Consider the following 55,868-nt stretch of genomic DNA (forward strand, 5'->3'; position numbering starts at 1 on the left):
TGGCCGGGCCGAGGCCTATTCGCGTTCGTTCGCGTTCGTTCGCGGTTCGGATATGGAAGGCCTCCGCTGGCGCGGAGGCCGGGATGGGAGCGCAGAGACCTTCCGCGTCCTTCCGCGTTTTCCGCGGTTCCTTTGATTGCGCCTGCGGCGCGAGGGAGTGGGTGATGCCGATCTCGGGGATGACGGGGTTCGGGCGGGCCGAGGGCGCGCTGGGCGGTTCGAAGGGGGAGGGCTGGAGCTGGGCGGTGGAGGCGCGGAGCGTCAACGGGCGCAACCTGGAGACCCGGTTCCGCGGGCCGCCGGGGTTCGACGGCCTGGAGCGGGCGACGCGCGAGGGGGCGCAGGGCCGGTTCCAGCGCGGCCAGCTCACCGTGGGGGTGCAGGCGAAGCGCAGCGAAGGCTCGGTCGCCGTCCGGGTGAACGCCGAACAGCTCGAACGCTACCTGGCGCTGGGCGATCCGCTGGTGGCGGCCGGGCGGGTGAAGCCCGCGCGGCTGGACGGCCTGCTCGCCCTGCGCGGGGTGATCGAGGCCGACGACGCGGGGCTGGACCCCGAGGCCCAGGCCGAGCTGGAGGCGGCGATGGCGGCCTCCATCGGGGTGGCGCTGGACGGCCTGCTGGCGGCCCGGCGCGAGGAGGGCCGCGCCCTGCTGGCCGTGCTGAGCGCCCAGGTCGAGCGGATCGGCGACCTGGCCGGCCAGGCGCGCGGGATCGCCGCCGGCCAGCCCGCCGCCATCAAGGCCCGCTTCGAGACGCGGCTGAGGGAGCTGGCCGGCGAGGCGGCCACCGAGGAGCGGATCGTGCAGGAGGCCGCCGCCATGGCGGTGAAGGCCGACGTGGCCGAGGAGCTGGACCGGCTGGCCGGGCACGTGGAGGCGGCGCGCGCGCTGCTGGCCGCCGACGGGGCGGTGGGCCGGCGGCTGGACTTCCTGACCCAGGAGTTCATGCGCGAGGCCAACACCCTGTGTTCGAAGAGCCAGCTTTCGGCCCTGACGGCCGTGGGGCTGGACCTGAAGGCTGCCATCGAGCAGTTCCGCGAGCAGGTGCAGAACGTGGAATAGGCGGCCGAAGGCCGCTATGGAAACCACAGAAGACACGGAAAACACGGAAGGAGTCCGGCGTCCGACGTCGCTGATAATCGGATATTTTAGTGTTTTCCGTGTCTTCTGTGGTTTTATTGAGCCGCTTCGCGGCTCGCTGTGAGGTCCGGTGTTCGCCGGGATGAGCGGGGGTTTTTCTTGAGTCCGTCGGACGATCATTCGAAGCCTTGGGAGACCACGCGGCGGGGGCTGCTGCTGCTGGTGTCCAGTCCCGCGGGGGCGGGGAAGACGTCGCTGACCCGGACCCTGGTGGCCGACTACGACAGCCTGATCCTCTCGATCTCGGCGACCACGCGCGCGCCGCGGCCGGGCGAGGAGGAGGGGCGGGAGTACTATTTCAAGACCCGCGCCCAGTTCGAGGCGATGATCGAGGCCGGCGACTTCCTCGAATGGGCCACGGTCAACGGCAACTACTACGGCACGCCCAAGGCCCCGGTGATGGCCGCGCTGGAAGCCGGCCACGACGTGATCTTCGACATCGACTGGCAGGGCGCCCAGCAGGTGGCCGAGCGCGCGCCCACCGACGCCGTGCGCGTTTTCATCCTGCCGCCCGCCTGGGGCGACCTGGAGCGGCGGCTGCGCGCCCGCGCCCAGGACAGCGAGGCGGTCATGGATCAGCGCCTGCGCCTGGGGCAGGAGGAGATCCGGCACTGGGATCGCTACGACTACGTCATCGTGAACAAGAACTTCGACCGCGCCTACGCCGACCTCCAGCACATCTATCGCGCCGAGCGGATGAAGCCGGTCCGCAACGCCTGGCTGCCCGGCTTCGTGGGCGACCTCCTGGCCGAGGCCGCGGGCGAGCACGAGGCGACCGGCGCGCCGCCGCGGACGACGATGATGCGGCCGGTGCAGAAGTAGGGGGGTGACTCTGGGGCGAAGTTCGGAACGTCCGCTTCCGGCTCGAAAGTTAGGTGGCGCCCCCAGCTAGCTCAGAATTCCCGTTTGATGGCGTTCCGCAGCGGCGAATCGGGTGCGCGTAGACGGGCTCGCAAGACACAACTTCTGAGCCGCTGTATGAACGGCCAAGCTGCGGGCAGCATCGGTGTGGGAGGCGACATGAACAACCTGACCTTGCTCCAGCGTATACACCGCCGCTTCGCCCTGTTGGGTGGCAGCTACACGCATCATGATGGCAGCATCGAACTGGACTTCGAGGCCGCCGCTGGCGTCGATCACTACCGGGATAGCCAAGAGGTGAAGGAGGCGAAGGTTGATCGGAAGGCTATGAGGGACGCCAAGCGATCCCGCGTGGCCGGTGCGATGATGGTTGGCTTCGGCGTCTACCTGCTCACCCGTCCCGACGCCTCGGCATGGCAGTTGTTCGGCGGCGCTGCGCTGGTGGCCCTTGGTGTCTATCAGGCCGGAAACTAGGGGATCGCCCCCCTACGGGGTAACTGCTGCCCTTAGTTGGACAGGGTGCCGCCTCTCGTAAGCACGCTGTTTTCAGGTCTCCAAATTAAACGCCGTAGTATTTAGTCATCATCTTCGCCCACTGTCTGTCAAAGATCGGCACGTGTCGTCGTAGTTGACGCTTCATCTCGGGAGACTTCATGATCTCCGATGCTTTATAGACGTATTGGACAAAGTTCCGATCATCGCCCCAGTGCGTAAATCTGCCAATCGGAACGCGCTTCCGTATTGCATCGGCGGCCACGCCCTTCTTCTTCGCGCCCTTGATATACTGGCGGATGCCACGTTTCATCTGGGCGTAGAAGTTCGTCATGCTTCCGGGGCGGACAAGGATGCGCCTGCCGTCATAGGTAAAGCCGAGATACTGAAGGTCGTCGCCTGTGACGGTCTGCATCGTTCCCACCTGTTGAACGTGGGACGTGCAAGTTTTCTTCTCGTTTATCGCTAGGTGGTGCTCAAGCAAAGCTTGAGTGATACCGTCCATCGCCGACGCCACCTGCGCCGCGTCTGGAAAGACAAGGGCAATGTCATCACTGTAGCGGCGATAGCTCCCGCCAAGATCAGTCATTACACGGTGGGCGTGCTCATCAAGGCCGAGCATCGAGATGTTGGCGAAAAGTCCTGAGAGGGGGGTGCCCTGGGGTATTCCATGATCTGCGCCATGTTTCTTTATGAGTGGCCGCACTTTCGTTCGGAAAGTCTCCACGTCGCAGATGTGGCGCTTGCGTATCTTCCCAACTACCGGCCCAAGGTCTTCCTTGGTGACGTATTCGTAGTTGGATAGCCGGATGAAGATTTTGAGCCAGTCTTTCGGCAGCTTCGAGCCGCCCAGCAAGCCGATGAGGTTTGCCTTCAAGATCGCGTGCGAGATGTTGTCGAAGAACTTGGAAACATCCAGGCATACCACTACGCAGTCGCCACGCTCGATCACTTCATCGAAGAGGCTTTTAGCGAAGTTGACGTTGTTACCGATGCCGCTGCGGTAAGCGAGGACGACACCGCCCAGCCCTCGCCGCTGAAGTTCGGCGTCGTACAGCTTGGCGAGATCGGCGGCGTAGAGGCTGTAGATCGCGGAATCTGCATGGCCCGCGTATCTGATCTGGCGTTCTTTCGGGGCAAGGGCGGGAAAGTCCCCGCTGAAGTCCATCCTGCGCTCAACCTTGGTGTAGCCGAGGAGTGGCAGGAAGGAACGCGTCGCCACCTCATCCGCTGATACCTTAAAGGTGGCCAGGGCCTTCTCATTTAGCGGCGTATCAAAGTGCGCATACCGGCGGGGTCGTGGGCGTTTTGAGGTTACGCGGCGGGGGTGGGTGCCGTTCAACCCTTTAACTACCCCCGCCAACTTGAAGCCTTGCGGCTATGTTCCGGCTTTCGCCGACCACGGTTCTAACAGCATGTCGTACAATCACGACGCCGGTCACGGAGACCACACCATGCCCATCGGGCAAGTTGCGATCTGGTGCAGGTGCGCAGTCGCCATCGGCAACTTCGTCCTTGCGATCCTTAACCAAAGACCCCTGAGACCAGCGTAGCTCCCCCAGGCAAGGCGCAGCCTGCCTGATTCGTGGCGGCGCACAAAGGCCAAGCCGTAACGAATGGTGAAGTTTCTGTTAGCGCAATCGTATCCGAGTCGCGGCGCGGCGTCATGCTTGTTTGCGGCGGGCGCGGAGGCTGCTACGCACAGCGGTGTCACACAGGGCACGCGAAACCAACTAAGTGTTTGATTTATTACGCCCATGCACATGATCAAGCTGTGCGTATGGGGATGCCGAGGGTCCGTTCAGAGGCACAATCCCGAGTCCCGCAACTGGCGCGTGGCTGACGGAATACCGACGCGGATATCGCGGGGAGCCTGCTACGGTGGCCCTGCGGCGCGGCCGCGGTTGAAGGGCGGTCTTCTCCCCCGACGACGGCACGACCGGATAGAGTGAACTGAAAGGACGGCGATATGGCTTTGCTCGACGAGCTCAGGGCCGACCAGCTCGCGGCGCGCAAGGTGGGCGACCGTCTGAAGGCGGACCTGCTCAGCACGCTGATCGGCGAGGCGACGCAGATCACGACCGAGGAGTTCAAGCGCGGCGTGACGGACGTCACCGAGGACAAGGTCGCCGCGACCGTCGCGAAATTCCTGAAGAATACGAAGCTGACGCTGGAGAACCTGGCGAGCGAGCGCGCGCGCCTGAGCGAAGCGGGGGGCGACGTGTCGAAGGTCGATGCGCGCACCCGGGCGGCCGAAACCGAACTGGCGATCCTGTCCGCCTATAGCCCCAAGCAGATGACGGACTCGGAGCTGCGCGAGGTCATCGACGATTTCCGGGCCAGGAACCCCGACGCCAACGTCGGGACGATCATGGCCTACCTGAAGACCAGCTTCGGCGGTCGGTATGACGGCAAGGCCGCCAGCGTGTTGGCCAGGGGTTGAACGAAGGCCCCCCGCCGTGGGGCGCTGAGCCGTGCCTGCGCCCTCCGCAAAGGATTTTTGTTCCCTAAATGTTCTTGACTTTGCGCCCGCGTTGAGGTAGCGTTTCAACTCGGCTGGCGCGGTGCGCGCGCGGCCGCTCCTCATACATTTCCTCACACATTCCAGGGAACGGGCGATGGCCGGGACGAGCCAGGCGCCGGCCCCGCGGCGGCGCCCGGGGCCGAAGTCGTATGAGCGCAGGTCTTACCAGCGGAAGCTGACGGCGGTGCTGACGCTGTGCCGGCGGCTGGAGGCGGGCGAGAGCATGGCCGAGGCGTGCCGGTGCCCGACGCTGCCGCCCAGGGCGACCATCGCCTATTGGCTGGAGACCGATCCGACGCTGGGCGGGCTGGTGGCCGAGGCCCAGGCGGCGGCCGAGCGGGCGCACGGGCCGGGGCGGCGGGCGGTGCACCGCTGGAGCTGGAAGATCGCGCGCGAGGTGCTGTCGCGGCTGGAGGACGGGCGGGGGCTGGACGAGGTGTGCGCCGCCCGCGACATGCCGGCCTACGCCACGGTGATGGCCTGGCTGCGCAAGCGGCCCCGGTTCCGCGCCGAATACGCCCAGGCGCGGGAGCGGCAGGCCGAGCGGCTGTTCGACCTGGCCTGGCGGATCGCCTGCGAGGCCGACGAGGAGACGGTGAAGACCGCGCGGCTGAAGATCCAGACGCTGAAGTACCGCGTGGCGAAGCTGGCGCCGCGGACCTATGGGACGCTGAAGGCGCAGGACCCGCCGGCCGCCGCGGACGGGTCGGCCGACGGGAGCGCTGGGGGCGGCGAGGACNTGCGCGGCGAGATCACCGAGGCCGACCTGGAGCGGCTGGCCGCCGCGGCGCGGCGGCGGGCGCTGGGGGTATAGCGCGGCCGGCCGGTCAGGCGCCGGCGCGGCGGGGCGCCGGGGTGATCCAGCCCAGGACGGTCTCGCGGGCCACGATCCAGGCCCGGCGGGCCAGGACGCCGATGTCCACCATCAGGTCGTTCCAGCCCTCGCGCAGGCGCTGGCCCGCCGTGGGCTCGACGCCGCCGGCCGAGGGCATGGGGTCGGCCTGGGGCAGGACGCCGGTGGCGGGCGTGACCTCGGCGGTGGCGGCGCCCTTCATCAGCGACAGGGTCTCGGCGACGTAGGCGGCCTGGGTGACGTTGCCGATCTCGAGCCGGTTGTCGTTCATCCGGAACTCCTGGGTCAGGACGCCGGTGAGGATGACCTCGGGCGGGCGGCCGTTGATCGAGCGGACGACGTAGACCGGGCCGCCGGAATTGCCGCCGTAGACCGAGACGTCGAGCATGAAGGTGGGATAGCGGGCGGGCGGGGACAGCGGATAGGACGCCACCCGCCCCGAGCGCAGGATCGGGAAACCGGCCGAGTTGGACGCGAAGCCCTGGGGATAGCCCAGCACCATCATCTCGTCGCCGGGCTCCAGGTCGAGGCGGCTGACCGTCTGGCTGGTGGCCAGGCGGGCGACGGGCACGGCGGCGCGCGGCACGCCCTCGGGCAGGGCGATGGCGGCCACGTCCTGCATCGGATGGGCGGTCCACAGCGGCTCGCCCTCGGCGCCCCGGATGCGGACGCTGACGGGGGCGTAGCGCCAGGCGCCGTCGTCGCCGGCCACGCGGAAGCCGACCTTCACCTTGTCGCCCGGCATGCGCTTGAAGACATGGTCGGCGGTGACGAGGATGGTCTGGGGGCGGCCGTCGGCGTCGGTGGCCGAAAGGACGAAGCCGGTGCCCACGGTGCTCACGCCGCCGCCGCGCGCCTGTTCGAGGCGGACCGTGGCGTGGATCAGGTCGATGAGTTCGCTCATGCTGCTCCTTCCCCCGCTTTCCCGTCGGCGAAACGGGCGGATCGCGCCGACGATCCCTGGAGAACAGTCGATACCTTCGGCGCGAGCGGGGCGGCAAGGTGGCGGTTCGGCGCCCGCGGCGGTTCAAACGGTTGTTTGGCCAAGGGGGAAACCGCTCTATGATGGGCGGAAAGGAGACGCCCCCATGAGCTTCGACACGCCCCTGAGCCTCGCCGGACCGCTGCGCGAACCGCGCCAGATGCTGGCCGACCAGGAATATGGCGGGCACTCGTCGATCCACGACGACGCCATGGCCGAGAAGCTGGGCTTCCGGGCGGGACCGATCGAGGGGCCGACGCACTTTTCGCAGTTCCAGCCGCTGTTGGCGAAGATCTGGGGGCGCGACTGGTTCGAGCGCGGCTGTTTCTCGTCGCACTTCCTGAACATGGTGGTCGAGGGCGAGAAGGTCCGCGCCTTCGCCGAGGTTCCGGCCGAAGGGGCGACCTCGACCCGGGCCTGGGCCGAGAAGGCCGACGGTACGCCGGTTCTGGAGGCCAGCGCCAGCGTCGGGACCGGCGGCCCGACCCTGCTGGAGGCGCGGATGGCGGCGCTCAGGCCGCCCGGCAAGCTGCTGATCCTGGAGGACCTGAAGGTCGGGATGACCGGGGCGAAGGACGAGCGGGTGCGCATGGACCCCGACCAGAACATGGGCGCGCTGTATCCCTTCAGCCTCAACCAGAAGCTGGCGGCGATCACCGAGACCTCGCCCTGGTACTCGGACGCCAAGGCCTCGCCGTGGGGCCGGGCGATCATCCCGTTCGAGATGCTGAGCGTGCTGTTCGAATACACCAGCCGCGAGGCGGCGTTCCCGGTGAAGGGGCCGGCGGTGGGCCTGTTCGCCGACCAGGAGATCCGGGTGATCGACGGGCCGCTGTTCGTGGGCGAGGAGTATGTGCTGCGCCGCGAGATCGCCGCCCTGGCCGAGAGCAAGCGGACCGAATCCTACTGGGTGCGGACGCGGGTGTTCGACGCGAAGGGCCAGAAACAGGTGGCCGAGATGCTGCTGAACCACGCGACGATGAAGAACTCGTACGCGGGCTACGCCGAAGCGGGCTGAGGCCCCTAGAGGAACATCGGGCCGACGATCGGGATGGCCATGACCAGCGTGCAGCCGAGGGTGACGAGCGAGAGGGCGAGGTTCATCATGGGGGTCGATCCTTGTTCCCCGCCTAATTGGGGCGCGGCGCGGCCGTTCGCACTGCGCGATTTCGCAGAACAGTTCTGCCGGGATGGAACGTCGCCGGGCGGGAGACGGCTTCCCTGACGTGGGGGCTGGCGGATAGAGAGCCCCGCATGATCGCGACCGAGACGCATACGATGATCCTGGCCCCCGCGGGGCCGGGCCGCTGGACGACCCTGGCCGGGCCGGAATGGCGCAACATGGGCGGGGGGCTCTGGGGCGGCTACGCCATCGGCCTGTGCGTGCGGGTGATGGAGGCCGAGCCGGAGGCGACGGGCGAGCCCCTGTCGATCACCCTGACCTACGCCGCGGCCCTGCCGGCCGGCGAACTGGACGTCCGCACCCGCAGGCTGCGGCAGGGCGGCTCGATCGGCGTGTGGGAGGTGGAACTGAGGCCCGCGGGCGTCGAGGAGGTGGGCGTCCACGCGATCGTGACGATGGCGCGGCGGCCCGACACCCCGCGCTTCGCCTTCGCGCGCATGCCCGATGCGCCGCCGCCCGAGAGCCTGCCCAGCCCGGACAGCCCGATCGGGTCGCGGCACTTCGGCGCGCAGGCGTTCGAGCGGCGTACGTCCGAGCGCTTCCCGCCGGAGCCTTCCGAGACTTCGCACTCCCTGACCTGGGTGCGGTCGCGCCGGGGGCCGTGGGACAAGGCGCTGCTGGGCATGGTGACCGACAACTCGGCGCCGCGGGCGCTCTACGGCCTGGCCTCTCCGATCAACAACACGACGCTGTCGCTCACCGTCTATCTGCACGCCACGGCCGAGGAGATCGCGGCGATCGGCGACGATTACCTGCTGATCGAATGCGAGGGCCGCGTGGGCGGCGGAGGCGCCGCGGACGAGCGGTCCAGCTACTGGAGCCGCGACGGCAAGCTGCTGGCCACCAGCGAGCAACTGGCCTGGTACCGGCCGGCGCGGCGGCAGCCGCCCGAGTAGGCGCCGCTACGTCCCCGCCAGCCTGCAATCCGCCCGGATGTTCCATGATCCCGGACCTCGCTGGATGGATGCGGCGGCGGCGGCGGCGCGCACATTGCAGGCCACGACCCGCAGGACGCGGCGGGCCGGGCATTCGGTCTATGTGGTCCTGCTGAAGGACCCGCGGCGGGACGACCCCTGGGGCCTCTACGTCGGCCAGACCTCGCGCGATCCGGACGTGCGCTTCGATCAGCACAAGGCCGGCTACAAGGCCAGCGGCGCGGTGCGGCGCTTCGGCGTGCGGCTGCTGCCCGACCTGACCGCGCATCTCAACCCGATGCGGGCGTGGGAGGCGCTGGACCTGGAGGCGGCGCTGGCCGAGGCCCTGAACGCCGCGGGCGTGCCGTGGGTCGAAGGCGGGCATTGAGGCGCTTGCCTGACGCCGCGTCGGGCGCCGTTCGCTGACCGCCGGCCATCCGCAGAGATGGCGCGGGAGGAGATGCGGATGGCGGGCCGGCTGAACGGCAAGGTGGCGCTCGTCACGGGCGGGGCCTCGGGACTGGGCGCCGAGAGCGCGCGGCGGATGGCCCGCGAGGGCGCGGCGGTCGTGCTGACCGACCTCCAGGCCGAGGCCGGCCAGGGCGTCGCCGACGAAATCCTGGCCGCCGGCGGGCGCGCGGCCTTTCTCGTGCATGAGGTGACGGACGAGGCGCGCTGGGCCGAGGTCACAGCCTGGACGGTGGAGCGGTTCGGCCGGATCGACACGTTGGTGAACTCGGCCGGCGTCGCCAGCGGCGGCCAGCCGATCCTGGAGGCCACCCTGGAGGGCTGGCGCCGGATCATGGCGATCAACCTGGACGGCACGTTCCTGGGCGTGCGGCACGTCGCGCCGGTGATGGCGGCGGCGGGGGGCGGCTCGATCGTCAACCTCTCTTCGATCATGGGCAAGGTGGGCCTGCCCGGCGCGGCGGCCTACTGCGCCTCGAAGGGCGGGGTGCTGATGCTGACCAAGGCCGTGGCGCTGGAGCTGGCGCCGGTGGGCGTGCGGGTGAACTCGGTGCATCCGGGGTTCATCGAGACGCCGATGGTGCAGAACGTCCTGCAGCAGGCGGACGACGGCAACGCGCGACGGGACCTGATCGTCTCGCGCCATGCCCTGGGGCGGCTGGGCGTTCCGCGCGAGATCGCCGACGCGATCGTCTTCCTGGCCTCGGACGAGTCCAGCTTCATGACGGGGTCCGAAGTGGTGGTGGACGGCGGCTATACGGCGATGTGAGGGCGCGAGCCGGGAGATGGGGCGATGATCAAGCTGGTCTATGTGATCGCCAGGCGGCCGGAGCTGTCACGCGAGGCCTTCTCCGAATATTGGCGGGACCGGCACGGCCCGCTGGTGGCGAAGCACGCCGATGCGCTGTGCATGCGGAAATATGTCCAGAGCCATCTGGTCGACCATCCGGCGAACGAAGGGATGCGGGCGGTGCGGGGCATGCGGACGCCGGCCGACGGGATCACCGAGGTGTGGTGGGACTCGCTGGAGGATTTCCGGGCCGCCTATGCGACGCCCGAGGGCGCCGCCGCAGGCGCCGAACTGGCGGCCGACGAGGCGCGGTTCATCGATTTCGCCGGCTCGACCGTGTTCCTGACGAAGGAGCACGAGATCTTCGACCGCACCGGCGGCGCGGGGCCGGGGCCGGATGCGCTGAAGGTGACGTACCTGCTCGCCAGACGGCGCGACCTGACCCAGGCGGCGTGCCACGAGACGTGGCTGAAGGACCACGGGCCGCTGGTGCGCAGCTTCGCCGAGCCGCTCCACATGGCCAGGTACGTCCAGAGCCACACGATCGCGCCGCCGCTGAACGAGGGCTTCCGGGTCGCGCGGGGCTTCGCGCCGCCGCTGGACGGGATCACCGAGGTCTGGATGAACTCGGCGGCCGACCTGGAAGCCGGCGGCGCCACCGAAGCGGGGCGCCGCGGCGGGGCGGCGCTGGTCGAGGACGAGCGCCGGTTCGTGCAGATGGACGCCTCGCGCTGCTTCCTCACACGCGAACACGTGATCTTCGACCACACGCGGTGACGCGGGCGTCAGGTCGGGACGAGGCCGTGTCGCAGACGGGCGAGGCGGTGCGCTTCCAGGACGTCCTGCGGCGTGGGTCGAAGGGTGGGACGCGGCGGCTCCAAAGCGTGTCGGCGGGCGGTGTCGCAGGCGGCGCGGACCCAGCCGGGAAGCGCGAGCGGGGCGAGGGCGGACGGGATCGTGGCGTGGTGAACGGGCAGCATGGCCAGCGATACGACCGTGCAGCGGCGCCGGACTTGACCTTAACGAAAGTTCACCGCGGCGCCGGCAAGGCGCGCGCACTTGCGGGCGCTCAGCGGCGCCGGAAGCGACCCAGGGCCAGCGGGGCGAGGGCGGCCAGCACGCCGCCGGCGTTGGCGGCGATGTCCTTCCACTGGAAGGTCCCCGAGACCAGGCCGAAGACCTGGGCGATCTCGAAGCCGGTGGCCAGCGCCAGGAAGAAGCCGCCGATCCACCACGGGCTGACCCTGGGCAGCGAGACGATCGAGAACAGGGTGAGCAGGTAGCCGAAGGCCACATGCTCGATCACGTCGGGCGGCGGGACGTTGGCGGCGGCGTTGTGGCGCGGGTTGATCGCCCCGGCGAAGGCGACGGCGAACACGGCGAGCAGGGCGGCGCGGCCGGCCCAGACGATCACGGACGACATGGCGCGGTGATAGGCGATCCGGCGGCGGGTTGGAACATGGCGGCCTGTTTGCGAGCGCGCGCGTCCGGCGAACCTGGGCGCCTCGAGCGGGTGGCGCCGCTCGGGACCAACAGGACCGGGACGTCGACCGGGCGCCGCGTTATGTGCGGGGGATGGAGCATCCCCTGGATCGGCCGGTATGGTCGGCGCTGACGGGGCCGCAGGCGGGCGTCGCCGTGGCGGCGGGCGCGGCCGTGCGATATCGGCCCGAGGTCGGGCTGTTCGCCGCCACGGCGAACGGGGAGGCGCAGGCGACGGCCGACCTCGTCGCGCTGGTGCGCGCGCACGGGGAGACGGCGCTGGTGGAGCCCCGGCCCGTGACCGCGCCGCCGGGGCTGACGGTGGTGTCCGAGGCGATCTGCCTCCAGATGGTGGCCGAGGCGTCGGCCATTCACGCCGGCGCGGCGGCCCGCGTCGACATCGTGGAACTCTCGCCGGCGGACTGGCCCGAGATGGTGGCGCTGGCGCAGGCGATGCGCCCTGGGCCGTTCTTCGCACGGACGCCCAGCCTGGGACGCTTCCTGGGCGTACGGATCGACGGGCGGCTGGCGGCGATGGCGGGCGAGCGTATGCGCGTCCCGGGCTTCACCGAGGTGAGCGGGGTCTGCACCCTGGCGGCGTTCCGAGGCCGGGGGCTGGCGGCGGAGCTGATCCGGGCGGCGATGGCCGGGATGCGGGCGCGGGGCGAGACGCCGATGCTGCACACCTACGCCAGCAACACGGGCGCGAACCGGCTGTACGAGGCGCTGGGCTTCCGCGTGCGGCGGGAGCTGGTGATGACGATGCTGTCCGCGTCCTAGAAGCTGCCAGGGACTTGTGGTGGCTTCTGGACACGCGGGAGGGTGCGGCGCCGTTCCTTCTCGGCCGTTCGGAAGAGGGAGCGCCCGCAGGGCGGTGGAGGGGAATGACCTCAAGCTCGGCGCTTCCGGCGAAGCCCCCTCCACCCTGCTGCGCAGGGTTCCCCTCCCCCGGCGGGGGAGGAGGGTTGTGCGACATCCTGCTCTTCTCACCGTTGGGGTCCCCAACGGCCTTTGGCCTGGCGACCCGCTAGCTCGGCGGCGGCGATTGGCGTTGCGGGGCGCCGGGTCGGGGGGCGCTGGAAAGGGCGGCGCCGGCCGCGGCGGCGATGACGGCGGCGACGCCCGCGAGCTGGGGCGGGGCCAGCACCTCGGACAGCAGGACCAGGCCGAAGAGCGCGCCCCAGGCGGGCTCCAGGCTGGTCAGGACCGCGAAGGTGCGGGCCGGCATGCGCGGCAGGGCGTACATCTCCAGCGTGAACGGGATGGCCGTGGAGATCAGCGCCACGAGGGCCGCCAGGGGCAGAAGTTCGGGCCGGAGCAGCGCCGCGCCGGCGTGGGCGACCCCGACGGGGGTGACGATGACGGCGGCGATGGCCAGGGCGACGGCCGGCGTGGCGGCGCCGTAGGCCGCGCTGGCGGCCCGGCCCCACACGATGTAGGCGGCCCAGCAGGCGGCCGCGGCCAGGGCCCAGGCGACGCCCAAAAGATCCAGGCGCCCGCCGTCCGCGGCGCCCGAGCCGACCAGTCCCCAGACCCCCGCCGCGGCCAGGGCGGTCCAGACCAGATCGAGGGCGCGGCGCGAGCCCGCGACGGCCACGGCGAGCGGCCCCAGGAACTGAAGCGCGATGGCGACGCCCTGGGGCACGCGCCCGATGGCCAGGTAGAAGAAAAGCGTGGCGCCCGCTGTGGCCGCGCCCAGGACGAGGATCGGCAGGCGCGGCGCATCGCGCGGCCAGCGCCGCCACGGCCGGACGATCGCCACCAGCATGAGCGCGCCCAGCAGGACGCGGAGCGCCACGGTCCCCTGCGGCCCCAGCGCCGGGAACAGGCCCTTGGCCAGCGCCGCGCCGGCCTGGAACGACGCGGTGGCTGCGACCACGCCCGCCACCGGCAGGGCGAGGGCGAGCGCACGGGGCTTTTCCGGGCTCACGCACATCTCCGGCCGCCGGGGGGAATCGACGTCCCGACCATGACGCCGGCGAGTCCCCGCGGGAAGAGGGCGGCCGTGGCGTTTCGGGCGCCGGAGGCCTAAGCTACCCGGATGGCGGTCGCGTTCACCCGGGAAGAGGACTACGAGGCGCGGGCGGCGGACCTGCCGGACCGTCCCGTCTCGCCGCATCCCAACCTGGTGACGGCCGAGGGGCTGGCTGCGATCGAGGCCGAACTGACGGCGGCGCAGGCGGCCTATGCCCAGGCCCAGGCGGATGGCGGGATCAGCGGCGACCGCACCGCCATGGCGAGGGCGACGCGCGACCTGCGCTACTGGTCGCAGCGGCGGGCCAGCGCCCAGCTCACCCAGCCCGAACCGGAGCCCGGCCGCGTGCAGTTCGGCGTGACCGTCGAGATCGAACGCGAGGACGGACGTCGCCAGCGCTTCCGCATCGTGGGCGAGGACGAGGCGGATCCGGCGCGCGGCAGCGTTTCGTACGTCTCGCCCCTGGCGCGCGCGGTGCTGGGGCGGCGCGTGGGCGATGCGGTCGCCGTGAACGGCGCCGAGATCGAGATCGTCGGGGTGACCTGAGGGGGACCGACCCCGCCGGTGGCGGCTACGGCTGCGCGCGCGGCGTGGCGGCGGCCGCCTTGGCCTTCTCTGCTTCCTCCACGCGGGCGCCGGCCAGGATGCCGGGCAGGGCGTAGTTGCCCTCGTGGCAGGCGTATTCGTAGATCTCGCCGTCCATCGGGGAGAACTCGTACTCGCCGCCCCACGGCTTGTCCCAGAGGTCGGGGTCTTCCACCGTGAAGGCGTAGTGCAGGCGGTCCTTGCCGACGCGGGTGAAGCGCTCGACGACCTTGAGCTTCTCCCACGAGCCCATGAAGTGCTGGGCCTGGGGCAGGTTGATGGTCTCGACCACCAGGGTGTCGCCTTCCCAGCGGCCGATCGAGTCGCCCATGTAGGCGCGGACCCCGTCGGTGCGGTGCTGGCCGCCCAGGCGGACGATCCGCAGATCGTGGTTCATCTCGACCTCGATGACCACGGAATCGGCCGTCTGAACGATGCGGTAGTTGTTGTTGTAGAAGCCGTTGGGGAACATCGGCGGGCCGGCGTTGCGGCCGAACGACATGATGCAGCGCTCGCCCAGGGACCGCGCCTCGTAGCTGTCGAAGGCCTCGCCGCCGAAGCGGGGCGGCGCCGGCGCGCCCGCCTTGCGGGCCGGGGGCATGCCGTTGGGCGTGGTGATGAGCGAGGTGCGCGGCTCGCCGTTCACGCGCATGACGCGGCTGCCCGGGTCGAGCCAGCCGCGGTTGTAGCCGCCCACGTCGCCGCCCGCGGCGGCGAACTCGGGCCGGACGTTGGTGGTCTCGGCGCGATGCTCGGCGGGGGCGTTCGGATCGGTGTCCTCGTTGCCTTCCTCGATCTCGCGCTCGGCGTTGGCCTCCATCTCGCGGGCCTGGTCCTCGGTGTAGTTGAGCTGGTCGCGGAACTGCGGCCGGCGCATCAGCGGGGTGAGGGTGGCGTTGGTCCAGGTCCCCGCCAGGTCGGGCTGGCCGAAGGCGTTGCGGGGTGTCTTCCAGGGCTTGGCGGCGGCCTTGGTCGGGCGAGCATCCTGGGCGGCCGCGGCGAGCGGCGCGGCGGCGACGCCGGCAAGAAGCATGGCGCCGAAGGCGGCGATGACGACGCGTTGCACGACAATCTCCCCAATGTCGCCGGCGGCGCCTGTGGCCGGCCGGTCCGTACCGAGTCTACGACCCGTTTCCGCCTGCGGCAACGCAGGAGCGGTCGAGGGCGTGCTCGACGACCGCTGGTAGGGCGCCGTTGTTGCGCGGTTGTTTCCGTTTCGAAGGCCCGGCTCGCGCGTTAAGCTCGCCGGAGGCGCCCGCGACGGGCCGCCGAGGCCGGAGCCCCATGACCGAATCCCCAGACGAACAGGCATCATCCCCCGACGAACAGGCGCCCCGGGACGAGACGCCGATGCAGCGGGCGCTGCGGCTGAAGAAGGCGGCCCAGGATTCCGGGCGGGGCGGGCCGCCGGGCCGGGCGCGCGGCGACGGCGAGCGGGAAGCCGCGGCGCGGTCGCAGTCCAAGTCGAAGCCCTGGATGAAGAGGTGAGACCCATGTCGCTGCCCCCGCTGTTCCTTCGCCATGCCGCGCTCGCCGTTGTCGGACTGGCGGCGCTGGGGGGGTGCTCGCGGGAGGCGCCTCCGGCCGACGCGACCCCGGCGGATGCGAGTTCCGACGCGACCCCGGCCGGCGCCGCACAGGGCGCCGACGGCTGGCGGGTCTATGTCTGCGCGGACGGGCGGATCGTGCGGGCGCTCTACCCCGACACCGAGACCGCGCGGCTGAAGCTGGAGACCGGCGAGCAGGCCCTGAAGATCGCCATCTCGGCCAGCGGCGCACGCTATGTGGGCCAGGGCGTGCAGTGGTGGACCAAGGGCGACGAGGCCAGCCTGGCGCCGCTGAAGCCCGGCGAGGACATCGCCTCGGCGGCCGGGGTCGCATGCGTGCCGCCCGCCCAGGCGCCGGTGGAGCCGCCCGCGCCCGGAACGCCGGGCGGCCTGCCCGACGATCGCACGCCGCTGGACGAGCGGCCGGCGGCGCCCGACAGCCCGCAGGCCGCGGCGACGGTGGTGGAGCAGTACTACGCGCTGGTGGAGAGCGGTCGGGGCGCCGAGACCGGCCGGCTGCGCACGGACGGGACGCCCGAAGATCTGTCGGCCTTCGCGCGGCTGAGCGCGCTGGTGGGCGCGCCGGGGCCGGCCGAGGGCGCGGCGGGCTCGACGTTCGTCAGGGTTCCGGTCGTGCTGTACGGCCGCTACGCCAGCGGACCCGAATATCACGCGTCGGGACAGGCCACCCTGCGGCGGGTGAACGACGTGCCGGGCGCGACGGCCGACCAGCTGCGCTGGCGGATCGAGACGATCGAGGTGCGGCCGACGCGGCGCTAGCCGGGCGTCAGTGGCTGACGACCCACTCGCTGATGTAGGCGTGGGTGGCGCGGGCCAGCTTGGGCGGGCCGGAGAAGTAGAACTCGCTGCCGAACAGCAGCTTGCGCTCGCGCCACGAGAGCTGGCCGGTGTCCTCGGCCTGAAGCACGGATCGCAGCTTGGCGCTCATGCCCGCCGGCACGAAGGCGACATAGGTGGCGTCAGACATTCTCCGCTCCGCTGGCTGGCCCCGCCAGAAAGACTGGCCCCGCCGTCAAAAGAACGTGAGTCCCAGGCGCCACCAAGCCTCCGTGCACGGTCAGGGCGCGGTCAGGTCGCCGCAGGCCGGACGATCCGCGCGGGACGCCCGGCGACTCAGGTCTTTCGGGGCTTTCGGCGCGGCGGCGGGCCCTTGACGTCGGGGGCGCGAGGCCGGTGCGGAGGGCGTCCCGGACGCCCGCGCTCGGCATGCGAACGCTCGGGGGCGGCGCCGGGCGGGCTGGACGGGTTGATCCGGAGTTCGCCGGCGTCGGCGGCGGCGCGCACCGAGTCCTGGAAGCGGCCCTCCACGTCGCTGGCGATCTGGAACTTCGTCTCGTGGTCGAAGATGCGGATGAGGCCGATGTCCTTCTTGGTCACGTGGCCCAGCCGGCAGATGAGCGGCACCAGCCACTTGGGGTCGGCGTTCTTGGAGCGCCCGATGGGCAGGCGGAACCAGCTTCCGTCGGCGGAGTCGATCTGAGCCTGGCGCTCGGGGCGCAGGGGACGCGGCTTGTCGCCGCGATCGGGCCCGCGATCGGGCAGGATGTCCTCGGGCTCGGGCAGGCGCGAGCGATGGAGCCGGACGAGCGCGGCGGCGACGGCCTCGGCGTCCCGGCGTTCGAGCAGGCGGCGGGCCAGTTCGAGATCCTGTGGCGTCGGCGGCTCGGCCAGGGCGGGGTCGTCGAAGAGGCGGGCTTCGTCGCGGGCGCGGATCTCCTCGGGCAGGGGCGGGCCCGACCATTCGGCCTCGACCCCGGCGACCTGGAGCAGGCGCTCGGCCTGGCGGCGCTTGGGATGGGGGGCGATGATGACCGAGACGCCCTTGCGCCCGGCCCGGCCCGTGCGGCCGCTGCGGTGGAGGAGGGCGGGCGGCCCGGCCGGCAGGTCGGCGTGGATCACGAGGCCGAGTTCGGGCAGGTCGAGGCCGCGGGCCGCGACGTCGGTGGCGATGCAGGCGCGCGCGTGGCCGTCGCGCAGGGCCTGGAGGGCGTCGGACCGCTCCTTCTGCGACAGTTCGCCCGAGAGCTGGACGACGGCGAAACCGCGCTCGCGCAGGCTGCCATAGAGGTGGCGCACGCGTTCGCGGGTGGCGCAGAAGATCAGGGCGCCGGGGCTTTCGTAGAAGCGCAGGATGTTGACCACGGCGTTCTCGACGTCGGTGGGGGCGACGCGGACGGCGCGGTAGGCGATGTCGCCGTGGGGCTCGTCGCGGCGGACGGTGTCGATGCGATGGGCGTCGCGCTGGTAGCGCCGGGCCAGCGCGGCGATCTCGCGCGCGATGGTGGCCGAGAACAGGAAGGTGCGGCGTTCGGCGGGCGCGGAGTCGAGGATCGCCTCCAGGTCCTCGCGGAAGCCCATGTCGAGCATCTCGTCGGCCTCGTCGAGCACCGCGACGCGCAGGGCCGAGGTGTCGAGATTTCCCCGTTCGAGGTGATCGCGCAGGCGGCCCGGCGTGCCGACGACCACATGCGCGCCGGCGGCCAGCGCGCGCTGCTCGGCGCGCGGGTCCATGCCGCCCACGCAGGTGGCGATGCGGACGCCGGCGGGCGCGTAGAGCCAGCCCAGCTCGCGCGCGACCTGGAGCGCCAGTTCGCGGGTCGGCGCGATGACGAGGCCCAGCGGCGCCCCGGCGGCGTCGAAGCCGGCGGCCTCGCCCAGAAGGGCGGTGGCGGCGGCCAGGCCGAACGCGACGGTCTTTCCCGACCCGGTCTGGGCCGAGACCAGGAGGTCGCGGTCGGCGGGCGCTTCGAGGACGGCGGCCTGGACGGGCGTGGGTTCGCGGTAGCCCTGCGCCTCGAGGGCGCGGGCCAGCGCAGGGTGCGTGGCGGGAAACGGCATGGGGAAACCTGTGGCCCCGCCGGGAGGCGGCGGGCGAAGCGCGCGTCCTTGGCGCCCCGACGACGCCAAGGCAAGCCGTTTCGTCAGTCTGCGTCCTCGGCGCGCAGGCGGTAGCCGACGCCGGGCTCGGTCAGGAGGTTGCGGGGCGCGGACGGCTCGGCCTCGATCTTCTGGCGGAGCTGGCCGACCAGGACGCGGACGAACTGGGCGTCGACCATCGCGCCCGCGCCCCAGACGGCGCTGATGATCTGGCGATGGGTGACGACCCGCCCGGCATGGCGGGCCAGGGTGCGAAGGAGGTCGTACTCGCGGGGCGTGAGGCGGACTTCCTCGCCCAGGATGCGGACCTGGCGGGCGGCGAAATCCACCTCCAGATCGCCGGTGCGAAGGATCGCGCTGGCGGCGAACCGCCGCTCGCGGCCGCGCAGGCTGGCGCGCACGCGGGCCAGGAGTTCGCCCACGCCGACCGGCTTGTTGACGAAGTCGTCGGCCCCCAGGTCGAGAGCGTCGATCTTCTCCTGCTCCAGGTCGCGGGCCGACAGGACGATGATCGGCGTCTCGGACCAGTCGCGGATGCGCCGGATGACCTCCTTGCCGTCCATGTCGGGCAGGCCGAGGTCGAGGATCACGACGTCGCAGGGTTCGGCGGCCATCCGGGCGATGGCGCTCTCGCCGGTGGTGGCGGTCTCGACTTCGAACCCCCCCGCGTTGAGGGCCGGGGTCAGGGCGCGCAGGATCTGCGGCTCGTCGTCCACCAGCAGCAGCCGGCCCGACTGGGGTGGGATCGCAGCGCTCACGACGTGGCCGCCGGCAGCCGGAAGGTGACGACAAGCCCGCCTTCGGGCGCGGGCCGGTTGCGGGCCGAGACGCCGCCGCCCATCGCCTCGGTCAGGCCGCGGGCGATGGAGAGGCCCAGGCCCACGCCCGGACGCTTCGCCGCGCCGGCGCCGCGGACGAACTTCTCGAAGATGCGATCGGTCTCGTCGGGCGAGACGCCGGGGCCGCGATCGGCCACTTCCACCATGACGTCGCCGCCTTCGCGCCAGGCGCGGACATCCACCGGCGCGTCGGGCGGCGTGTGGCGCAGCGCGTTCTCCACGACGTTCCCGAGGGCCTGTTCGAAGAGCACAGGGTCGCCCAGGATCTCGGCGAGGTCGGGCGGCGTGTGGACGCGCGTGCGTCCCCCCAGCACCCGGGCCCGACGGCCGACGGTGCGGTCGATCACCTCTGCCGCGCTGAAGGGCGTGGCCTGGACCGCCAGGGCTCCGGACTCGACGCGGCTCATGTGCAGCAGGTTGGCGACGAAGGCGTCCAGCCGCTCGGCCTCCTCGCGGATGGTGGCGGCCAGGTCGACACGGACGCCGGGCGCGAAGCCCTCGCCGAACTGCTCCAGGCTGGACGCGGAGGCCAGGATGGCGGCCAGCGGCGTACGCAGGTCGTGCGAGATGGACGAAAGAAGCGCGTTGCGCAGGTCCTCGGTCTTGGCGCGGGCCTCGGCCTCGGCGCGAGCGGCGTTCAGCCGGGCGCGGGCGAGGGCGGCGGCGCCGGCGTCGGTGAGGATCTCGAGCAGCGTGCGTTCGTCGGAATTCAGTGGATGCTCGGCGCTGCTGCGCCACCCCGCCACACCCAGCGACTGGCCCCCCGTCCTCAGGGTGCGGACCACCCATTCGCCGGCGCCGATGCTCCAGGCGGCCTCGCCGGCCTCGCCCTCCAGCCGTGCGGCGGCGTCGAGGACGGCCTGCGGCGGGGTCGGCTGGACGGGCCAGGCGCGGACGTCGTCGCCCGACCCGACGAACGCCTCCCCGCGCGCCGCGGTGGCGAGGTGCTGGGCCAGCCGGTCGCGGATCACCGGCTCGTCCGACAGGGCCGAGAACTCGTGGGTGGCGCGGAAGAGGGCGTCGGTGGTCCTGGCGCGGGCCTCGGCGCGCGCGGCCTGGTCGCGGACGCGCCCGGTCAGGTTGCCAGTCAGCATGGCGACCGCCAGGAAGACCCCCAGGGTCACGAAATCCTCGGACTCGAACGAGAAGATGAACCGGGGTTCGACCAGATAGAAATTGTAGCTGAGGAAGGCGAGGCCGGCGGCGACGTAGGCCGGTCCCGAGCCCAGGGCGTAGGCCGTCACCAGCACGCCGGCGAGAAACGCCATCGACAGGCGCGGATTCTCGCTGGTCCGGTACATGATCTCGGCGACGACCGTGGAGGCCGCCACGAAGGCCGCAGCCAGCGCATAGCGGGTGAAAGTGCGTTGCAGGCGGCTCACCAGCGGTTTCGGGATGGTCGGGTTCTGCTCGGCGGGCTGGGGTTCGTCGGGCTGGGGTTCAGCGGGCAGGGGTTCAGCGGGCAGGGGTTCGGGCGGTTGCAGCTCGGACGATCCGGGGTTCGAAGGTGTCGGCGACGCGCCGCGGCCATGGGGACGCCACGACGCGATCGCCGACGGGTCCGCAAGCTTGGGGGGCGCGGACGGCGTCAGGGTGGCGCCTGGGGCGGAGAGGTCAATTATAGGGCGGTTATGGGCCATGCGGGCGTCATTATAATCTTCTTATGCCTCGGCTTGCTTGCCGGATGGCCGATCTAGGCGGCTCGATCCCAAAGCAGAGCCTGCCCCGCCTTGACCCACCTGATCGTCGGCACGCCGTCCCCGGTCTTCGAGGCTGAGAGCCCGGTGAACCCGACCTTTGCGTTCTCCAGCCTGGGCGGGCGCTACGTGCTGCTGGCGTTCGCGCGGGGCCCCGCGGCCGGACGCGAGGCGATGCACACGGCCATCCAGGCGAACCGATCGCTGTTCGACGACGACAGGATCGCGGCGTTCACGGTGCTGGAGGACCGCGCGGACTATGCGGCCCGGCGGGACGAGCGCGGCCTGCACTGGTTCTTCGACGGGGACGGGGCCATCGCGCGACTGTTCGGCGCGGAGGAGCCGCTGTGGGTGCTGATCGATCCGTCGCTGCGGATCCTGGCCTTCGGGGGACTGGACTGGACGCCGCGGCTGTTTTCGATCCTGCCCACGCTGCCCGCGCCCGACGCCCACGCCGGCGTGGAGATGATCGCGCCCGTGCTGATCGTGCCGCGGCTGCTGGAGCCGGACCTGTGCCAGCGGCTGATCGCCTACTACGAAGCCGACGGGGGCAAGCCGTCGGGCACCATGCGCCAGGTCGAGGGCAAGACCGTCGGCGTGCTGAGCGACTTCAAGCGCCGGCGCGACGCCCAGATCGAGGATGAGACCCTCCAGACCGAGATCCGCGCGCGGGTCCGCCACCGGTTGATGCCCGAGATCGAAAAGGCGTTCCAGTTCAAGGTCACCCGGATCGAGCGCTACATCGTGGCCTGCTACGACGCCGAGACCGGAGGCTATTTCCGACCTCACCGCGACAACACCACCACGGGCACCGCACACCGGCAGTTCGCGGTCTCGATCAACCTGAACGACGACTTCGAGGGCGGCGACCTGCGCTTCCCCGAGTTCGGCTCCCGCACCTACCGCGCGCCGAAGGGCGGGGCGGTGGTGTTCTCCTGCACGCTCCTGCACGAAGCGACCCCCGTCACCCGGGGGACGCGCTACGCCACCCTGCCGTTCCTCTACGACGAGGCCGGCAAGGCCATCCGCGACGCCAACCTCCACACCCTCGTCGCCCGACCTCCGCAACAACCCGAACCCCAGCCCCAGGAGGCTACCGCTTGAGATCCTTCGCCATCCTCGCCGCCAGCGCCGCGGTCCTGTCCCTGGGCGCCTGCGCGACCAAGACCAAGCCGGAAGCGCCGGCGCCTGTCGAGGCTCCGCCGCCGCCGCCGCCCGCCGAGGCCCCGGCGCCGCCACCGCCCGCGGCGGGCTACGCCCCCGGCTCCCAGGCCGACCTGGCCGCGAACGCCGGCGACCGGGTGTTCTTCGGCTTCGACCGCTACGACGTGGACGGGCAAGCCCGTGCGACGCTGACGCAGCAGGCCGCCTGGCTGGCCCGCTATCCGGACGTGCGCGTGCGCATCGCCGGCCACGCGGACGAGCGCGGCACGCGGGAATACAATCTGGCCCTGGGCGCCCGCCGGGCCGGCGCCGTCCGCGCCGCCCTGATCGGGCAGGGCGTGGCGGCCGGCCGGATCGAGACCATCTCTTACGGCAAGGAGCGTCCGCTCGACGCCGAGTCGACCGAGGCGGCCTGGGCCCGGAACCGCAACGGCCACACGGTGGTGATCGGGTTCGGCGAGCCGTAGCACCGGCGGGAATCGCCCGCTCCGCAGCGCGCGGGGCGGGCCTCGAGAACATGTGGCGCACGTCCGGTTCCGGGCGTGCGCCTTCGTGCGTGCGTGTTACGTCCGGACCGTGGTTCCGGCCGCGGCGCGCTTGCGGCGCAGGCCGGCGTGCGGGTCGGCCGCCGGGTTCCATCGTTCGGATTTTCCGCTCGGATTTTCGGGGATTTCGCCGCCGGACGTGGCGCGAGTGACGGGGCTCGAACCCGCGACCTCCGGCGTGACAGGCCGGCGCTCTAACCAACTGAGCTACACCCGCGCAGGGCCGTCCGGCGCTGCGAAGGCGGCCCTCATATGGGGCTGTCGGAATCGTGTCAACGACTGAGTGCCGGCCGGGCGCTCCGCCACACGGAAATGCGATCTAGCCGCTCCGGCGGACCGCCTGGGGCGGTGGCACCTTGGCGGCCTCCTCGATCAGCCAGGCGCGAAACGCCACGACGGCGGGCCGCTGCGGGCCGGCCGGCGTGAGGAACCAGAAGCGCGACGGGGTGGGGGCGAATCCCAGGGGGGCGGCGAGACGGCCGGCGGCGACGTCGGCGGCCACATAGACCCAGGGCGTCAGGCCCACGCCCAGGCCGGCGGCCGCGGCCTCGAGCGTGTAGAAGATATGCTCGAACTCCTGGCTGTCGGGCGGCTCGGGCAGGGTGATCCCCGAGTGCGCCTCCCACTCGGCCCAGGCGGTCTGGCGCGACCCCGTGGTGAGCCGGGTGAGGCCTTCCAGCCCCGTCGGCCCGTCGCCGAGCAGGGCAGGGGCCACCACCGGACCGTGGAAGTTCTCCAGGAACGCGGCGGCCTCGGCGCCGACGATCGGGGCGGTCTCGTTGACGCGGATGGCGGCGTCGAAGCGGTCGCGGGCGAAGTCCACCGGCGCATAGGACTCGGTGACCTTGACCCGCACCGTGGGGTGGCGGGCGTGGAAGGCCGGCAGGCGCGGGATCAGCCAGCGGATGGCCAGCGTGCCCACGCACGACAGGCGCAGCTCGACATGCGTGTCGGCCCGGAGGTCGGCGATGGCCGCCTCGACCTGGCCGAACGCGCCCGAGAGCGCGGCGGCCAGGCGCGCGCCGGCCTCGGTGAGCCGCAGGCGGTGGCGCGGGCCTTCGGTGAGGTCGAGGCCCAGGGTGGCCTCCAGGCTGCGGATTTGACGGCTGACGGCGCCGTGGGTGACGCAGAGCTCGTCGGCGGCCAGGGTCATCTGGCCCCGGCGGGCGAAGACCTCGAAGGCCCTGAGCGCGGTCAGGGACGGGAGCGGGCGCCTCTCGGTCCGGACGGTCACCAGCGATGGCCTCCCTGTGACTTCAGCTCACAAGAAGACCGCGGTTATATCGTTTTGCGGATCGCGGCAATCCGCCGATGGTCCGGGACGTCGAACGCGAGATCTTCCCGCCCATGCCCGACGTCGCCGCCGCCGCAATCGCCCTCCCCACCCCGCGATTCCGGCCCCCGGCGCCGGAGCCGCTCGAGCGCGATCCCGGTGTGATGATGCTGTTCAACCCGCGCATGACGCGCAATCCGTTGACGGCGATCCCCCGGGAAGCGTTCGAGCGGCCGTACCGGAAGGCGCGCTTCCTCCACCTGACCTATCACGGCGTCTACGAGCCCGACGCGATCAAGCGCGTCCTGCTGGACCGGGCCGACGTCTATGTGCGGCCCGAACTGGTGCGGCGAATCCTGCGCCCCCTGCTGGGCGACAGCCTGCTGAGCGCCAACGGCGAGGACTGGCGGCGCCAGCGGCGGCTGATGGCGCCGGCGTTCGCGCCGTCGGCGGTGGGCGGCGCCGCCCCGCAGATCGACGCGGCGGCGGGCCGGAGCTGCGCGCGGATGGCGGACGGCGGCGGGACGGTCGACGTGGCCGTCGAGGCCACCCGGGCGACTCTGGAGATCATCGACGCCACGCTGTTCTCGGGCGCCAGCGGGATGCCGTTCGAGGACACCGCCGACGACGTTCGCGACCTGCTGGCGGGCGGCGGCGAGCTGCGGCTGTCGCAGGTGTTCGGCCTCCAGGCGCTGGACTGGGGCGCCGCCCAGCGGCGCGGGCGTCGCGCGCAGACGCGGCTGAGATCGCGGATGGCCGCGATGATCCGTGCGCGGGCCGAGGCCGACGATGCGCCCGACGACTTCGTCACCCGGATGCTGCGGGCGTTCCTGGCCGAACACCCGCGCGAGACGGCCGAGCGCCTGACGCTGGACAACGCCATGACGTTCTTCGTCGCCGGCCACGAGACGACGGCGAACGGCCTGGCCTGGGCGCTGTACCTGCTGAGCCGCGACCCGCAGGCCCAGGCCTGGGCGCGGGACGAGGCGTTCGAGGCGTGGCGCGGGGGCGACCCCGCCGCCGTGGCCGACCGCCTGATGTACCTGCGCATGGTCTGGGACGAGACGCTCCGGCTGTATCCGCCGGTGCTGCGGATCGACCGGCAGGCCACCGAGGACGACGAACTGTGCGGCGAGCCGGTGAAGGCCGGCGACATGGTCACGATCTGGCCCTGGGTGCTGCACCGGCACCGGCGGCTGTGGGACGAGCCGGACGCGTTCAACCCTGAGAACTTCGACCCCGAGGCGCGGGCCGGACGCCATCGCTACCAGTACCTGCCGTTCGGGGCGGGGCCGCGGATCTGCATCGGCATGGGGCTGGCCAACACCGAGGCGCTGATCCTGCTGTCGCGGTGGCTGACGGCGTTCCGTTTCGAGCCCGCGGGCGGCGCCGAACCCTGGCCCCGGGCCGACATCGCGCTGCGGGCCGACGGTGGAATTCCGCTCAGGGTCAGCCGTCTCTGAGAATGGTGTTCTCCGGTAGTTGCGAAGCGTTCGCAAGTATTCGGAACCGCGTCATTTCGCGTCGCACAAGGGCTGTTTGAAACCCCGGGATGATCGGTCTAGAAGGGCGCCGCGACTCCCGCCGGAGACTCCATGGAAGCCTATCTGACAGAGTACCTGCCCATCGTGATCTTTCTCGGGATCGCGGCGGCGCTGGGCGTCATCTTCATCGTCGCGGCCCTGGTGCTCGCGCCCAAGGCGCCGGACCCGGAGAAGCTGTCGTCGTACGAGTGCGGCTTCAACGCCTTCGACGATGCGCGGATGAAGTTCGACGTCCGGTTCTACCTGGTGTCGATCCTGTTCATCATCTTCGACCTCGAGGTGGCGTTCCTGTTCCCCTGGGCGGTGTCGCTGATGAAGCTGCCGGCGGAGACGGCGCAGTTCGCCTTCTGGTCGATGATGACCTTCCTGGGCGTGCTGACGGTGGGCTTCATCTACGAGTGGAAGAAGGGAGCGCTGGAATGGGAGTGATCGTTCCGGCCAATTCGGCGGGCCGCAGCACCGTCGAGGGCTATGACCCCAAGCTCCACGATCCGTTCTTCGACGGCGTCTCGCAGCGGCTGGCCGACAAGGGCTTCGTGACCGCCAGCGTGGACGACCTCATCACCTGGGCCCGCACAGGCTCGCTGATGTGGATGACGTTCGGCCTGGCGTGCTGCGCCGTCGAGATGATGCAGGCGTCGATGCCGCGCTACGACCTGGAGCGGTACGGCTTCGCGCCGCGCGCCAGCCCGCGCCAGAGCGACGTGATGATCGTGGCCGGCACGCTGGTGAACAAGATGGCTCCGGCGCTGCGCAAGGTCTACGACCAGATGCCCGAGCCGCGGTACGTGATCTCGATGGGCTCGTGCGCCAACGGCGGCGGCTACTACTATTTCAGCTATTCGACGGTACGCGGCTGCGACCGCGTGGTGCCGGTGGACGTCTATGTGCCCGGGTGCCCGCCGACCGCCGAGGCGCTGGTCTACGGCGTGCTGCAACTTCAGAAGAAGATCCGCCGCACGGGGACGATCGTCCGATGAGCTGGCCGATGACCTCAGCCGAGCTGGAGGCGCTGGGCCAGGAGATCCTGGCGGGCGCGCCGGGCGTCATCACCGGCGCCGAGGTCGCGTTCGGCGAACTGACGCTGACCGCTCCCGCGGCGACCATCGTCGAGGCGTTGACCTACCTGCGCGATGGGCAGGGCTTCCACCAGCTCATCGACCTGTCGGGCGTGGACTATCCCGAGCGGGCGAAGCGGTTCGACGTGGTCTACCACCTGCTGTCGATGACGAAGAACCGGCGGGTCCGGATCAAGGTGCAGACCGACGAGGACACCGCCGTCCCGTCGGCCGTTCCGGTGTTCCCGGCGGCCAACTGGTACGAGCGCGAGACGTTCGACATGTACGGCGTGTTCTTCGACGGACACCCGGACCTGCGGCGGATCCTGACCGACTACGGCTTCCACGGCCATCCGCTGCGGAAGGACTTCCCGATGACCGGCTATGTCGAGGTCCGCTACGACGAGGAGCTGAAGCGGGTGGTCTACGAGCCCGTGAAGTCGGTCGAATGGCGCAACTGGGACTTCCTGTCGCCGTGGGAGGGCGCCGAGCGCGGGTTCGCCGCGATCCTGCCCGGCGACGAGAAGACCGCCGAAGAAGGCGCGAAGTGATGGCCGAGACCGCGATCACACCGGCGGCCCCATCCTCCCTGGCGGAGGGCGAGACCCCGGTCCGCAAGTTCAACATCAATTTCGGCCCGCAGCACCCGGCGGCGCACGGCGTGCTGCGCCTGGTGCTGGAGCTGGACGGCGAGGTGGTGGAGCGGGTGGACCCGCACATCGGCCTGCTGCACCGCGGCACCGAGAAGCTGATGGAGGCCAGGCCCTATCAGCAGACGATCCCGTACATGGACCGCCTCGACTACGTGGCGCCCATGAACCAGGAGCACGCCTACTGCCTGGCGATCGAGAAGCTGCTGGGCGTCGAGGTTCCGTACCGCGGTCTCCTGATCCGCACGCTGTACGACGAGATCGGCCGCATCCTGAACCATCTGCTGAACGTGACGACCCAGGCCATGGACGTCGGCGCCCTGACGCCGCCGCTCTGGGGCTTCGAGGAGCGCGAAAAGCTGATGATCTTCTACGAGCGTGCGTCGGGCGCCCGGATGCACGCCAACTACTATCGCGTGGGCGGCGTGCGGCAGGATCTGCCCGAGGCGCTGATCCGCGACATCGACGACTGGTGCGACCACTTCCCGAAGATCTGCGACGACATCGAGACGCTGATCACCGACAACCGCATCTTCAAGCAGCGCAACGTCGACATCGGCGTGGTGACGCGGCAGGAGGCGATCGAGCATTCGTTCTCGGGCGTGATGGTGCGCGGCTCGGGCATCGCGTGGGACCTGCGCCGGGCGCAGCCCTATGCGGCCTACGACGAGATGGAGTTCGACGTCCCGCTGGGCGTGAACGGCGACTGCTACGACCGCTACCTCTGCCGGATGCAGGAGATGCGGGAGTCGACGAAGATCATGAAGCAGTGCTGCGAGCGCCTACTGAAGTCGCCGGGGCCGGTGCTGACCGAGGACAACAAGATCGGCGCGCCGCGCCGGGGCGAGATGAAGCGCTCGATGGAAGCGCTGATCCACCACTTCAAGATCTTCACCGAGGGCTACCGGACGCCGCCGGGCGAGGTGTACGCCGCCGTCGAGGCGCCCAAGGGCGAGTTCGGGGTGTTCCTGGTCTCGAACGGCACGAACAAGCCGTACCGGGCCAAGCTGCGCGCGCCGGGCTATCCGCACCTCCAGGCGATGGACTGGATGAACCGCGGCCACATGCTGGCGGACGTCTCGGCCATCCTGGGCTCGCTGGACATCGTGTTCGGGGAGATCGACCGGTGAGTGCGACCACGACCCTTCAGCCCCTCGACGTGATCCAGGGGCAGCTCGACGCCTACAACCGCCAGGACCTGGACGCGCACTGCGCGTTCTTCGCCGACGACGTGGTGGTGGCCGACCTGAACGGCGCCGTCACGATCCAGGGCGCCCAGGCCTATCGGGCGAAGTACACGCAGGTCTTCGCCGACTTCCCCCGGAACCGGGCCGAACTGGTCAACCGGATCCAGGTCGGGAACACCGTGATCGACCACGAGCGCGTCTTCCGCCAGGGCGAAGGCGAGAGCTTCGAGGTCATCGCCATCTACACCCTCGCCGGCGGCCGGATCGCCCGCGTGGACTTCGCGAAGTGAGGCCGGCTTGAGCGTCCGCAGGCTTTCCCCGAACCAACCCGCCAGCTTCGCCTTCAAACCGGCGACGCTGAAGGCCGCCCAGGGCTGGATGGCGAACTTCCCGCCCGGCAAGCAGCAGTCGGCCGTGGTGCCGGTGCTGTGGCTGGTCCAGAAGCAGGACGGCTGGATCAGCGAGCCGGCGATCCGGGCCGTGGCCGAGCTGTTGGGCATGCCGGTGATCCGGGTGCTGGAGGTGGCGACCTTCTACACCATGTTCATGCTGGAGCCGGTGGGCACGCATGCGCTGGTGCAGGTGTGCGGCACCACGCCGTGCCAGAGCCGTGGCGCCGAGGCGCTGATGGCGGTCTGCAAGCGCCGCATCGGCCCGCAGAACCACAAGAGCGCCGACGGCAAGTTCTACTGGCAGGAAGTGGAGTGCCTGGGCGCGTGCTCGAACGCCCCGATGGCGGCCATCAACGACTACTACTACGAGGACCTCACGCCCGAGAGCCTCGAGGCGCTGCTGGACGACTTCGCGGCCGGCAAGACGCCCAAGCCGGGCTCGGCGATCGGCCGCCAGGGGGCCGCGCCCCAAGGCGGGCCGACCACGCTGACCGATCCCAAGCTCTACGACGGGTCGCTGGGCAAGAAGATCAAGATTCCGCACCTGCCGCCCAAGGCCAAGAAGGAGACGGCGTGATGGCGGGCATCCTCGCCGACAAGGACCGTATCTTCCTCAACCTCTACGGGATCCACGACTGGACCCTGGAGGGCGCGAAGTCGCGCGGCGCGTGGAACGGGACGAAGGACATCGTCGCCCAGACGCCGGAATGGATCTGCGACCAGATCAAGGCTTCGGGCCTGCGCGGCCGGGGCGGGGCGGGGTTCGCCACGGGCCTCAAGTGGACCTTCATGCCCAAGCAGGAGAGCGAACGCCCGCACTACCTGCTGGTCAACGCCGACGAGTCCGAGCCCGGCGCGTGCAAGGACCGCGAGATCCTGCGCAACGATCCGCACCTGCTGATCGAGGGCTGCGTGATCGCCTGCCGGGCGATGCGGTCGCATCAGGCCTACATCTACATCCGCGGCGAGTACGTGCACGAGCGCGAGCGGCTCCTGGCGGCGATCCGCGAGGCGTATGACGCGGGGCTGCTCGGGAAGGGGAGCGTCCTGGGCTACGACGTCGACGTGGGCGTCCAGCACGGGGGCGGGGCCTACATCTGCGGCGACGAGACCGCCCTGATGGAGAGCTTCGAGGGCAAGAAGGGCCAGCCGCGCCTGAAGCCGCCGTTCCCGGCCGGCGCGGGCATCTACGGCTGCCCCACCACGGTGAACAACGTCGAGACCATCTCGGTCGTGGGCACGATCCTGCGCCGCGGGGCCGACTGGTTCGCCGGCTTCGGCACCGAGAAGTCCACCGGCACCAAGCTGTTCGCGGCCTCGGGCCACGTGAACACGCCATGCGTGGTCGAGGATGCGGTCGGCATCAGCGTGAAGCAGCTCATCGAGGACCACTTCGGCGGGGTGCGCGGCGGCTGGAGCAACCTGAAGGCCGTGATCCCGGGCGGGATCTCGGTGCGGATGATCCCGGCCGAGCAGTGCGACGAAGCGATCATGACGTACGAGGACCTGGCCGCCCGCGGCTCGGGCCTGGGCACCGGCACCCTGATCGTGTTCGACAAGGACGCCGACCTCGTGAAGGCGATCGCGCGCGCGGCCTATTTCTACAAGCACGAGAGCTGCGGCCAGTGCACGCCGTGCCGCGAAGGCACCGGCTGGATGTGGCGGGTCATGGAGCGGATGGTCACCGGCGAAGCCGAGATGTCCGAGATCGACATGCTGCTGGACGTGGCCAGCCAGGTCGAGGGCCATACGATCTGCGGCCTGGGCGATGCGGCCGCCTGGCCGATCCAGGGCCTGTTCCGCCACTTCCGCCACGAGGTGGAGGACCGGATCAACAGTTACCGCGCGCGCAAAGGCGTCTACGCCGGCGCCTCCATCGCGGCGGAGTAAGCGGCATGCCTATCGCCAAGGTCGACGGGATCGAGGTCGAGTTCGAGCCGGGGATGAACGTCCTCCAGGTGTGCGAGCTGGCCGGCAAGGAGATCCCGCGGTTCTGCTATCACGAGCGGCTGAGCATCGCTGGCAACTGCCGCATGTGCCTGGTCGAGGTGAAGCCCGGCCCGCCGAAGCCGCAGGCGTCGTGTGCGCTGCCGGCGGCCGAGGGCCAGGAGATCTTCACCGACACGCCGATGGTGAAGAAGGCGCGCCACGGGGTGATGGAGTTCCTGCTCATCAACCACCCGCTGGACTGCCCGATCTGCGACCAGGGCGGCGAGTGCGACCTGCAGGACCAGGCCATGGGCTATGGCCGCGACGACAGCCGCTACGAGCTGAACAAGCGGGCCGTCGAAGAAAAGCACATGGGTCCGCTCATCAAGACGGTGATGACCCGCTGCATCCAGTGCACGCGCTGCGTCCGCTTCATCACCGAGGTGGCCGGCGTTCCGGATATCGGTCTCATCTCGCGCGGCGAAGACGTTGAAATCACGACCTATCTCGACAAGGCCGTGGCGTCGGAGCTGTCGGCCAACGTGATCGACCTGTGCCCCGTGGGCGCGCTGACCAGCAAGCCGTATGCGTTCAACGCGCGGCCGTGGGAGCTGAAGAAGACCGAGAGCGTCGACGTGATGGACGCCCTGGGCTCGGCGATCCGGGTGGACGCCCGGGGGGCGGCGGTGCTGCGCGTGCTGCCGCGCACCCACGAGGCGGTCAACGAGGAGTGGATCTCGGACAAGACCCGCTATGCGGTCGACGGCCTGGCGCGTCAGCGTCTGGACCGGCCGTTCGTGCGCGAGAACGGCAAGCTGCGGCCGGCGAGCTGGGCCGAGGCGCTGGACGCCGTGGCGGCCCGGATCAAGGCGGCGGCGCCCGAGCGCATCGGCGTGATCGCCGGCGACCTCCAGGACGCCGAGTCGATGAAGGCGGCCAAGGATCTGTTCGGCGGCCTGGGCGTGACCAGCCTGGACTGTCGCCAGGACGGCATGGTGCTGGGCGCCGGCGCGCGCGCGAGCTGGCTGTTCAACTCTTCGATCCAAGGCATTGAAGACGCTGACTTCATCCTGTTCGTCGGCGCCAATCCGCGGCTGGAGGCGCCGGTGCTCAACGCCCGGATCCGCAAGCGCTGGATGGCCCAGGCGACGCAGGTGGGTGTGGTCGGCGAGGCGGTCGACCTGACCTACGGCTACGAGCACCTGGGCGCCGGGCCGGCGTCGCTGGCGAACCTGGCGAAGTCGAAGTCCGAGTTCGTGAAGGGGCTGAAGTCGGCGAAGGCGCCGGCCATCGTCGTGGGCGCCGGCGCGCTGAACCGGCCTGACAGCCTGGCGGTGCTGGCCGCGGCGGCGGCGGCGGCCAAGACGTTCGGCATGACCTGGAACGTGCTGCACACGGCCGCAAGCCGGGTCGGCGGTCTGGACCTGGGTTTCGTCCCGGGCGAGGGCGGCCGCACCGCGGCCGAGCTGGCGGCCAAGGGCGGGGCCGAGGTGCTGTTCCTGCTGGGCGCCGACGAGATCGACCTGTCGAAGACCGACGCCTTCGTCGTCTACCTGGGAACGCATGGCGACGCGGGCGCGCACCGCGCCGACGTGATCCTGCCGGGGGCGGCCTACACCGAGAAGAACGGCCTCTACGTGAACACCGAGGGCCGGGTGCAGATGGGCTTCCGCGCCGTGTTCCCGAAGGGCGAGGCCAAGGAAGACTGGGCCATCCTGCGGGCGCTCAGCGAGCGCCTGGGCGCCAAGCTGCCCTACGACACCCTGGACCAGCTTCGCAGCCGCCTGTTCGAGGACCATCCCTCGTTCGGCCGCATCGACTACGTGGCCGAGACGCCGGCGGCGGTTGATTTCACCGTCCTGGGTCGCAAGGGCGATCTGTCCGACGCGCCGTTCCGCAGCGCGGTCTCGAACTTCTACCTGACGAACGCCATCGCCCGCGCCAGCGTGACGATGGCCGAATGCGCCGCGCTCGCCTCGGGCCCGGCCAAGATCGCCGCGGAATAGGGGGCGGGCGTGACGGATTTCTGGACCACTCCCGCAGGCTGGACCCTGATCACCGTCGGCCAGATCCTGGCCGTCACGATCTGGATCCTGCTGTCGCTCGCCTTCCTGCTGCTGGCCGACCGGAAGATCTGGGCCGGCGTGCAGATGCGCAAGGGCCCCAACGTGGTGGGTCCCTTCGGCCTGCTCCAGTCGTTCGCCGACTTCCTGAAGTTCCTGCTCAAGGAAGTCGTCATCCCCGCCGGGGCGGACAAGAGCGTCTTCCTGCTGGCCCCGCTGATCACCTTCATCCTGGCGTTCGGCGCCTGGGCCGTGGTGCCGCTGGCGCCGGGCTGGGTGATCGCCGACCTGAACGTCGGCATCCTCTACCTGTTCGCCGTCAGTTCGCTGGGCGTCTACGGCATCATCATGGGCGGCTGGGCCTCGAACTCGAAGTACCCGTTCCTGGGCTCGCTCCGCTCGGCGGCGCAGATGGTGAGCTACGAGGTCTCGATCGGCTTCGTGATCATCACGGTGATCCTGCTGGCGGGTTCGATGAACCTGACCGCCATCGTCGACGGGCAGGCCGGGGGCTTCTGGAACTGGAACGTGCTGGGCGGCGGCGGCGGCCTGGGCGGCCTGCTGGGCGCGGTGGTGATGATCCCGATGACGGTGATCTTCTTCATCTCGGCGCTGGCGGAGACGAACCGTCCGCCGTTCGACCTGCCCGAGGCGGAGTCGGAACTGGTGGCCGGCTATCAGGTGGAATACAGCTCCACGCCGTATCTGCTCTTCATGATCGGCGAGTACGCGAACATCGTCCTGATGTGCGCGATGATCACCATCCTGTTCTTCGGCGGATGGCATGCGCCGTTCCCGACCGGGTTCACCGACTCGTGGGCGCCGACGGCGGCCAGCGTCTTCTACTTCCTGTGGTTCTTCGGGAAGGTGGTCTTCTTCTTCTTCATGTTCGCCATGGTGAAGGCGATCGTGCCCCGGTACCGCTACGACCAGCTCATGCGACTGGGCTGGAAGGTCTTCCTGCCGACCTCGCTGGCGGCGGTCTGCCTCGTGGCCGGCTGGCTGGTCTATGTCCGGGGGCCGGTGGCATGAGGGCGCTGACCCTCGCCTGCGTCCTCGCGCTCGCCGCCTGCTCTAGCGGCGCCGGCTATGGCCGGAGCGGCGGGCTGGCCACCTACGACGACCTGCGCGCGGCCCAGGAAGCCTGTTCCGCCAAGGGCGGCGACCTGCGCCTCAAGCGCAACGGCGACGCCAAGTACCTCGACGACTACGCCTGCGAGACGAAATGATGTTTGACCGGATCGGACAGGCGCTGAAGGGCGCCGCGCTACTGGACTTCGCGGGCGCCTTCGGGCTGGGCCTGAAGTACATGGCCGCGCCCAAGAAGACGGTGCAGTACCCGCACGAGCGGGGACCGCAGAGCCCGCGCTTCCGCGGCGAGCACGCGCTGCGCCGCTATCCCAACGGGGAAGAGCGCTGCATCGCCTGCAAGCTGTGCGAGGCGATCTGTCCCGCCCAGGCGATCACCATCGAGGCCGAGCCCCGCGCCGACGGCAGCCGGAGGACGACGCGCTACGACATCGACATGGTGAAGTGCATCTACTGCGGCCTGTGCCAGGAGGCCTGCCCGGTGGACGCCATCGTGGAAGGCCCGAACACCGAATTCGCCGTGGAGACCCGCGAGGAGCTCTACTACGACAAGGCCCGGCTGCTGGACAACGGCGACCGGTGGGAACGGGAAATCGCGAAGAATCTGGAACTGGACGCACCGTACCGATAGGACGTGCGGCGCGATTCCGCGCCGCCTGACACATGCGCGTCATGGCGGGGGCGAGCCCCGGCCGGCGGCGGGCAGAGACTGGAACTCGAGGGGTTGAACGAAGGCCCAATGGCCCTGCAGGCGATCGCATTCTATCTCCTGGCGGCGGTGACCGTGGCGTCCGGATTCTGCGTGGTCTCGGCCCGCAACCCGGTGCACTCGGTGCTGTGGCTGATCCTGGCCTTCTTCTCGGCCGCGGGCCTCTTCGTCCTGATGGGCGCGGAGTTCCTCGCGATGCTGCTGGTGGTGGTCTACGTGGGCGCCGTCGCGGTGCTGTTCCTGTTCGTCGTCATGATGCTGGACGTGGACTTCGCCGCCCTGCGGCAGGGCTTCGCGCGGTACATGCCCGTGGGCCTGCTGATCGCGGGCTTCCTGGCGGCCGAGATGGTGCTGGTGTCCAGCACCGTGGCGGCGCGGGGCGCGGCCGGGGCCAACGCCATCCCGATGGCGTCGGGCGGCGCCGACGTGACCAACGCCGAGGCGATCGGGCGGGTGCTCTACACGGACTACGTCTATTTCTTCCAGGCCGCGGGCCTGGTGCTTCTGGTGGCCATGATCGGCGCCATCGTGCTGACGCTGCGCCACAAGCCTGGCGTGAAGCGCCAGTCGGTCATGGAGCAGATGCGGCGGACGCCCGCCACGGGCATGAAGCTCGCCAATCCGAAGCCGGGCGAGGGGATCGGGGAATGACCATCGGCCTAGCGCACTATCTGGCGGTCGCCGCGATCCTGTTCACGATCGGCGTGTTCGGGATCTTCGTGAACCGCAAGAACGTCATCGTCATCCTGATGTCGATCGAGCTGATCCTGCTGGCGGTCAACATCAACCTGGTGGCCTTCTCGGTCTACCTCGGCAACGTGGTGGGGCAGATCTTCGCCATGTTCGTGCTGACCGTGGCCGCGGCCGAGGCCGCGGTGGGCCTGGCGATCCTCGTCACCTTCTTCCGCAACCGCGGCGACATCGCCGTGGACGACGCCTCGATGATGAAGGGCTGATCCGGTCGTGAACGCAGAAGCCCTCGTCACCATCATCCTGTTCGGGCCGCTGATCGGCGCGATCACGGCCGGCCTGTTCGGCAAGCTGATCGGCGACAAGCCGGCCATGGCCGTCACCACCGGCTTCCTCTTCCTGTCGGCGGTCCTGTCGTGGGTGGTGTTCAGCCAGTGGACGTGGGGCGGCCTGGAGCCGTTCACGCTCACCTATGCGCCCTTCATCCACGTCGGCGACTTCGTCTCGAACTGGTCGTTCCGCCTGGACGCGCTGTCGGCGGTGATGCTGGTGGTGGTGACCACCGTCTCGTCGCTCGTGCACCTGTATTCGTGGGGGTACATGGCCGAGGACCCCGGCAAGCCGCGGTTCTTCGCCTATCTGTCGCTGTTCACCTTCGCGATGCTGGCGCTGATCAGCGCCGCCGACTTCATGCAGCTGTTCTTCGGCTGGGAAGGCGTGGGCCTGGCCAGCTATCTGCTCATCGGCTTCTGGCACCACAAGGACTCGGCCAACGCCGCCTCGATCAAGGCGTTCGTGGTCAACCGCGTGGGCGACTTCGGCTTCGTGCTGGGGATCATGACGGTGTTCTGGGCCTTCGGGACCATCGAGTTCGCCAAGCTGTTCCCGCTGATCCAGGGCGCGTTGGGCGAGGGCTGGGACTTCGCCGGCGGCCACTTCTCGCTGATCGACCTGGCCTGCGCGCTGCTGTTCATCGGCGCCATGGGCAAGTCGGCGCAGTTCTTCCTGCACACCTGGCTGCCCGACGCCATGGAGGGCCCGACGCCGGTGTCGGCCCTGATCCACGCCGCCACCATGGTGACGGCCGGCGTCTACATGGTCTGCCTGCTGTCGCCGATGTTCGAGTACGCGCCGGTGACCAAGACCATCGTGACCGTGATCGGCGCTGTGACCGCGCTGTTCGCCGCCACGGTCGGCCTGACGCAGAACGACATCAAGCGGGTGATCGCCTATTCGACCTGTTCGCAGCTGGGCTACATGTTCTTCGCCGCCGGCGTCGGGGCCTATCAGGCGGCGATGTTCCACCTGTTCACCCACGCCTTCTTCAAGGCGCTGCTGTTCCTGGGCGCGGGCTCGGTGATCCACGGCATGGCGCACGAGCAGGACATGCGCCGCTACGGCGCGCTGCAGAAGTACCTGCCGATCACGGCCGGGGTGATGATGATCGGCACCATCGCCATCACCGGCCTGGGCATTCCGGGCGTCGGCCTGGGCATGCCCGCGCTGGAGCTGGGCTTCGCCGGCTTCTACTCCAAGGACGCGATCATCCACGCGGCTTACGAGGCCGGCGGCGGCGGCAACGCGGTCGGCTACTTCGCCTTCTTCATCGGCGTTCTGGTGGCGGGCCTGACGGCGTTCTACTCGTGGCGCCTGGCGTTCTTCACGTTCAACGGCCACGCCCGCTGGACGTCCGAGGACCTGGAGCATCACTGGCACAACCGCGACCATCACACCCACGACGATCACGCCACCGACGCGCAGCACGAGACGCACAGCGAGCCGCTGCCTGACGCGCACGATCAGGACCACCACGGGCACGGTCACGGGCATGGGCACGGCGAGCACAAGCCGCACGAGAGCCCGTGGACCATGCGCATCCCGCTGCTGGTGCTGGCCGCCGGCGCGATCTTCGCCGGCTTCGTGTTCCACCACGAGTTCATCGGCAGCCATGCCGGCGACTTCTGGCGGGACGCGATCTTCAACCTGCCCGCGGAGCATGCGGGCGAGGGCGGTCACCATGCGCCGCTGTGGGTCTACCTGGCCCCGCTGGTCGCCTCGGTGGGCGGCCTGCTGGTGGCGGCCTACATGTACATCTGGAAGGAAGGCCTGGGGGCCAAGCTCGCCGCGCGCGAGGGCATCCTCTACGTCTTCTTCTACAACAAGTGGTTCTTCGACGAGCTGTACCAGGCCACCTTCGTCCGTGCGGCGAAGTGGCTGGGCGACCTGTTCTGGAAGGGCGGCGACCAGAAGATCATCGACGGGCTGGGCCCCGACGGGGTCTCGGCGCTGTCGGTCCGGGTGGGCAAGGGCGCCGGGCGCCTCCAGTCGGGCTACGTCTACCACTACGCCTTCGTCATGCTGCTCGGCGTCGCGGGTCTCCTGACCTACGCGATCTGGGCCTGGTCCGCCTGAGGGGGATGACCATTTAAGATGCCGCTTCTCTCCCTCATCACCTATGCGCCGCTGGTGGGCGCGCTGGGCATCCTGGCCCTGCGCCTCGGCGGTCGCGCGGACGACGCCAAATCGGCCGAGACGGCGCGCTGGATCGCGCTGGTCACCACCCTGGCCACCTTCGCCCTCTCGGTCCTGCTGGTCGCGCAGTACGACTCCTCGAACCCGGGCTTCCAGTTCGTGGAGGAGACGGCCTGGTTCATGGGCCTGAGCTACCGGATGGGCGTGGACGGGATCTCGATCCTGTTCGTCCTGCTGACCGCGTTCCTGATGCCGCTGTGCATCGCCGCGTCCTGGCGGTCGATCGACAAGCGGGTCCACGAGTACCTGATCGCCTTCCTGGTGCTGGAGACGCTGGTCATCGGCGTGTTCTGCGCGCTGGACCTGGTGCTGTTCTACATCTTCTTCGAGTTCGGCCTGGTCCCGATGTTCCTGATCATCGGCATCTGGGGCGGCGCGCGGCGCGTGTACGCCGCCTTCAAGTTCTTCCTCTACACCCTGCTGGGCTCGGTGCTCATGCTGGCGGCGATCCTGTTCATGATCGGGGTCAGCGGGACCAGCTCGATCCCGGCGCTGATGCAGTACGCCTTCACGCCCGAGGCCCAGACCTGGCTGTGGCTGGCGTTCTTCGCGTCGTTCGCGGTGAAGATGCCGATGTGGCCGGTCCACACCTGGCTGCCCGACGCGCACGTCGAGGCGCCGACGGCCGGCTCGGTGATCCTGGCGGGCATCCTGCTGAAGATGGGCGGCTACGGCTTCCTGCGCTTCTCGCTGCCGATGTTCCCGCAGGCGTCCGACCTGTTCACGCCCCTGGTCCTGACGCTGTCGGTGATCGCGGTGATCTACACCTCGCTGATCGCCTTCCGGCAGACCGACGTGAAGAAGCTGATCGCCTATTCGTCGGTGGCGCACATGGGCCTCGTGACCATGGGCATCTTCGCCGGCAACGCGGAGGGCGAGCAGGGCGCCATCTTCCAGATGCTGAGCCACGGCGTGATCTCGGGCGCGCTCTTCCTCTGCGTCGGCGTAATCTACGATCGGATGCACACCCGCGATATCGCGTTCTACGGCGGGCTGGTGAAGCGGATGCCGTTCTACGCCGGCGTGTTCATGCTGTTCACCATGGGCAACGTGGGTCTGCCGGGCACCAGCGGCTTCGTGGGCGAGGTGCTGGCCATGGTGGGCGTCTACGAGGTGTCGACCTGGGCGGCCATCCTGGCGGCCAGCGGCGTCATCCTCTCGGCGGTCTACATGCTCACGCTGTACCGGCGCGTGGTGTTCGGCGAGATGACCAATCCGAAGCTGTCGGCCATCGAGGACCTGAACTGGCGCGAGATCGCCATCTTCGCCCCGCTGGTCGTGGCCACTCTCTACATGGGCGTGCAGCCCAACTCCGTGTTCAACGTGACCCAGGCGTCGGTCGACCAGCTCGTGCAGGTCTATCGTGCGGCCATCGGCGGGTAGGGACGTTCGATGACCTTCACCGACAATCTGGCGCTGGCCGTTCCCGAGATCGTCCTGGCCCTCGGCTCCCTGGGCCTGCTGGTCGTGGGCGCCTTCGCGCCGAAGCAGACCCGGCTGGTGGGCGGCGGCGCGGTGCTGGTGCTGCTGGCGGCCGCCGTGGCCGCGGCGACGCAGCCGTTCGGCGAAGCATTCGGCGGCGGGCTGATCTCGGACGCCGCGGCCACCTTCGCCAAGGTGGCGATCTATCTGGCCTCGGCCGTGGCGATCCCCCTTGGCCTGCCCTGGTTCGAACGGCGCGGCGTGCGGGTGTTCGAGTTCCCGGTGCTGGTGCTGCTGGCCGCGCTGGGGATGGGCATGATGGCCTCGTCCGGCGATCTGATCTCGCTGTACGTGGGCGTCGAGCTGTCGTCGCTGTCGCTCTACGTCCTGGCGGCGATGCACCGCGAAAGCCCCAAGGCGTCGGAAGCGGGCCTGAAGTATTTCGTCCTGGGAGCTCTCTCGTCGGGGATGCTGCTGTACGGCGCCAGCCTCGTCTATGGCTTCTCGGGCTCGACGCTGTACTCCGAGATCGCCGCGGCCGCCGGTTCGGGCGCCGACACCGGCCTTCTGTTCGGCCTGGTCTTCCTGATCTGCGGCCTGGCGTTCAAGGTCTCGGCGGCGCCGTTCCACATGTGGACGCCGGACGTCTACGAGGGCGCGCCGACGCCCGTGGTCGCGTTCTTCGCCGCGGCGCCCAAGCTGGCCGCGATGGTGCTGTTCGCCCGCGTGCTGGCCGACGGCTTCGCCGGGGCGGCCGACCAGTGGCAGCAGGTGCTGGTGGTCCTGGCCCTCATCTCGGTGGCGGTCGGCGCCTTCGGCGGGCTGGTGCAGAAGAACCTGAAGCGCCTGTGGGCCTACTCGTCGATCGCCAACGTGGGCTACGCGGTGCTGGGCCTCTCGTCGGGCACGTCGGACGGCGTGCAGGCGATGCTGATGTTCATGATCCTCTACATGATCGACGTGACGGGCTTCTTCGCCTGCCTCGCGGCGCTGTCGCGCGACGGCCGGCCGATGGAGACGATCGACGACATGGCGGGCCTGATCAAGGAACGCCCGGGCCTGGCGCTGGCCATGACCGTCTTCGCGCTGTCGGCGCTGGGCCTGCCGCCGTTCTCGGGCTTCTGGGCCAAGGTCTTCGTGTTCAAGGCGGCGATCGACGCCGGGCTCTGGGTGGCGGCGGTGATCGGCCTCGTGGGGTCGGTCGTGGCGGCCTTTTACTACCTGCGGCTCATCAAGGTGATGTGGTTCGACAGCAGCCCCGGCGCCACCGACAAGCCGCCGGTCGAGGCGCGCGCCATCGCGGCGGTGACGGCGATCTTCGCCTTCCCGGTCGTGCTGGTGGCCCTGGCCTGGCTGACCCCTCTGGCCCAGCGCGCGGCGCTGTCGCTGGGTCTGGCCTAGGGCTTGGCCGCGACCCCGCCCATCGAGGCCTACGAGGAACTCGACTCCACCAACGCCGAGGCGAGACGTCGCGGCGAGGCGGGCGAGGGCGGCCCCGTCTGGATCACCGCCGCCGTGCAGACCGCCGGGCGCGGACGTCGGGGGCGGGCGTGGTCGACGCGGCGCGGCAACCTGGCGGCCACGCTGCTGACCACCACCGACCGGCCGCCGGGCGAAGCGGCGCAGCTCTCGTTCGTGGCGGCGCTGGCGGCGTGCGACCTGGCCGACACCTGCCTGGGATCGGGCGCGGCGCGGCTGAAGTGGCCCAACGACGTGCTGATCCACGGGCGCAAGGCCGTGGGCATCCTGGTGGAATCCGGCACGCGTCCGGACGGGCGGCTGTGGCTGGCCGTCGGGATCGGGGTGAATCTGGCGCATGCGCCCACCGACGTCGAGCGTCCCGCGACGGCGTTCGCCGACCATATGGCGGGGCCGCCGCCGACCCCACGCGCGGCGCTGGACGTCCTGGCGCCGGCCTTCGAGCGCTGGCGGGTCGCGTGGACCACGCAGGGGTTCGCACCGATCGCCACGGGCTGGTCGGAGCGGGCCACGGGCCTGGGGCGGCCGTGCGAGGCGCGGCTGCCGAACCGGACCCTGCGGGGCGTCGCCGAGGGCCTGGACGCCGATGGGGCGCTGCGGCTGCGTCTGGACGACGGCGGGCTGGAGCGGATAACCGCCGGCGACGTGTTCTTCGGGGAGGCGTGAGATGCTGCTGGCCATCGAGCAGGGCAACACCAACACCTTGTTCGCCGTGCATGACGGCGAACGGTGGACGTCGCAGTGGCGCGCCGGCACGGACTCCACGCGGACGGCCGACGAGTACGCCGTCTGGCTGTCGCAGCTCCTGGGCATGGCCGGCCTGGCGCTGGGGGCCTTCGACGCCTGCATCATTTCGAGCGTGGTCCCGCAGTCGATCTTCAACCTGCGCAACCTGGCGCGGCGCTATCTGCACGTGGAACCGCTGGTGATCGGCGAGAACGTGGACCTGGGCATTCCCGTGCGGATCGACAAGCCGTCCGAGGCCGGCGCCGACCGGCTGGTGAACGCGGTGGGCGCGCATGCGGCCTATCCCGGCGCCCTGATCGTCATCGACAGCGGCACGGCGACCACCTTCGACATCATCGCCGCGGACGGCGGGTTCGAGGGCGGGGTGATCGCGCCGGGGATCAACCTGTCGATGGAGGCGCTGCACTCGGCGGCCGCCAAGCTGCCGCGGGTGGCGATCCAGAAGCCGCAGCGGGTGGTCGGCACCGACACGGTGGGCGCCATGCAGTCGGGCGTGTTCTGGGGCTATATCGCCCTGATCGAAGGCCTGATCTCGCGGATCAAGGCCGAACGCGCCGAACCCCTGACCGTCGTCGCGACCGGCGGGGTCGCCTCGCTGTTCCACGGCGCGACGACGAGCATCGATCACTTCGACTCCGACCTGACCATCCGTGGCATGCTGGAGATCTGGCGGCGGAACACAAAGAAGGCCTGATGGCGAAATCCAGAGACGACGAACTCGTCTTCCTGCCCCTGGGCGGGTCGAACGAGATCGGGATGAACTTCAATCTGTACGGCTTCGGCCCGGCGCACGACCGCAGGTGGATCGTGGTCGACCTGGGCGTGACGTTCGGGGACCAGACCACGCCGGGCGTCGAGGTGATCCTGCCCGATCCGACGTTCATCGAGGACTACGCCGACCGCGTCCTGGGGATCGTGCTGACCCATGCGCACGAGGACCACATCGGCGCGGTCGCCTGGCTTTGGCCCAGGCTGAGGGCGCCGATCTATGCGACGCCGTTCACGGCGTTCATCCTGCGCGAGAAGCTGCGCGAGGCCGATCTGCTGGACGAGGTGGAGATCACCGAGGTTCCGCTGGGCGGGCGTATCGAGCTGGGTCCGTTCACGCTGGACCTCATCACGCTGACGCACTCCATTCCCGAGCCCAACGGGCTGGCGATCAAGACGCCGCTGGGGACGATCCTGCACACGGGCGACTGGAAGATCGATCCCGACCCGCTGCTGGGCGACGTGACCGACGCGGCGGCGATCCGCAAGCTGGGCGACGAGGGCGTGCTGGCGATGGTGTGCGACAGCACCAACGTGTTCGTGGACGGCCATGCCGGGTCCGAGGCCGATGTGCGCGAGGCGATGACCGCGCTCATCGGCGGCCTGAAGGGCAAGGTGGCGGTGGCCTGCTTCGCCTCGAACGTGGCGCGCATGGACAGCGTGATCCGCGCGGCCGAGGCGGCGGGGCGCCGCGTCTGCCTCGCCGGCCGCTCGATGCACCGGATGGCGGCGGCGGCGAAGTCGGTCGGGCTGATGCAGGACATCCAGCCCTTCCTGGACGACACCGAGGCCAAGCATCTGCCCGAGAACGCCGTCCTCTATCTCTGCACCGGCAGCCAGGGCGAGCCGCGGGCCGCCCTGGCCCGCATCGCCGAGGGCACCCATCCGCACGTGAAGCTGGCGTCCGGCGACAGCGTGGTCTTCTCCAGCCGGGTGATCCCGGGCAATGAGATCCCGATCCGCAATCTGCAGAACAAGCTGACCGAGCGCGGCGTGCGGCTCTACACCGAGCGCGACCATCCGGGCATCCACGTCTCGGGCCACCCGTGCCGCGACGAACTGGCCGAAATGTACCGCTGGGCGCGACCCGAGATCGCGGTGCCGACGCACGGCGAGCGCCGGCACCTGATGGAGCACGCGGCCTTCGCGCGCGACCTCCAGGTGCCGCAGCAGGTGACGCCCCGCAACGGCGACCTCGTGCGCCTGGCCCCCGGGCGCGCCGAGGTGATCGACGAGGTGCCCGCCGGCCGGCTGTTCGTAGACGCCGGCGTGCTGACGCCCGAGAACGGCGATGCGCTGCGCGAGCGCCGCCATGCCGCCTACAACGGGATGATTGCGGTCTCGGTGGCGCTGGACGGCCGCAGCCGGATCGTCAGCGGGCCGCAGGTGCGCGTGCTGGGGCTGCCCGCCGACGGCGAGAACGCGCTGGACGACATCCTCGACGACCTGGCCGACGAGGCCGAGCAGGCGCTCAAGCGCCTGAAGGGCGAGGACCGGGATCTCGACGACACCATCGAGACCATGATCACCCGGGCGGTGAAGAAGGCCAGCCAGCGCATCTGGGGCAAGCGGCCCGTGGTGGAGACGACGGTGCTCAGGATCTGACCGCCAGTCCCAGGCCGTCGATCTCGGCCATCTCGGCGGCGCTGTAGGGTCCGTCGGTCTCGGCGGCGACGCACATGGCCAGTTCCGCGCGGTTCTTCACGCCCAGCACCAGGGTGTCGTAGTCGGGCAGGCTGAGGGCGTAGCGGTGGGCCACATAGGCCGGGTCCTGTCCCCAGCGGGCGCAGAGGGCGCGGAAGGATGCGGCGCGGTCGTAGTCGGCGCGGTCGGGGCTGTTGGGCGAGAGGTCCCGGTCCACGGCGGCGGTGAGCGCGCCGGCCTGTACCGCGCGTATGCCCATCACGCCCACGCCGCGGGCCTGCGCCGCGGCGGCGATCTCGCGCGGGCGCGCCGGTTCGGCGTAGCGCCTCAGCGCGCCGGCGCTGTCCATGAGGTTGGAGATCACCTGCACGGCGTCGGGCCGGGGCGCATGGTCCAGCGCGGCGAGCACGGCGGTCGGTACGCCGATGCCGGTGATCCCCCACGCGCCGATGCGGCCCTGGGCCTTCAGCCGCTCCATCGCCGGGACCACCTCGGCCTCGTAGATCGACAGGGCGGTGGAGAACCGGTCCTTGGCGTCGTCGCCGTGGGCGTAGGCGAAGCCGTCGGCATGCAGGTTGGAATGCAGGAAGAAGAGGTCGATGCGCGGAAGGCGCATGGCCTCCAGGCTGGCCTCGAGCGAGCGGACGAGGCGCTCGCTCACCTCGTGCGGCGCCGGCGAGCCCAACTGGTGCTTGCTGGTGAACTTCAGATGCGCCGGCGGGCGGCCGCCGAACGCCTCGCCCAGGACCGACTCGGCGTCCCGGTACATGGGCGCGCAGTCCATGACGGTGACGCCGGCGTCCACGGCGGCGCGGACGGTGGCGAGGGCTTCCTCGCGGGTGGTCTGGCCCCAGACCTGGCCCAGCCCGCCGCCGCCCAGCGCCAGTCGGCTCACCTCGCCCACGGCTCCCAGTTTCCCCGTCCGCATGCCCGTCCTCCCGTCTTGCGCGACGCTATCACAGCCAGGCCGCTTGCGACGGCTTCGAAGGGCGGCTTTGATGTCGCCGACCCGACGCGGGAAGCGCGCGGGCAGAGACTCGATCAAACAGAGACTCGAACAAGCTAAGAGACAGGGGAGGCCGGCTGCGCATGTCCGCGTACAGGGGCGTTCGAATCGTCGACTTCACGCAGGGCGTGGCCGGGCCCATGGCCGGCATGCTCCTGGGCGACCTGGAAGCCGAGATCGTCAAGGTGGAGCCGCCCGGCGGCGACCGGGCGCAGAAGTTGGCCGGCTACCAGACCTGGAACCGCAACAAGCAGGTGCTGACCCTGGATCTCGCCGACTCCGACGGGCTGGCGACCGCGCGGACGCTGATCGCCGGCGCGGACGTGGTGGTGTTCGACCATGCGCCGGGGCGCCTGGAGGCGCTGGGGCTGGATGCGGAGACGCTGACCGCGGCGCATCCGGGACTGGTCCACGCCTGGATGCCGCCGTACGGGACCACGGGCGACTGGAGCGATCTGCCGCCGCACCATCTGCTGCTGTCCGGCCTGACGGGCTTCGCCTTCCGCCAGGGCGCGTGGAGCGACCAGCCGGTGCATCTGACGCTGCCGATCGCCTGGTACGCGCAGGCCGTGCTCGGCGCAGGCGCCATCGGGGCGGCGCTGTTCGAGCGCACCCGCAGCGGGCGGGGGCAGGGGCTGGTCGTCACCGGACTGCACGGCGCGGCCGAGGCGGCGCCGCCGGCCAAGGTCTTCGTCGAAGAACCGCTGCCCCGTCCCGTGCCGCCGGGCGGCAATCCGCGCTACCGGCTCTATCAGTGCGCGGACGGGGAATGGTTCTTCCTGGGCACCCTGTTCAACAACTTCTATCGCAAGGCCTTCGAGGTGCTGGGCCTGGAGGACGCTTTCGATGCGCTCGAGGCCGACATGCTGGCGGCGCGCGACCTGCTGGAAGGCATGTTCCTCACGCGGACGCGGGACGAATGGCTGGAGGCGCTGCGGGCCAACGACGTGCCGTGCGCCCCCACCGGTCGCCGGGAAGCCTGGTTCGCGAGCGAGGTTGTGCGCGACGCCGGCCTGAGGCTGGAACTGACGCATCCGGCTCTGGGGACGGTGGCGACGCCCGCGCCCTCGGTGAAGTTCGCGACGACACCCGCGTGGGTGCGCGGGCTTCCGCAGCCCGTCGCCGACCCGCCGGCCTGGCCCCCGCGGACGGCGTCGACGTCCGATGCGCCCACGTCCGCCGCTTCGGGCCGCGGCGGGCCGCTGGCCGGCGTGAAGGTGCTGAACCTGGGGACGGTGATCGCCGGCGCCTACGCAGGCACGATCCTGACGCAGCTCGGCGCCGACGTGGTCAAGATCGAGCCGCGGGAGGGCGATCCCTTCCGGTCGGACGGCTCGCAGTTCATGGTCTACAACCGCGGCAACCGGGCGTTGGGGCTGGATCTCAAGACGCCGCAGGCGCGGGCGCTGTTCCTGGACCTGGTCCGGCAGGCCGACGTAGTGATCGACAACTATCGTCTGGGCGTGCGGGCGCGGCTGGGCATCGACTACCCGGCGCTGAAGGCCGCCAATCCCCGGATCATCTCGTGCTCGATCAACGCCTATGGCGAGAGCGGCCCGCGGGCGGCGCTGCCGGGGTTCGATCCGCTGCTCCAGGCCGAGGGCGGTATGATGGCGGGGCAGGGCGGCGCGGGCGACCCGGTGCTCTACACCATCGCCGTCAACGACGTCGCCACGGCGGCTACGGTGGCGGGGGCGGTGATCGCGGCCCTGAACGCGCGCGAGCGGACCGGCGAGGGCCAGGAGGTGCTGACCAGCCTGATGGCCCAGAGCCTGCTGTTCCAGAGCGGCGAGGTGACCGCCTACGACGGCCGGCCGCCGAACGTGGAGGGCGACGTGGACTGTATCGGGGTCTCGGCGCTGCACCGCTTCTATGCCTGCGCCGACGGCTGGATCGGGCTGGTGGCCGAGACGGCCGCCGAAGCCCGTGCGCTGGGCGGCGTGCTGGGGCTGGAGCTGGGCGCCTCGGCCCTGGACGAACCCAGAGACGGGGCGCTGGCCGACAGCATCGCCGCGGCCCTGGCGGCGCGCCCGCGCGACGAGGCGCTGGCGGCGGTGCGGGCGGCGGGCGTGGCCGCTGCGCCGGCGATCCGCGGCCCCGAGGCCCTGGAGGACGCGTTCCTGGCCCAGAACGGCTTCGTGGAGGCCTGGACCCATCCCCGGCTCGGGCCGGCGATCAGCACCCGGGCGCTGTCGGCCTTCTCGCGGACGCCGACGGGCTTCTCGCGCCCCACCCCGGACCTGGGCGAGCATTCCGCGGAGATCCTGGCCGAATATGGCGTGCCGGCCGACCGGATCGCCGAACTGATGGCGCAGGGGGCGGTGTTCTGACGCGGCGCGCGGCGTTTCGTGCCGCAAGGTGATCTCGCCCCGGCGCGCGAGGCGGCGTATAGGCGGGGCATGATCGGGAAACTGAACCACGTGGGCGTCGCCACGCCCTCCATCGAACAGTCGGTCGCGCTGTACCGCGACGTGCTGGGCGCCACCAGGATCGGCGAGAAGTTCGCCCTGCCCGAACAGGGCGTGTGGGTCTGCTTCGTGGACCTGCCGAACAGCCAGATCGAACTGATCGAACCGCACGGCGACGCCTCGCCGCTGAAGGGCTTCCTCGAGAAGAACCCGGCCGGCGGCCAGCATCACATCTGCTTCGAAGTGGCCGACATCGAGGCGGCGCGCGACGACATGGTGGCCAAGGGCGCCACGGTGCTGAACGGCGGCAAGCCGCGGATCGGCGCCCACGGGACGCCGGTGATCTTCGTGCATCCCAAGAACATGGGCGGCGTGCTGGTCGAGCTGATGGAAACACCGAAAGAGGCGCACTGATGGGCCCGTTCACCTCCATCGCCGTCTTCCTGACGATCTGGTGGACGGTGCTGTTCGCCGTGCTGCCGTTCGGGGTGCAGTCGCATGCCGAGGCCGGGATCGACAGGGGCGACGGCGGGGATCCGGGCGCGCCGGTGGACCCCAAGCTGAAGCAGAAGTTCCTGATCACCACGGGGATTGCGGCGGTGATCTTCGCCATCCTCTGGGTGGTGCTGTGGCTGGACCTGATCAAGCTGCCGCCGCTGCCGCGGACGCACTGAGCCGGGGCGGCGGGAACCGGCGCCGTCGCCTCATCGTTGCCAACGTTCGCGCGGCAAGGCTATCAGGGCGCCTTCGCCTGATCTGACGGAAACACCATGCGCCTTTCGCGATACTTCATGCCCACGCTTCGCGAGGCGCCCGCCGACGCCCAGATCGTGTCGCACCAGCTCATGCTCCGCGCCGGCCTGATCCGCCAGGAGGCGGCGGGCATCTATGCGTGGCTGCCGCTGGGCCTGAAGGTCCTGAAGAAGATCGAGCAGATCGTGCGCGAGGAGATGAACCGCGCCGGCGCCGTCGAGATCCTGATGCCCACGCTGCAGCTCGCCGACCTGTGGCGGGAGAGCGGCCGGTACGACGACTACGGCGAGGAGATGCTGCGCATCAAGGATCGCCACGAGCGCGACCTGCTGTACGGCCCCACGGCGGAAGAGGTCGTGACCGACATCTTCCGGAGCTACATCAAATCCTACAAGGATTTGCCGAAGAATCTTTACAACATCCAATGGAAGTTCCGCGACGAGCGCCGGCCCCGGTTCGGGGTGATGCGCGGGCGCGAGTTCCTGATGAAGGACGCCTACAGCTTCGACATCGACGAGGCGGCGGCGCGGCGCGCCTACAACCGGATGTTCCTGGCCTACCTCAACATCTATTCGCGCCTGGGCCTGCAGGCGATTCCGGTGCGGGCCGACACGGGCCCCATCGGCGGCGACCTGAGCCACGAATTCATCATCCTGGCCGAGACCGGGGAGAGCCAGGTCTTCGCCCACCGCGATCTGGTGGAGATGGGCGCGCCCGGCCCCGACATCGACTGGGACGGCGATCTCCAGCCGCTCGTGGAGAAGCGCACGGCGCTCTACGCCGCATCCGACGAGATGCACGACGAGGCCGCCTACGGCGCCCTGCCCGAGGACAAGCGGATGACGGCCCGCGGCATCGAGGTGGGTCACATCTTCTACTTCGGCGAGAAGTATTCGGCGCCGATGGGCGCGAAGGTGACGGGCCCCGACGGCAAGGACGTGGCCGTCCAGATGGGGTCGTACGGCGTGGGCGTCTCGCGGCTCGTGGGCGCCATCATCGAGGCCAGCCACGACGACGGCGGCATCATCTGGCCCGACAGCGTGGCGCCCTTCGGCGCCGCGGTGCTGAACCTGCGCGCCGGCGATGCGGGCTGCGACGCCGCGTGCGAGACGGCCTACAAGGCGCTGTCCGAGGCGGGGATCGATCCGCTCTACGACGACCGCGACGACCGGCCGGGGGCGAAGTTCGCGGCCACCGACCTCGTGGGCATCCCCTGGCAGCTCATCGTCGGCCCCAAGGGCGTGGCCGAGGGCGTGGTCGAGCTGAAGCGCCGCGGCACGGGCGAGCGCCAGACGCTGCCGCTCGACGCGGCGATCAAGGCCATCACGGGTTGACCGCTTCCGCCCAGGGCGTCGCGGGGCAGGGCCTCGCGGGCCGGGCCCGGCCGTTCGGGCTCTGGGAGCGGATGCTGGCGTGGCGCTACCTGCGGGCGAAGCGCCAGCAGGGCGGCGTGGCCCTGATCTCGGTCATCTCGTTCATCGGCATCATGCTGGCCGTGGGCGTGCTGATCGCCACCATGTCGGTGATGAACGGGTTCCGCGCCGAACTGCTGGGCCGGATCCTGGGGTTCCAGGGCCATGTGTTCGTCACCGGGGGCGTGCTGGACGGGCCGGGGCGCGACGCGGCCGCCGCCGCCATCGCCAAGGTTCCGGGCGTCACCCTGGCGGCGCCGGTCATCGAGGCCCAGGCCATCGCCATCGGTCCCAGCCAGATCACCGGCGCCTTCGTGCGCGGCATCGGCGCCCAGGACCTGGCGAAGACCCGGCTCGTGTCGGGCAACATCGTCCAGGGCCGGCTGACCGGGTTCGGCCAGGGCGAGTACGGCGGCGACCTGATCGTGGTGGGCGAGCGCCTCGCGCAGTCCCTGGGGGTCATGCCCGGCGACACCGTCACCCTGATCTCTCCCGCCGGGGGCGCCACGGCGTTCGGCGGCACGCCGTTGCAGAAGCCCTACACGGTGGCCGCGACCTTCAGCGTCGGCATGAGCCAGTTCGACCAAGCCTACATCTACATGCCCCTGGAGCAGGCCCAGCTGTTCTTCGGACGAGAGGACAGCGCCGACGCCATCGAGGTGAAGGTGGTCGATCCCGATCGGGCTCCGGCGATGCGCGCCGACATCGCGCGGGCGGCGGGCCCCGCGGCCATCGTCACCGACTGGACCCAGCGCGACACCGCGTTCTGGGGCGCGCTGGCGGTGGAGCGGGTCGCCATGCGGCTGATCCTGGGCATGCTGATCGTGATCGCCGCGCTCAACATCATCTCAGGGCTGGTGATGCTGGTGAAGAACAAGACCCGCGACATCGCCATACTGCGCACCATCGGGGCGGGGCAGGGGTCGGTGCTGCGCATCTTCTTCATGACGGGCGCCACGATCGGCGCCCTGGGCACCCTCGCGGGCGTGACGCTGGGTGTGCTGTTCTCGGTCTACATCGGACCGATCCAGAGCTTCGTGGAATGGGCCACGGGCACGCAGGTGTTCGCCTCGGACGTCTATTACCTGTCGCGGCTGCCCGCGAAGGTCGATCCGGTCGAGGTGGCGGGAATCTCGGTCTTTTCGCTGGGCATGGCGTGCCTCTGGAGCCTCATTCCCGCCTGGCGGGCGTCGCGCCTCGATCCGGTGGAGGCGCTTCGCTATGAGTGACGCCGTCCTGTCCATCCGCGGCCTCGAGCGCACCTATGTCACCGCGGCCGGAGCGCTGCCCGTGCTGACGGGCGCGGATCTGGACGTGCGGCCGGGCGAGATCGTGGGGCTGGTGGGGCCGTCGGGGTCTGGCAAGTCCAGCCTGCTGCACGCCGCCGGCCTGCTGGAGCATCCCGACGGCGGCCGCATCGCGATTCAAGGCCGGGACTGCACCCACCTGAACGAGCGCGAGCGCACCCGGGTGCGGCTGGCGACCATCGGCTTCGTCTACCAGTTCCACCACCTGCTGCCCGAGTTCTCGGCGCTCGACAACGTGGCCCTGCCGATGATGATCGCCGGCGCCGGGCGCCGCGCGGCGAGCGACAGGGCGCGGGACCTGCTGACCAGCCTGGGCCTGGGCGAGCGCACCCATCACCATCCGCCGCAACTCTCGGGCGGGGAACAGCAGCGGGTGGCCATCGCGCGCGCGCTGGCGAACCGGCCGCGGCTGCTGCTGGCCGACGAGCCCACGGGCAACCTGGACCCCACGACCTCGGGCACGGTGTTCGACAGCCTGTACGCGCTGGCGCGGAGCCAGGGCGTGGCGGCCGTGGTGGCGACCCACAACCTGGAACTCGCCGGGCACATGGATCGCGTGCTGGCGCTGCGGGACGGCCGCCTGGAGCCGTGGACGCCGTCCGGCGGCTGAGTCCGCCCGATTGGCCGGACACACGTCCGGCTGGACAGCCAGGGCCGCGCCGATAGGCTGGAGGCCTGTCATCGGGGGACTTCCAGTCATGCGCCTGTCCGTCGCCGCGGCCTTCGCCGCGCTCTGCCTCGTCGCCGCGCCGCAGGCGTCCGCCCAGACGGCGCCCGCCACGGTGATCCACGCCGGCGGCCTGCTGGACCGGCCAGGCCAGGCGCCGCGGGGACCCTCCACCCTGGTGATCCGGGACGGCCGGATCGTTGCGCTCCACGACGGCCACGCCGATCCCGCCCGGGCCGGCGGACTGGACGCGCGGCTGATCGACCTGAAGGACCAGTTCGTCCTGCCGGGCCTGATCGACATGCACGTCCACATCTTCAGCGACGACGACAAGCTGCGCGGCCGCATCGAGGGACCGACCCGCGACATCGAGGACGTGGTGATCCTGGGCGCCGACAACGCCCGGCGGACGCTGGAGGCCGGGTTCACCACCGTGCGCGACCTGGGCAGCGACGTGCGCAGCGTCACCGCCCTGCGCGACGGCATCGCCGCAGGCCTGCTGCCGGGGCCGACCATCGTGGCGGCGGGCGGCGCGATCTCGGTCACAGGCGGTCACGGCGACGGCTCCAACAACCTCAACCGCGACCTGACGGCGGTCGCCCACGCGCGCCAGGCCACAGTCTGCAACGGGCCCGAGGACTGCCGCCGCGCGGTGCGTTCGCAGATCTCGCAGGGCGCCGAGGTCATCAAGTTCATGGCCACCGGCGGTGTGAACTCGAACGTGGCCGGCGGCCTGGGCCGGCAGATGTACGACGACGAGATGAAGGCGGTGGTCGAGACCGCCCACATGTTCGGCCGCAAGGTGGCCGCCCACGCCCACGGGACCGACGGGATCGAGGCGGCGTTGCGGGCGGGCGTGGATTCCATCGAGCACGGCACGTTCGGCACGGCCGGCACCGACGCCCTGTTCCGCAAGACCGGGGCGTGGTTCGTGCCCACCATGCTGGCGCCCCAGGCGGCGCTGGCCCAGGCGCGGGCCGGGGCGCGGTCGCGCAACACCCTGGAGAAGGCCGAGGTGGCCGCCAGGACCGCGATGGAGAACCATCGGCGCGCGATCGCCTCGGGGGTGAAGATCGCGTTCGGGACCGACACCGGCGTGTCCAGCCACGGCGACAACGCGAAGGAGTTCGCCCTGATGGTCGGGGTGGGCATGACGCCGGCCCAGGCGATCAAGGCGGCGACCGCCGACGCCGCCGAACTGCTGGGCCGGAGCGAGACGCTGGGGTCGCTGGAGCCCGGCAAGGACGCCGACATCGTCGCGACGGCCCGGAGCCCGCTGGACGACGTGACCGAGCTGGAACGGCCGACCTTCGTCATGCGTCGAGGGGTGGTCCACAAGCTGGCGGGCGAGCGCCAACCGTTCCCGCCGGCCGGGCGACCCTGACCCGTCGCGCCGGTTTGGGCTGGCGGCCGACGTAGCCGGAAGATCGAAGAGATTGTCCCCCGTGGGCTGTGGCGCGCCCACATGCTGATCGGCTTGACGACAGGAACAAAAGGTGAAAAGGAACGAAAACGGAACGCGCCCACAGGTTCTCCACAGGCGCCCCACAGAAGGATGCGGAAGATGGTTCGCCTGGCTCGGGAATCGCTGGCGTTTGCGTCGGTCGCCAGCTTTGTCTGGATGGTCTGTTCGGTGGCCGGCCTGGTGAGCTGACCGCCATGCGCATGGGGGAGGCCGCGATCGTGCAACCTGGGGACGGCGGCGCGGGCGACGGGTTCGTCCACCTTCGGGTCCGCTCGGCCTACTCCCTGCTGGAAGGCGCCATCAAGGCCGACAAGATCGGCGCCCTGGCCAAGGCCGACGGCATGCCCGCCGTGGCCATCGCCGACCGCGCCAACCTGTTCGGCGCCCTGGAATTCTCGGTGGCGACGAAGGGCGAGGGGGTCCAGCCGATCATCGGTTGCGCGCTGCCCGTGCGCGGGGTGGGCGAGGCGCCGCCCGAACGCTGGGCCAAGATCCCCACGGTGACCCTGCTGGCCCAGACCGAGCAGGGCTATCTCAATCTCTGCGAGCTCTCGTCTCTGGCCTATCTCGAGATCGAGGCCAGCGACGAGCCGCATGTGCCGTGGGCGAAGGTCGCGGCGCTGTCCGAAGGGCTGATCCTGCTGTCTGGCGGCCCGGACGGACCCGTCGACCATCTGTTCGCGGCCGGGAAGACGGACGAGGGCCGGGCGGCGCTGGCGGAGATGAAGCGGGCGTTCGGCGACCGCTTCTACGTGGAGCTGCAACGGCACGGCGCGGCGGCCGAGGCGGCGGCCGAGGGGGGGCTGGTGGCCTTCGCCTACGACGAGGACGCGCCCCTGGTCGCCACCAACGACGTCTACTTCCGGAACGCCCAGGCGCATGGCGCGCACGACGTGCTGCTGTGCATCGCCGACGGCGCGTTCGTGGGCCAGGACGAGCGGCGGCGGGTCACGGCCGAGCACGGCTTCAAGTCTGCGGCCGAGATGCGCGCCCTGTTCGCCGACCTGCCCGAGGCCTGCGACAACACCCTGGATATCGCCCGGCGCTGCGCCTTCATGGTCAACAAGCGCGACCCCCTGCTGCCGCAGTTCACCGACGGCGGGCTCTCGGAGGCGGACGAGCTGGCGCGCCAGGCCCGTGACGGGCTGAAGGCGCGGATGGCGGCCGGGCGCGCCAACGTGCGGCCGGTGGAGGAGTACGAAGCCCGCCTGGAGCGCGAGATCCAAGTGATCACCCAGATGGGGTTCCCCGGCTATTTCCTGATCGTGGCCGACTTCATCAAGTGGGCGAAGGCGCGCGGGATCCCGGTCGGGCCGGGCCGGGGCTCGGGCGCCGGGTCGCTGGTGGCCTATTCGCTGACCATCACCGACCTCGACCCCTTGCAGTACGGCCTGCTGTTCGAGCGCTTCCTGAACCCCGAGCGGGTCTCGATGCCCGACTTCGACATCGACTTCTGCCAGGAGCGGCGGGAGGAGGTGATCGCCTACGTCCAGCAGCGGTACGGCCGCGACCGGGTGGCCCAGATCATCACCTTCGGCACGCTCCAGGCGCGCGCCGTGCTGCGCGACGTGGGCCGGGTGCTGCAACTGCCCCTCGGCCAGGTGGACCGGCTGGCCAAGATGGTGCCGGCCAACCCGGCCAACCCGGTGACGCTGGCCCAGGCCCTGGAGATCGAGCCGCGGCTGAAGGAGGAGGCGAAGCGCGACGAGCCGGTGGCGCGGCTGCTGGACATCGCCCAGGAGCTGGAGGGGCTGTACCGCAACGCCTCGACCCACGCGGCGGGCGTGGTGATCGGCGACCGCCGGCTGACCGAGCTGACCCCGCTCTACCGCGACCCGCGGTCCGAGCTGCCGGCCACCCAGTTCAACATGAAGTGGGTGGAGAGCGCCGGCCTGGTGAAGTTCGACTTCCTGGGCCTGAAGACGCTGACGGTCATCGACCGCGGTGTGAAGTACCTGGAGAAGCGCGGCGAGCTGGTCGACATGGCCCGGTTGCCGCTGGACGACGACAAGACCTACGAACTGATGAGCAACGCCCAGACGATCGGGGTCTTCCAGTTCGAAGGGCAGGGCATGCGCGACGCCCTGCGCCAGCTTCGCCCCAACTCCATCGAGGACGTGACCGCCATCGGCGCGCTCTATCGTCCCGGCCCGATGGACAACATCCCGACCTTCGTGGACTGCAAGTTCGGCCGCAAGGAGATCGACTACCTGCACCCCATGCTGGAGGGGGTGCTGAAGGAGACCTACGGGATCATCGTCTACCAGGAGCAGGTGATGCAGATCGCCCAGATCCTGGCGGGCTACAGCCTGGGCGAGGCCGATCTCCTGCGCCGCGCCATGGGCAAGAAGAAGAAGGAGGAGATGGAGCTTCAGCGCGCGCGCTTCGTCTCGGGGGCCGAGGCCAAGGGCGTGCCGGCGACCCAGTCCGGCGCGATCTTCGACCTGGTCGACAAGTTCGCGGGCTACGGCTTCAATAAGTCGCACGCGGCCGCCTACGCCTTCCTGAGCTACCAGACGGGCTGGCTGAAGGCGAACCATCCGGTCGAGTTCTTCGCCGCGTCGATGAGCCTAGACATCGCCAACACCGACAAGCTTGCGGTCTTCTACCAGGACGCCAAGCGCTTCGGGGTGAAGATCCGCCCGCCGTGCGTGAACCGCTCGATGGCCGACTTCGACGTCGAGAACGGCGAGGTGCTCTACGCCCTGGGCGCGATCCGCAACGTGGGCCTCCAGG

56 protein-coding genes and 1 tRNA gene (1 of these 57 running past the window's edge) are annotated in these 55,868 nt (G+C 70.4%); 45 read left to right on the forward strand and 12 right to left on the reverse strand.

Annotated elements, in window-relative coordinates:
- Positions 1-164 precede the first annotated feature (164 nt).
- The 3 genes from ABS78_RS08675 to ABS78_RS08685 all read left to right on the forward strand — a co-directional run bounded on the left by ABS78_RS08675 (position 165) and on the right by ABS78_RS08685 (position 2,474).
- Entirely contained in the window at positions 165-1,061 is an 897-nt protein-coding gene (locus tag ABS78_RS08675) for a YicC/YloC family endoribonuclease (RefSeq protein WP_293377195.1), read from the forward strand.
- A 177-nt stretch (positions 1,062-1,238) separates the two neighbouring features.
- Positions 1,239-1,961 (forward strand): guanylate kinase, encoded by a 723-nt coding sequence (gene gmk / locus ABS78_RS08680; protein ID WP_293377198.1) that lies wholly within the window; start codon positions 1,239-1,241, stop codon positions 1,959-1,961.
- A 198-nt stretch (positions 1,962-2,159) separates the two neighbouring features.
- Entirely contained in the window at positions 2,160-2,474 is a 315-nt protein-coding gene (locus ABS78_RS08685; protein WP_293377201.1) for a hypothetical protein, read from the forward strand.
- A gap of 85 nt (positions 2,475-2,559) precedes the next feature.
- Here ABS78_RS08685 and drt2 read toward each other — a convergent pair whose 3' ends face one another.
- Positions 2,560-3,834: an antiviral reverse transcriptase Drt2 gene (gene drt2 / locus ABS78_RS08690; protein WP_293377204.1), complete on the reverse strand. Its 1,275-nt coding sequence runs from the start codon at positions 3,832-3,834 to the stop codon at positions 2,560-2,562.
- A gap of 627 nt (positions 3,835-4,461) precedes the next feature.
- Here drt2 and ABS78_RS08695 point away from each other — a divergent pair.
- On the forward strand, positions 4,462-4,935 hold the full coding sequence (locus tag ABS78_RS08695) for a GatB/YqeY domain-containing protein (RefSeq protein ID WP_293377207.1): 474 nt from the start codon (positions 4,462-4,464) through the stop codon (positions 4,933-4,935).
- A 175-nt stretch (positions 4,936-5,110) separates the two neighbouring features.
- Positions 5,111-5,755: hypothetical protein (locus ABS78_RS08700; RefSeq protein WP_293377210.1), on the forward strand; the 645-nt coding region annotated here is incomplete at its 3' end.
- An 88-nt stretch (positions 5,756-5,843) separates the two neighbouring features.
- Here ABS78_RS08700 and ABS78_RS08705 read toward each other — a convergent pair.
- Positions 5,844-6,773 (reverse strand): serine protease, encoded by a 930-nt coding sequence (locus tag ABS78_RS08705; protein ID WP_293377213.1) that lies wholly within the window; start codon positions 6,771-6,773, stop codon positions 5,844-5,846.
- A gap of 184 nt (positions 6,774-6,957) precedes the next feature.
- Here ABS78_RS08705 and ABS78_RS08710 point away from each other — a divergent pair, with 184 nt between their 5' ends.
- From ABS78_RS08710 to ABS78_RS08730, 5 genes are all read left to right on the forward strand, one after another.
- Positions 6,958-7,869 carry a hypothetical protein gene (locus tag ABS78_RS08710; RefSeq protein WP_293377216.1) on the forward strand — a complete coding sequence of 304 codons (912 nt, stop codon included), beginning with the start codon at positions 6,958-6,960 and terminating at the stop codon, positions 7,867-7,869.
- 236 nt (positions 7,870-8,105) lie between these two features.
- Entirely contained in the window at positions 8,106-8,930 is an 825-nt protein-coding gene (locus ABS78_RS08715) for a thioesterase family protein (RefSeq protein ID WP_293377219.1), read from the forward strand.
- Positions 8,931-8,967: 37 nt separating this feature from the next.
- Positions 8,968-9,336, forward strand: a complete 369-nt coding sequence (locus ABS78_RS08720; RefSeq protein WP_293377222.1) for a hypothetical protein — start codon at positions 8,968-8,970, stop codon at positions 9,334-9,336.
- Positions 9,337-9,414: 78 nt separating this feature from the next.
- Positions 9,415-10,185: a glucose 1-dehydrogenase gene (locus ABS78_RS08725; protein ID WP_293377225.1), complete on the forward strand. Its 771-nt coding sequence runs from the start codon at positions 9,415-9,417 to the stop codon at positions 10,183-10,185.
- A 24-nt stretch (positions 10,186-10,209) separates the two neighbouring features.
- Positions 10,210-10,983 (forward strand): EthD domain-containing protein, encoded by a 774-nt coding sequence (locus tag ABS78_RS08730; protein ID WP_293377228.1) that lies wholly within the window; start codon positions 10,210-10,212, stop codon positions 10,981-10,983.
- Positions 10,984-11,275: 292 nt separating this feature from the next.
- Here the strand turns inward: ABS78_RS08730 and ABS78_RS08735 are convergent, their stop codons facing one another.
- Positions 11,276-11,629, reverse strand: coding sequence for a hypothetical protein (locus tag ABS78_RS08735; RefSeq protein WP_293377231.1), 354 nt, complete (start codon positions 11,627-11,629; stop codon positions 11,276-11,278).
- A 152-nt stretch (positions 11,630-11,781) separates the two neighbouring features.
- Between ABS78_RS08735 and ABS78_RS08740 the strand changes: the two genes are divergently transcribed.
- Positions 11,782-12,468, forward strand: a complete 687-nt coding sequence (locus ABS78_RS08740; RefSeq protein ID WP_293377234.1) for a GNAT family N-acetyltransferase — start codon at positions 11,782-11,784, stop codon at positions 12,466-12,468.
- A 247-nt stretch (positions 12,469-12,715) separates the two neighbouring features.
- Here ABS78_RS08740 and ABS78_RS08745 read toward each other — a convergent pair whose 3' ends face one another.
- Complete coding sequence (locus ABS78_RS08745) at positions 12,716-13,618, reverse strand: EamA family transporter (RefSeq protein WP_293377238.1); 903 nt, start codon at positions 13,616-13,618, stop codon at positions 12,716-12,718.
- A gap of 111 nt (positions 13,619-13,729) precedes the next feature.
- Between ABS78_RS08745 and greA the strand changes: the two genes are divergently transcribed.
- A complete protein-coding gene (greA, locus tag ABS78_RS08750; RefSeq protein ID WP_293377241.1) occupies positions 13,730-14,209 on the forward strand; it encodes a transcription elongation factor GreA in 480 nt (159 codons plus the stop codon).
- Between the two features lie 25 nt (positions 14,210-14,234).
- On the opposite strand, the gene ABS78_RS08755 is transcribed toward greA, so the two are convergent.
- Complete coding sequence (locus ABS78_RS08755; RefSeq protein ID WP_293377244.1) at positions 14,235-15,314, reverse strand: hypothetical protein; 1,080 nt, start codon at positions 15,312-15,314, stop codon at positions 14,235-14,237.
- Between the two features lie 218 nt (positions 15,315-15,532).
- Here ABS78_RS08755 and ABS78_RS08760 point away from each other — a divergent pair, with 218 nt between their 5' ends.
- Together ABS78_RS08760 and ABS78_RS08765 are read left to right on the forward strand one after the other, a co-directional pair.
- Positions 15,533-15,736, forward strand: a complete 204-nt coding sequence (locus tag ABS78_RS08760; protein WP_293377247.1) for a hypothetical protein — start codon at positions 15,533-15,535, stop codon at positions 15,734-15,736.
- A 5-nt stretch (positions 15,737-15,741) separates the two neighbouring features.
- Positions 15,742-16,575: an MliC family protein gene (locus ABS78_RS08765; RefSeq protein WP_293377250.1), complete on the forward strand. Its 834-nt coding sequence runs from the start codon at positions 15,742-15,744 to the stop codon at positions 16,573-16,575.
- 7 nt (positions 16,576-16,582) lie between these two features.
- Here ABS78_RS08765 and ABS78_RS08770 read toward each other — a convergent pair whose 3' ends face one another.
- The 4 genes from ABS78_RS08770 to ABS78_RS08785 form a co-directional block, all read right to left on the reverse strand.
- Complete coding sequence (locus tag ABS78_RS08770; RefSeq protein ID WP_293377253.1) at positions 16,583-16,783, reverse strand: hypothetical protein; 201 nt, start codon at positions 16,781-16,783, stop codon at positions 16,583-16,585.
- A 146-nt stretch (positions 16,784-16,929) separates the two neighbouring features.
- Positions 16,930-18,654: a DEAD/DEAH box helicase gene (locus ABS78_RS08775; protein WP_363082940.1), complete on the reverse strand. Its 1,725-nt coding sequence runs from the start codon at positions 18,652-18,654 to the stop codon at positions 16,930-16,932.
- Positions 18,655-18,737: 83 nt separating this feature from the next.
- Positions 18,738-19,451: a response regulator transcription factor gene (locus ABS78_RS08780; protein WP_293377255.1), complete on the reverse strand. Its 714-nt coding sequence runs from the start codon at positions 19,449-19,451 to the stop codon at positions 18,738-18,740.
- Positions 19,448-21,172 carry an ATP-binding protein gene (locus ABS78_RS08785; RefSeq protein WP_293377258.1) on the reverse strand — a complete coding sequence of 575 codons (1,725 nt, stop codon included), beginning with the start codon at positions 21,170-21,172 and terminating at the stop codon, positions 19,448-19,450. The genes ABS78_RS08780 and ABS78_RS08785 overlap by 4 nt, the downstream gene beginning before the upstream one ends.
- Positions 21,173-21,262: 90 nt before the next feature.
- Here ABS78_RS08785 and ABS78_RS08790 point away from each other — a divergent pair, with 90 nt between their 5' ends.
- Positions 21,263-22,333: a 2OG-Fe(II) oxygenase gene (locus ABS78_RS08790; protein WP_293377261.1), complete on the forward strand. Its 1,071-nt coding sequence runs from the start codon at positions 21,263-21,265 to the stop codon at positions 22,331-22,333.
- On the forward strand, positions 22,330-22,860 hold the full coding sequence (gene pal / locus ABS78_RS08795; protein WP_293377264.1) for a peptidoglycan-associated lipoprotein Pal: 531 nt from the start codon (positions 22,330-22,332) through the stop codon (positions 22,858-22,860). Before ABS78_RS08790 ends, pal begins: the two co-directional genes overlap by 4 nt.
- A 218-nt stretch (positions 22,861-23,078) precedes the next feature.
- On the opposite strand, the gene ABS78_RS08800 is transcribed toward pal, so the two are convergent.
- Positions 23,079-23,155: transfer RNA gene (locus tag ABS78_RS08800), tRNA-Asp, on the reverse strand.
- Positions 23,156-23,257: 102 nt separating this feature from the next.
- Positions 23,258-24,172 (reverse strand): LysR substrate-binding domain-containing protein, encoded by a 915-nt coding sequence (locus ABS78_RS08805; protein WP_293377267.1) that lies wholly within the window; start codon positions 24,170-24,172, stop codon positions 23,258-23,260.
- Positions 24,173-24,249: 77 nt separating this feature from the next.
- Here ABS78_RS08805 and ABS78_RS08810 point away from each other — a divergent pair, with 77 nt between their 5' ends.
- The 20 genes from ABS78_RS08810 to ABS78_RS08905 all read left to right on the forward strand — a co-directional run bounded on the left by ABS78_RS08810 (position 24,250) and on the right by ABS78_RS08905 (position 44,075).
- Positions 24,250-25,674: a cytochrome P450 gene (locus ABS78_RS08810; protein ID WP_293377270.1), complete on the forward strand. Its 1,425-nt coding sequence runs from the start codon at positions 24,250-24,252 to the stop codon at positions 25,672-25,674.
- Between the two features lie 132 nt (positions 25,675-25,806).
- Positions 25,807-26,184, forward strand: coding sequence for an NADH-quinone oxidoreductase subunit A (locus tag ABS78_RS08815; protein WP_293377273.1), 378 nt, complete (start codon positions 25,807-25,809; stop codon positions 26,182-26,184).
- Positions 26,154-26,735 (forward strand): NADH-quinone oxidoreductase subunit B, encoded by a 582-nt coding sequence (locus ABS78_RS08820; RefSeq protein ID WP_293377276.1) that lies wholly within the window; start codon positions 26,154-26,156, stop codon positions 26,733-26,735. Before ABS78_RS08815 ends, ABS78_RS08820 begins: the two co-directional genes overlap by 31 nt.
- A gap of 8 nt (positions 26,736-26,743) precedes the next feature.
- Positions 26,744-27,364 carry an NADH-quinone oxidoreductase subunit C gene (locus tag ABS78_RS08825; RefSeq protein ID WP_293377789.1) on the forward strand — a complete coding sequence of 207 codons (621 nt, stop codon included), beginning with the start codon at positions 26,744-26,746 and terminating at the stop codon, positions 27,362-27,364.
- Positions 27,364-28,593 carry an NADH-quinone oxidoreductase subunit D gene (locus ABS78_RS08830; protein ID WP_293377279.1) on the forward strand — a complete coding sequence of 410 codons (1,230 nt, stop codon included), beginning with the start codon at positions 27,364-27,366 and terminating at the stop codon, positions 28,591-28,593. The genes ABS78_RS08825 and ABS78_RS08830 overlap by 1 nt, the downstream gene beginning before the upstream one ends.
- Positions 28,590-28,940, forward strand: a complete 351-nt coding sequence (locus ABS78_RS08835) for a nuclear transport factor 2 family protein (protein WP_293377282.1) — start codon at positions 28,590-28,592, stop codon at positions 28,938-28,940. Before ABS78_RS08830 ends, ABS78_RS08835 begins: the two co-directional genes overlap by 4 nt.
- Positions 28,941-28,947: 7 nt before the next feature.
- Positions 28,948-29,619 carry an NADH-quinone oxidoreductase subunit NuoE gene (gene nuoE / locus ABS78_RS08840; protein ID WP_293377285.1) on the forward strand — a complete coding sequence of 224 codons (672 nt, stop codon included), beginning with the start codon at positions 28,948-28,950 and terminating at the stop codon, positions 29,617-29,619.
- Positions 29,619-30,932, forward strand: a complete 1,314-nt coding sequence (gene nuoF, locus ABS78_RS08845; RefSeq protein ID WP_293377288.1) for an NADH-quinone oxidoreductase subunit NuoF — start codon at positions 29,619-29,621, stop codon at positions 30,930-30,932. Before nuoE ends, nuoF begins: the two co-directional genes overlap by 1 nt.
- 5 nt (positions 30,933-30,937) lie before the next feature.
- Entirely contained in the window at positions 30,938-32,977 is a 2,040-nt protein-coding gene (nuoG, locus tag ABS78_RS08850; RefSeq protein WP_293377291.1) for an NADH-quinone oxidoreductase subunit NuoG, read from the forward strand.
- Positions 32,978-32,986: 9 nt separating this feature from the next.
- Positions 32,987-34,066, forward strand: a complete 1,080-nt coding sequence (nuoH, locus tag ABS78_RS08855; protein WP_293377294.1) for an NADH-quinone oxidoreductase subunit NuoH — start codon at positions 32,987-32,989, stop codon at positions 34,064-34,066.
- Positions 34,063-34,263, forward strand: coding sequence for a hypothetical protein (locus ABS78_RS08860; RefSeq protein ID WP_293377297.1), 201 nt, complete (start codon positions 34,063-34,065; stop codon positions 34,261-34,263). The genes nuoH and ABS78_RS08860 overlap by 4 nt, the downstream gene beginning before the upstream one ends.
- Positions 34,263-34,754 carry an NADH-quinone oxidoreductase subunit NuoI gene (nuoI, locus tag ABS78_RS08865; RefSeq protein WP_293377300.1) on the forward strand — a complete coding sequence of 164 codons (492 nt, stop codon included), beginning with the start codon at positions 34,263-34,265 and terminating at the stop codon, positions 34,752-34,754. Before ABS78_RS08860 ends, nuoI begins: the two co-directional genes overlap by 1 nt.
- A gap of 108 nt (positions 34,755-34,862) precedes the next feature.
- Complete coding sequence (locus ABS78_RS08870) at positions 34,863-35,483, forward strand: NADH-quinone oxidoreductase subunit J (RefSeq protein ID WP_293377303.1); 621 nt, start codon at positions 34,863-34,865, stop codon at positions 35,481-35,483.
- On the forward strand, positions 35,480-35,788 hold the full coding sequence (nuoK, locus tag ABS78_RS08875) for an NADH-quinone oxidoreductase subunit NuoK (protein WP_293377306.1): 309 nt from the start codon (positions 35,480-35,482) through the stop codon (positions 35,786-35,788). Before ABS78_RS08870 ends, nuoK begins: the two co-directional genes overlap by 4 nt.
- A gap of 7 nt (positions 35,789-35,795) precedes the next feature.
- A complete protein-coding gene (nuoL, locus tag ABS78_RS08880) occupies positions 35,796-37,934 on the forward strand; it encodes an NADH-quinone oxidoreductase subunit L (RefSeq protein WP_293377309.1) in 2,139 nt (712 codons plus the stop codon).
- Between the two features lie 18 nt (positions 37,935-37,952).
- Positions 37,953-39,437, forward strand: a complete 1,485-nt coding sequence (locus ABS78_RS08885; RefSeq protein WP_293377312.1) for an NADH-quinone oxidoreductase subunit M — start codon at positions 37,953-37,955, stop codon at positions 39,435-39,437.
- Between the two features lie 9 nt (positions 39,438-39,446).
- Positions 39,447-40,877 (forward strand): NADH-quinone oxidoreductase subunit NuoN, encoded by a 1,431-nt coding sequence (gene nuoN, locus ABS78_RS08890; RefSeq protein ID WP_293377315.1) that lies wholly within the window; start codon positions 39,447-39,449, stop codon positions 40,875-40,877.
- A 3-nt stretch (positions 40,878-40,880) separates the two neighbouring features.
- Positions 40,881-41,621, forward strand: a complete 741-nt coding sequence (locus ABS78_RS08895) for a biotin--[acetyl-CoA-carboxylase] ligase (protein WP_293377318.1) — start codon at positions 40,881-40,883, stop codon at positions 41,619-41,621.
- Position 41,622: 1 nt separating this feature from the next.
- Positions 41,623-42,396, forward strand: a complete 774-nt coding sequence (locus ABS78_RS08900) for a type III pantothenate kinase (RefSeq protein ID WP_293377321.1) — start codon at positions 41,623-41,625, stop codon at positions 42,394-42,396.
- A complete protein-coding gene (locus ABS78_RS08905; protein WP_293377324.1) occupies positions 42,396-44,075 on the forward strand; it encodes a ribonuclease J in 1,680 nt (559 codons plus the stop codon). The genes ABS78_RS08900 and ABS78_RS08905 overlap by 1 nt, the downstream gene beginning before the upstream one ends.
- On the opposite strand, the gene ABS78_RS08910 is transcribed toward ABS78_RS08905, so the two are convergent.
- Positions 44,065-45,042, reverse strand: a complete 978-nt coding sequence (locus ABS78_RS08910) for an aldo/keto reductase (protein ID WP_293377327.1) — start codon at positions 45,040-45,042, stop codon at positions 44,065-44,067. The two genes, ABS78_RS08905 and ABS78_RS08910, sit on opposite strands and share 11 nt — an antisense overlap.
- Before the next feature lie 161 nt (positions 45,043-45,203).
- Here ABS78_RS08910 and ABS78_RS08915 point away from each other — a divergent pair, with 161 nt between their 5' ends.
- The 9 genes from ABS78_RS08915 to dnaE all read left to right on the forward strand — a co-directional run.
- Positions 45,204-47,450: a CoA transferase gene (locus tag ABS78_RS08915; RefSeq protein ID WP_293377330.1), complete on the forward strand. Its 2,247-nt coding sequence runs from the start codon at positions 45,204-45,206 to the stop codon at positions 47,448-47,450.
- Positions 47,451-47,519: 69 nt separating this feature from the next.
- A complete protein-coding gene (gene mce, locus ABS78_RS08920; protein WP_293377333.1) occupies positions 47,520-47,942 on the forward strand; it encodes a methylmalonyl-CoA epimerase in 423 nt (140 codons plus the stop codon).
- Positions 47,942-48,202 (forward strand): DUF1467 family protein, encoded by a 261-nt coding sequence (locus tag ABS78_RS08925; protein ID WP_293377336.1) that lies wholly within the window; start codon positions 47,942-47,944, stop codon positions 48,200-48,202. The genes mce and ABS78_RS08925 overlap by 1 nt, the downstream gene beginning before the upstream one ends.
- A 96-nt stretch (positions 48,203-48,298) precedes the next feature.
- Positions 48,299-49,615 (forward strand): proline--tRNA ligase, encoded by a 1,317-nt coding sequence (gene proS, locus ABS78_RS08930; RefSeq protein ID WP_293377339.1) that lies wholly within the window; start codon positions 48,299-48,301, stop codon positions 49,613-49,615.
- Between the two features lie 71 nt (positions 49,616-49,686).
- Entirely contained in the window at positions 49,687-50,922 is a 1,236-nt protein-coding gene (locus ABS78_RS08935; RefSeq protein ID WP_293377793.1) for a lipoprotein-releasing ABC transporter permease subunit, read from the forward strand.
- Positions 50,915-51,610, forward strand: coding sequence for an ABC transporter ATP-binding protein (locus tag ABS78_RS08940; protein ID WP_293377342.1), 696 nt, complete (start codon positions 50,915-50,917; stop codon positions 51,608-51,610). The genes ABS78_RS08935 and ABS78_RS08940 overlap by 8 nt, the downstream gene beginning before the upstream one ends.
- 88 nt (positions 51,611-51,698) lie before the next feature.
- A complete protein-coding gene (locus tag ABS78_RS08945) occupies positions 51,699-53,051 on the forward strand; it encodes an amidohydrolase family protein (RefSeq protein ID WP_293377345.1) in 1,353 nt (450 codons plus the stop codon).
- 180 nt (positions 53,052-53,231) lie between these two features.
- Positions 53,232-53,321, forward strand: coding sequence for a cell division inhibitor SidA (sidA, locus tag ABS78_RS08950; protein WP_111274753.1), 90 nt, complete (start codon positions 53,232-53,234; stop codon positions 53,319-53,321).
- 11 nt (positions 53,322-53,332) lie between these two features.
- Positions 53,333-55,868, forward strand: partial view of a DNA polymerase III subunit alpha gene (gene dnaE, locus ABS78_RS08955; RefSeq protein ID WP_293377796.1) — the 5' portion only. The gene runs 920 nt beyond the window's last position; 2,536 of the gene's 3,456 nt are visible here — the first part of the coding sequence; its start codon is at positions 53,333-53,335; the stop codon falls past the right edge of the window.

It is taken from the genome of Phenylobacterium sp. SCN 70-31 (genome assembly GCF_001724605.1).
In the GTDB taxonomy this organism is placed as follows: domain Bacteria; phylum Pseudomonadota; class Alphaproteobacteria; order Caulobacterales; family Caulobacteraceae; genus Phenylobacterium.

Coding starts and splice junctions, on each gene's coding strand:
- ABS78_RS08730 (WP_293377228.1), top strand. CDS start 10,210: ATGATCAAGCTGGTCTATGTGATCGCCAGGCGGCCGGAGCTGTCACGC.
- ABS78_RS08825 (WP_293377789.1), top strand. CDS start 26,744: ATGACCTCAGCCGAGCTGGAGGCGCTGGGCCAGGAGATCCTGGCGGGC.
- ABS78_RS08740 (WP_293377234.1), top strand. CDS start 11,782: ATGGAGCATCCCCTGGATCGGCCGGTATGGTCGGCGCTGACGGGGCCG.
- ABS78_RS08810 (WP_293377270.1), top strand. CDS start 24,250: ATGGTCCGGGACGTCGAACGCGAGATCTTCCCGCCCATGCCCGACGTC.
- ABS78_RS08815 (WP_293377273.1), top strand. CDS start 25,807: ATGGAAGCCTATCTGACAGAGTACCTGCCCATCGTGATCTTTCTCGGG.
- ABS78_RS08735 (WP_293377231.1), bottom strand. CDS start 11,629: ATGTCGTCCGTGATCGTCTGGGCCGGCCGCGCCGCCCTGCTCGCCGTG.
- ABS78_RS08785 (WP_293377258.1), bottom strand. CDS start 21,172: ATGGCCCATAACCGCCCTATAATTGACCTCTCCGCCCCAGGCGCCACC.
- ABS78_RS08715 (WP_293377219.1), top strand. CDS start 8,106: ATGATCGCGACCGAGACGCATACGATGATCCTGGCCCCCGCGGGGCCG.
- ABS78_RS08885 (WP_293377312.1), top strand. CDS start 37,953: ATGCCGCTTCTCTCCCTCATCACCTATGCGCCGCTGGTGGGCGCGCTG.
- ABS78_RS08905 (WP_293377324.1), top strand. CDS start 42,396: ATGGCGAAATCCAGAGACGACGAACTCGTCTTCCTGCCCCTGGGCGGG.
- ABS78_RS08725 (WP_293377225.1), top strand. CDS start 9,415: ATGGCGGGCCGGCTGAACGGCAAGGTGGCGCTCGTCACGGGCGGGGCC.
- nuoG (WP_293377291.1), top strand. CDS start 30,938: ATGCCTATCGCCAAGGTCGACGGGATCGAGGTCGAGTTCGAGCCGGGG.
- ABS78_RS08900 (WP_293377321.1), top strand. CDS start 41,623: ATGCTGCTGGCCATCGAGCAGGGCAACACCAACACCTTGTTCGCCGTG.
- sidA (WP_111274753.1), top strand. CDS start 53,232: ATGGTTCGCCTGGCTCGGGAATCGCTGGCGTTTGCGTCGGTCGCCAGC.
- ABS78_RS08935 (WP_293377793.1), top strand. CDS start 49,687: ATGCTGGCGTGGCGCTACCTGCGGGCGAAGCGCCAGCAGGGCGGCGTG.
- ABS78_RS08830 (WP_293377279.1), top strand. CDS start 27,364: ATGGCCGAGACCGCGATCACACCGGCGGCCCCATCCTCCCTGGCGGAG.
- nuoF (WP_293377288.1), top strand. CDS start 29,619: ATGGCGGGCATCCTCGCCGACAAGGACCGTATCTTCCTCAACCTCTAC.
- ABS78_RS08770 (WP_293377253.1), bottom strand. CDS start 16,783: ATGTCTGACGCCACCTATGTCGCCTTCGTGCCGGCGGGCATGAGCGCC.
- ABS78_RS08685 (WP_293377201.1), top strand. CDS start 2,160: ATGAACAACCTGACCTTGCTCCAGCGTATACACCGCCGCTTCGCCCTG.
- nuoI (WP_293377300.1), top strand. CDS start 34,263: ATGTTTGACCGGATCGGACAGGCGCTGAAGGGCGCCGCGCTACTGGAC.
- ABS78_RS08765 (WP_293377250.1), top strand. CDS start 15,742: ATGTCGCTGCCCCCGCTGTTCCTTCGCCATGCCGCGCTCGCCGTTGTC.
- ABS78_RS08775 (WP_363082940.1), bottom strand. CDS start 18,654: ATGCCGTTTCCCGCCACGCACCCTGCGCTGGCCCGCGCCCTCGAGGCG.
- ABS78_RS08870 (WP_293377303.1), top strand. CDS start 34,863: ATGGCCCTGCAGGCGATCGCATTCTATCTCCTGGCGGCGGTGACCGTG.
- ABS78_RS08710 (WP_293377216.1), top strand. CDS start 6,958: ATGAGCTTCGACACGCCCCTGAGCCTCGCCGGACCGCTGCGCGAACCG.
- ABS78_RS08760 (WP_293377247.1), top strand. CDS start 15,533: ATGACCGAATCCCCAGACGAACAGGCATCATCCCCCGACGAACAGGCG.
- ABS78_RS08860 (WP_293377297.1), top strand. CDS start 34,063: ATGAGGGCGCTGACCCTCGCCTGCGTCCTCGCGCTCGCCGCCTGCTCT.
- ABS78_RS08940 (WP_293377342.1), top strand. CDS start 50,915: ATGAGTGACGCCGTCCTGTCCATCCGCGGCCTCGAGCGCACCTATGTC.
- ABS78_RS08925 (WP_293377336.1), top strand. CDS start 47,942: ATGGGCCCGTTCACCTCCATCGCCGTCTTCCTGACGATCTGGTGGACG.
- ABS78_RS08910 (WP_293377327.1), bottom strand. CDS start 45,042: ATGCGGACGGGGAAACTGGGAGCCGTGGGCGAGGTGAGCCGACTGGCG.
- ABS78_RS08705 (WP_293377213.1), bottom strand. CDS start 6,773: ATGAGCGAACTCATCGACCTGATCCACGCCACGGTCCGCCTCGAACAG.
- proS (WP_293377339.1), top strand. CDS start 48,299: ATGCGCCTTTCGCGATACTTCATGCCCACGCTTCGCGAGGCGCCCGCC.
- greA (WP_293377241.1), top strand. CDS start 13,730: ATGGCGGTCGCGTTCACCCGGGAAGAGGACTACGAGGCGCGGGCGGCG.
- nuoN (WP_293377315.1), top strand. CDS start 39,447: ATGACCTTCACCGACAATCTGGCGCTGGCCGTTCCCGAGATCGTCCTG.
- ABS78_RS08675 (WP_293377195.1), top strand. CDS start 165: ATGCCGATCTCGGGGATGACGGGGTTCGGGCGGGCCGAGGGCGCGCTG.
- ABS78_RS08945 (WP_293377345.1), top strand. CDS start 51,699: ATGCGCCTGTCCGTCGCCGCGGCCTTCGCCGCGCTCTGCCTCGTCGCC.
- ABS78_RS08915 (WP_293377330.1), top strand. CDS start 45,204: ATGTCCGCGTACAGGGGCGTTCGAATCGTCGACTTCACGCAGGGCGTG.
- nuoK (WP_293377306.1), top strand. CDS start 35,480: ATGACCATCGGCCTAGCGCACTATCTGGCGGTCGCCGCGATCCTGTTC.
- ABS78_RS08695 (WP_293377207.1), top strand. CDS start 4,462: ATGGCTTTGCTCGACGAGCTCAGGGCCGACCAGCTCGCGGCGCGCAAG.
- mce (WP_293377333.1), top strand. CDS start 47,520: ATGATCGGGAAACTGAACCACGTGGGCGTCGCCACGCCCTCCATCGAA.
- ABS78_RS08720 (WP_293377222.1), top strand. CDS start 8,968: ATGTTCCATGATCCCGGACCTCGCTGGATGGATGCGGCGGCGGCGGCG.